The sequence below is a fragment of the Micromonospora sp. NPDC048947 genome (genome assembly GCF_040649495.1).
Lineage (GTDB): Bacteria > Actinomycetota > Actinomycetes > Mycobacteriales > Micromonosporaceae > Micromonospora > Micromonospora alfalfae.
On the sequence record NZ_JBEZFO010000003.1, the window covers coordinates 66,566 to 122,216 of the forward strand.

Annotated in this window: 53 protein-coding genes and 1 riboswitch (1 of these 54 only partly in view); of the genes, 25 read left to right on the forward strand and 28 right to left on the reverse strand. The window is 72.0% G+C overall.

All coding sequences use genetic code 11. From position 1 onward, the window contains the following. The 3 genes from AB0B98_RS05795 to AB0B98_RS05805 form a co-directional block, all read left to right on the forward strand. Positions 1-541, forward strand: a 541-nt coding sequence (locus AB0B98_RS05795) for a DUF4162 domain-containing protein (protein ID WP_357361183.1), incomplete at its 5' end; no start/stop codon positions are given. Beyond that, a complete protein-coding gene (locus AB0B98_RS05800) occupies positions 538-1,368 on the forward strand; it encodes an ABC transporter permease (protein ID WP_357361184.1) in 831 nt (276 codons plus the stop codon). The genes AB0B98_RS05795 and AB0B98_RS05800, both read left to right, overlap by 4 nt. A 71-nt stretch (positions 1,369-1,439) precedes the next feature. Then, positions 1,440-2,528, forward strand: coding sequence for a crosslink repair DNA glycosylase YcaQ family protein (locus AB0B98_RS05805; RefSeq protein WP_357361185.1), 1,089 nt, complete (start codon positions 1,440-1,442; stop codon positions 2,526-2,528). Between the two features lie 48 nt (positions 2,529-2,576). Here the strand turns inward: AB0B98_RS05805 and AB0B98_RS05810 are convergent, their stop codons facing one another. The 3 genes from AB0B98_RS05810 to AB0B98_RS05820 all read right to left on the reverse strand — a co-directional run bounded on the left by AB0B98_RS05810 (position 2,577) and on the right by AB0B98_RS05820 (position 4,946). After that, on the reverse strand, positions 2,577-3,566 hold the full coding sequence (locus AB0B98_RS05810) for a transporter (protein ID WP_357361186.1): 990 nt from the start codon (positions 3,564-3,566) through the stop codon (positions 2,577-2,579). Continuing rightward, positions 3,563-4,453 carry an ABC transporter ATP-binding protein gene (locus AB0B98_RS05815; RefSeq protein ID WP_357361187.1) on the reverse strand — a complete coding sequence of 297 codons (891 nt, stop codon included), beginning with the start codon at positions 4,451-4,453 and terminating at the stop codon, positions 3,563-3,565. The genes AB0B98_RS05810 and AB0B98_RS05815 overlap by 4 nt, the downstream gene beginning before the upstream one ends. Before the next feature lie 85 nt (positions 4,454-4,538). After that, on the reverse strand, positions 4,539-4,946 hold the full coding sequence (locus tag AB0B98_RS05820; RefSeq protein WP_112678633.1) for a GntR family transcriptional regulator: 408 nt from the start codon (positions 4,944-4,946) through the stop codon (positions 4,539-4,541). Positions 4,947-5,206: 260 nt separating this feature from the next. Here AB0B98_RS05820 and AB0B98_RS05825 point away from each other — a divergent pair, with 260 nt between their 5' ends. Beyond that, the gene (locus tag AB0B98_RS05825) at positions 5,207-6,475 is read left to right on the forward strand and encodes an Nramp family divalent metal transporter (RefSeq protein ID WP_357361188.1); all 1,269 of its coding nucleotides are present in this window, start codon (positions 5,207-5,209) and stop codon (positions 6,473-6,475) included. Between the two features lie 222 nt (positions 6,476-6,697). On the opposite strand, the gene AB0B98_RS05830 is transcribed toward AB0B98_RS05825, so the two are convergent. The 3 genes from AB0B98_RS05830 to AB0B98_RS05840 form a co-directional block, all read right to left on the reverse strand. Next, entirely contained in the window at positions 6,698-6,970 is a 273-nt protein-coding gene (locus AB0B98_RS05830; protein WP_357361189.1) for a hypothetical protein, read from the reverse strand. A 90-nt stretch (positions 6,971-7,060) separates the two neighbouring features. Further along, the gene (locus tag AB0B98_RS05835) at positions 7,061-9,379 is read right to left on the reverse strand and encodes a M64 family metallopeptidase (RefSeq protein WP_357361190.1); all 2,319 of its coding nucleotides are present in this window, start codon (positions 9,377-9,379) and stop codon (positions 7,061-7,063) included. Between the two features lie 131 nt (positions 9,380-9,510). Further along, positions 9,511-10,476 (reverse strand): hypothetical protein, encoded by a 966-nt coding sequence (locus AB0B98_RS05840; RefSeq protein WP_357361191.1) that lies wholly within the window; start codon positions 10,474-10,476, stop codon positions 9,511-9,513. Between the two features lie 145 nt (positions 10,477-10,621). Here AB0B98_RS05840 and AB0B98_RS05845 point away from each other — a divergent pair, with 145 nt between their 5' ends. The 4 genes from AB0B98_RS05845 (at position 10,622) to AB0B98_RS05860 (ending at position 14,621) form a co-directional block, all read left to right on the forward strand. Further along, positions 10,622-11,734 carry a hypothetical protein gene (locus tag AB0B98_RS05845; RefSeq protein WP_357361192.1) on the forward strand — a complete coding sequence of 371 codons (1,113 nt, stop codon included), beginning with the start codon at positions 10,622-10,624 and terminating at the stop codon, positions 11,732-11,734. A 29-nt stretch (positions 11,735-11,763) separates the two neighbouring features. Further along, positions 11,764-12,813, forward strand: coding sequence for a nitronate monooxygenase (locus AB0B98_RS05850; RefSeq protein ID WP_357361193.1), 1,050 nt, complete (start codon positions 11,764-11,766; stop codon positions 12,811-12,813). 67 nt (positions 12,814-12,880) lie between these two features. Beyond that, positions 12,881-13,972 (forward strand): SRPBCC domain-containing protein, encoded by a 1,092-nt coding sequence (locus AB0B98_RS05855; RefSeq protein ID WP_357361194.1) that lies wholly within the window; start codon positions 12,881-12,883, stop codon positions 13,970-13,972. Positions 13,973-13,985: 13 nt separating this feature from the next. Continuing rightward, the gene (locus AB0B98_RS05860) at positions 13,986-14,621 is read left to right on the forward strand and encodes a hypothetical protein (protein WP_357361195.1); all 636 of its coding nucleotides are present in this window, start codon (positions 13,986-13,988) and stop codon (positions 14,619-14,621) included. 45 nt (positions 14,622-14,666) lie between these two features. On the opposite strand, the gene AB0B98_RS05865 is transcribed toward AB0B98_RS05860, so the two are convergent. Further along, complete coding sequence (locus AB0B98_RS05865; protein ID WP_357361196.1) at positions 14,667-16,703, reverse strand: glycosyl hydrolase family 28-related protein; 2,037 nt, start codon at positions 16,701-16,703, stop codon at positions 14,667-14,669. Between the two features lie 219 nt (positions 16,704-16,922). Here AB0B98_RS05865 and AB0B98_RS05870 point away from each other — a divergent pair, with 219 nt between their 5' ends. From AB0B98_RS05870 to AB0B98_RS05880, 3 genes are all read left to right on the forward strand, one after another. Beyond that, positions 16,923-18,005: a PIN domain-containing protein gene (locus AB0B98_RS05870; RefSeq protein WP_238669288.1), complete on the forward strand. Its 1,083-nt coding sequence runs from the start codon at positions 16,923-16,925 to the stop codon at positions 18,003-18,005. A gap of 219 nt (positions 18,006-18,224) precedes the next feature. After that, positions 18,225-18,446, forward strand: coding sequence for a hypothetical protein (locus AB0B98_RS05875; RefSeq protein ID WP_030335934.1), 222 nt, complete (start codon positions 18,225-18,227; stop codon positions 18,444-18,446). Positions 18,447-18,761: 315 nt separating this feature from the next. Continuing rightward, positions 18,762-18,920 (forward strand): hypothetical protein, encoded by a 159-nt coding sequence (locus AB0B98_RS05880; protein ID WP_357361197.1) that lies wholly within the window; start codon positions 18,762-18,764, stop codon positions 18,918-18,920. A 173-nt stretch (positions 18,921-19,093) separates the two neighbouring features. Here the strand turns inward: AB0B98_RS05880 and AB0B98_RS05885 are convergent, their stop codons facing one another. From AB0B98_RS05885 to AB0B98_RS05900, 4 genes are all read right to left on the reverse strand, one after another. Further along, positions 19,094-19,642 carry a DUF1062 domain-containing protein gene (locus AB0B98_RS05885; RefSeq protein WP_357361198.1) on the reverse strand — a complete coding sequence of 183 codons (549 nt, stop codon included), beginning with the start codon at positions 19,640-19,642 and terminating at the stop codon, positions 19,094-19,096. 222 nt (positions 19,643-19,864) lie between these two features. After that, positions 19,865-20,926, reverse strand: a complete 1,062-nt coding sequence (locus AB0B98_RS05890; protein ID WP_357361199.1) for a Gfo/Idh/MocA family oxidoreductase — start codon at positions 20,924-20,926, stop codon at positions 19,865-19,867. 101 nt (positions 20,927-21,027) lie between these two features. Beyond that, on the reverse strand, positions 21,028-21,693 hold the full coding sequence (locus tag AB0B98_RS05895) for a response regulator transcription factor (RefSeq protein ID WP_357361200.1): 666 nt from the start codon (positions 21,691-21,693) through the stop codon (positions 21,028-21,030). Then, positions 21,681-22,973 carry a sensor domain-containing protein gene (locus AB0B98_RS05900; RefSeq protein WP_357361201.1) on the reverse strand — a complete coding sequence of 431 codons (1,293 nt, stop codon included), beginning with the start codon at positions 22,971-22,973 and terminating at the stop codon, positions 21,681-21,683. Before AB0B98_RS05900 ends, AB0B98_RS05895 begins: the two co-directional genes overlap by 13 nt. A gap of 162 nt (positions 22,974-23,135) precedes the next feature. On the opposite strand from AB0B98_RS05900, the gene AB0B98_RS05905 reads away from it, so the two are divergent. The 3 genes from AB0B98_RS05905 to AB0B98_RS05915 all read left to right on the forward strand — a co-directional run bounded on the left by AB0B98_RS05905 (position 23,136) and on the right by AB0B98_RS05915 (position 26,306). Continuing rightward, complete coding sequence (locus AB0B98_RS05905) at positions 23,136-23,831, forward strand: SDR family NAD(P)-dependent oxidoreductase (RefSeq protein WP_357361202.1); 696 nt, start codon at positions 23,136-23,138, stop codon at positions 23,829-23,831. Beyond that, positions 23,825-25,459: an MFS transporter gene (locus tag AB0B98_RS05910; RefSeq protein WP_357361203.1), complete on the forward strand. Its 1,635-nt coding sequence runs from the start codon at positions 23,825-23,827 to the stop codon at positions 25,457-25,459. The genes AB0B98_RS05905 and AB0B98_RS05910 overlap by 7 nt, the downstream gene beginning before the upstream one ends. A gap of 79 nt (positions 25,460-25,538) precedes the next feature. Next, complete coding sequence (locus AB0B98_RS05915) at positions 25,539-26,306, forward strand: TetR/AcrR family transcriptional regulator (RefSeq protein WP_357361204.1); 768 nt, start codon at positions 25,539-25,541, stop codon at positions 26,304-26,306. A 9-nt stretch (positions 26,307-26,315) separates the two neighbouring features. Here AB0B98_RS05915 and AB0B98_RS05920 read toward each other — a convergent pair whose 3' ends face one another. Then, complete coding sequence (locus AB0B98_RS05920) at positions 26,316-27,134, reverse strand: helix-turn-helix transcriptional regulator (RefSeq protein WP_357361205.1); 819 nt, start codon at positions 27,132-27,134, stop codon at positions 26,316-26,318. Positions 27,135-27,265: 131 nt separating this feature from the next. Here AB0B98_RS05920 and AB0B98_RS05925 point away from each other — a divergent pair, with 131 nt between their 5' ends. From AB0B98_RS05925 to AB0B98_RS05935, 3 genes are all read left to right on the forward strand, one after another. After that, a complete protein-coding gene (locus tag AB0B98_RS05925) occupies positions 27,266-28,207 on the forward strand; it encodes an SDR family NAD(P)-dependent oxidoreductase (RefSeq protein WP_357361206.1) in 942 nt (313 codons plus the stop codon). 96 nt (positions 28,208-28,303) lie between these two features. Next, entirely contained in the window at positions 28,304-29,506 is a 1,203-nt protein-coding gene (locus AB0B98_RS05930) for a low temperature requirement protein A (protein ID WP_357361207.1), read from the forward strand. Positions 29,507-29,514: 8 nt separating this feature from the next. Beyond that, complete coding sequence (locus AB0B98_RS05935; protein WP_357361208.1) at positions 29,515-31,683, forward strand: hypothetical protein; 2,169 nt, start codon at positions 29,515-29,517, stop codon at positions 31,681-31,683. 41 nt (positions 31,684-31,724) lie between these two features. Here the strand turns inward: AB0B98_RS05935 and AB0B98_RS05940 are convergent, their stop codons facing one another. The 3 genes from AB0B98_RS05940 to AB0B98_RS05950 all read right to left on the reverse strand — a co-directional run bounded on the left by AB0B98_RS05940 (position 31,725) and on the right by AB0B98_RS05950 (position 33,813). Beyond that, complete coding sequence (locus tag AB0B98_RS05940) at positions 31,725-32,123, reverse strand: hypothetical protein (protein WP_357283365.1); 399 nt, start codon at positions 32,121-32,123, stop codon at positions 31,725-31,727. Then, on the reverse strand, positions 32,120-32,569 hold the full coding sequence (locus tag AB0B98_RS05945) for a hypothetical protein (protein WP_357283369.1): 450 nt from the start codon (positions 32,567-32,569) through the stop codon (positions 32,120-32,122). The genes AB0B98_RS05940 and AB0B98_RS05945 overlap by 4 nt, the downstream gene beginning before the upstream one ends. Before the next feature lie 365 nt (positions 32,570-32,934). After that, positions 32,935-33,813 carry an alpha/beta hydrolase gene (locus tag AB0B98_RS05950; protein ID WP_357361209.1) on the reverse strand — a complete coding sequence of 293 codons (879 nt, stop codon included), beginning with the start codon at positions 33,811-33,813 and terminating at the stop codon, positions 32,935-32,937. A gap of 138 nt (positions 33,814-33,951) precedes the next feature. Between AB0B98_RS05950 and AB0B98_RS05955 the strand changes: the two genes are divergently transcribed. Together AB0B98_RS05955 and AB0B98_RS05960 are read left to right on the forward strand one after the other, a co-directional pair. Further along, on the forward strand, positions 33,952-37,272 hold the full coding sequence (locus tag AB0B98_RS05955; RefSeq protein WP_357361210.1) for a BTAD domain-containing putative transcriptional regulator: 3,321 nt from the start codon (positions 33,952-33,954) through the stop codon (positions 37,270-37,272). Positions 37,273-37,384: 112 nt separating this feature from the next. After that, on the forward strand, positions 37,385-38,959 hold the full coding sequence (locus tag AB0B98_RS05960; RefSeq protein WP_357361211.1) for a Na+/H+ antiporter: 1,575 nt from the start codon (positions 37,385-37,387) through the stop codon (positions 38,957-38,959). Between the two features lie 7 nt (positions 38,960-38,966). On the opposite strand, the gene AB0B98_RS05965 is transcribed toward AB0B98_RS05960, so the two are convergent. The 5 genes from AB0B98_RS05965 to AB0B98_RS05985 all read right to left on the reverse strand — a co-directional run bounded on the left by AB0B98_RS05965 (position 38,967) and on the right by AB0B98_RS05985 (position 43,866). Continuing rightward, positions 38,967-39,710, reverse strand: coding sequence for an amino acid ABC transporter ATP-binding protein (locus tag AB0B98_RS05965; protein WP_357361212.1), 744 nt, complete (start codon positions 39,708-39,710; stop codon positions 38,967-38,969). Next, positions 39,707-40,483 (reverse strand): amino acid ABC transporter permease, encoded by a 777-nt coding sequence (locus tag AB0B98_RS05970; RefSeq protein ID WP_238669308.1) that lies wholly within the window; start codon positions 40,481-40,483, stop codon positions 39,707-39,709. Before AB0B98_RS05970 ends, AB0B98_RS05965 begins: the two co-directional genes overlap by 4 nt. Positions 40,484-40,519: 36 nt before the next feature. After that, a complete protein-coding gene (locus tag AB0B98_RS05975; protein ID WP_357361213.1) occupies positions 40,520-41,455 on the reverse strand; it encodes an ABC transporter substrate-binding protein in 936 nt (311 codons plus the stop codon). 99 nt (positions 41,456-41,554) lie between these two features. Next, positions 41,555-41,695: a hypothetical protein gene (locus AB0B98_RS05980; RefSeq protein WP_357361214.1), complete on the reverse strand. Its 141-nt coding sequence runs from the start codon at positions 41,693-41,695 to the stop codon at positions 41,555-41,557. 32 nt (positions 41,696-41,727) lie between these two features. Then, a riboswitch (SAM riboswitch) is annotated at positions 41,728-41,839 on the reverse strand. Between the two features lie 86 nt (positions 41,840-41,925). Then, on the reverse strand, positions 41,926-43,866 hold the full coding sequence (locus tag AB0B98_RS05985; protein ID WP_357361215.1) for an amino acid transporter: 1,941 nt from the start codon (positions 43,864-43,866) through the stop codon (positions 41,926-41,928). A gap of 174 nt (positions 43,867-44,040) precedes the next feature. Between AB0B98_RS05985 and corA the strand changes: the two genes are divergently transcribed. Continuing rightward, positions 44,041-45,171 (forward strand): magnesium/cobalt transporter CorA, encoded by a 1,131-nt coding sequence (corA, locus tag AB0B98_RS05990; RefSeq protein ID WP_357283408.1) that lies wholly within the window; start codon positions 44,041-44,043, stop codon positions 45,169-45,171. A 15-nt stretch (positions 45,172-45,186) separates the two neighbouring features. On the opposite strand, the gene AB0B98_RS05995 is transcribed toward corA, so the two are convergent. Both AB0B98_RS05995 and AB0B98_RS06000 read right to left on the reverse strand, forming a co-directional pair. Then, positions 45,187-45,372, reverse strand: a complete 186-nt coding sequence (locus tag AB0B98_RS05995; RefSeq protein ID WP_091401337.1) for a hypothetical protein — start codon at positions 45,370-45,372, stop codon at positions 45,187-45,189. Positions 45,373-45,581: 209 nt separating this feature from the next. Continuing rightward, positions 45,582-46,097 (reverse strand): 2'-5' RNA ligase family protein, encoded by a 516-nt coding sequence (locus AB0B98_RS06000; RefSeq protein WP_238669312.1) that lies wholly within the window; start codon positions 46,095-46,097, stop codon positions 45,582-45,584. 78 nt (positions 46,098-46,175) lie between these two features. On the opposite strand from AB0B98_RS06000, the gene AB0B98_RS06005 reads away from it, so the two are divergent. After that, on the forward strand, positions 46,176-46,685 hold the full coding sequence (locus AB0B98_RS06005) for a DUF664 domain-containing protein (protein WP_357361216.1): 510 nt from the start codon (positions 46,176-46,178) through the stop codon (positions 46,683-46,685). 9 nt (positions 46,686-46,694) lie between these two features. On the opposite strand, the gene AB0B98_RS06010 is transcribed toward AB0B98_RS06005, so the two are convergent. Then, positions 46,695-47,741: an NAD(P)-dependent alcohol dehydrogenase gene (locus tag AB0B98_RS06010; protein ID WP_357361217.1), complete on the reverse strand. Its 1,047-nt coding sequence runs from the start codon at positions 47,739-47,741 to the stop codon at positions 46,695-46,697. Positions 47,742-47,901: 160 nt separating this feature from the next. On the opposite strand from AB0B98_RS06010, the gene AB0B98_RS06015 reads away from it, so the two are divergent. Both AB0B98_RS06015 and AB0B98_RS06020 read left to right on the forward strand, forming a co-directional pair. Further along, positions 47,902-48,324, forward strand: a complete 423-nt coding sequence (locus AB0B98_RS06015; RefSeq protein WP_357361218.1) for an SCP2 sterol-binding domain-containing protein — start codon at positions 47,902-47,904, stop codon at positions 48,322-48,324. Continuing rightward, complete coding sequence (locus tag AB0B98_RS06020; protein ID WP_357361219.1) at positions 48,321-50,387, forward strand: glycogen debranching N-terminal domain-containing protein; 2,067 nt, start codon at positions 48,321-48,323, stop codon at positions 50,385-50,387. Before AB0B98_RS06015 ends, AB0B98_RS06020 begins: the two co-directional genes overlap by 4 nt. A gap of 43 nt (positions 50,388-50,430) precedes the next feature. Here the strand turns inward: AB0B98_RS06020 and AB0B98_RS06025 are convergent, their stop codons facing one another. Then, positions 50,431-50,934 (reverse strand): DinB family protein, encoded by a 504-nt coding sequence (locus AB0B98_RS06025; protein WP_357283427.1) that lies wholly within the window; start codon positions 50,932-50,934, stop codon positions 50,431-50,433. A 126-nt stretch (positions 50,935-51,060) separates the two neighbouring features. Here AB0B98_RS06025 and AB0B98_RS06030 point away from each other — a divergent pair, with 126 nt between their 5' ends. Beyond that, positions 51,061-51,966, forward strand: a complete 906-nt coding sequence (locus tag AB0B98_RS06030) for a DUF72 domain-containing protein (protein WP_238669318.1) — start codon at positions 51,061-51,063, stop codon at positions 51,964-51,966. A gap of 36 nt (positions 51,967-52,002) precedes the next feature. On the opposite strand, the gene AB0B98_RS06035 is transcribed toward AB0B98_RS06030, so the two are convergent. Further along, positions 52,003-52,374 carry a hypothetical protein gene (locus AB0B98_RS06035; RefSeq protein ID WP_357182197.1) on the reverse strand — a complete coding sequence of 124 codons (372 nt, stop codon included), beginning with the start codon at positions 52,372-52,374 and terminating at the stop codon, positions 52,003-52,005. A 197-nt stretch (positions 52,375-52,571) separates the two neighbouring features. Further along, positions 52,572-53,201: a hypothetical protein gene (locus AB0B98_RS06040; protein WP_357361220.1), complete on the reverse strand. Its 630-nt coding sequence runs from the start codon at positions 53,199-53,201 to the stop codon at positions 52,572-52,574. Positions 53,202-53,398: 197 nt separating this feature from the next. Between AB0B98_RS06040 and AB0B98_RS06045 the strand changes: the two genes are divergently transcribed. Beyond that, positions 53,399-53,569, forward strand: a complete 171-nt coding sequence (locus tag AB0B98_RS06045; RefSeq protein ID WP_196922054.1) for a hypothetical protein — start codon at positions 53,399-53,401, stop codon at positions 53,567-53,569. 19 nt (positions 53,570-53,588) lie between these two features. Here the strand turns inward: AB0B98_RS06045 and AB0B98_RS06050 are convergent, their stop codons facing one another. Both AB0B98_RS06050 and AB0B98_RS06055 read right to left on the reverse strand, forming a co-directional pair. Then, complete coding sequence (locus AB0B98_RS06050) at positions 53,589-54,452, reverse strand: alpha/beta fold hydrolase (protein ID WP_357361221.1); 864 nt, start codon at positions 54,450-54,452, stop codon at positions 53,589-53,591. Between the two features lie 140 nt (positions 54,453-54,592). Further along, positions 54,593-55,651, reverse strand: the 3' portion of a protein-coding gene (locus tag AB0B98_RS06055) for a hypothetical protein (RefSeq protein ID WP_357361222.1). It continues 198 nt past the right edge of the window; only the last 1,059 of its 1,257 coding nucleotides appear in the window; its start codon lies off the right edge, out of view; the stop codon is at positions 54,593-54,595.

Here is a 55,651-nt window from a genome sequence, read left to right on the forward strand (position 1 = left end):
CGTCCGACGGCTCGACCTGGCGGCCGGCATGATCCTGGCTCCCGCGGTCCTCTTCCTCGACGAGCCCACCACCGGGCTGGACCCGCGTGGCCGCAACGAGGTGTGGGAGTCCGTCCGGGAGTTGGTACGCACCGGCACCACTGTGCTGCTCACCACCCAGCAACTGGACGAGGCCGACCAACTCGCCGACCGGATCTCGGTGGTCGAGGCCGGCCGGGTGATCGCCGAGGGAACTCCGGACGACCTCAAGACCCGCCTCGGCGGCGATCGCATCGAGGTCGTCGTCGCGGCACCGACCGACCTCGCCGCCGCCGTCGCCCAGATCCGCCGGGCGACCGACGACGAACCGACTGTCGACGTGGACCGGCGGATGGTGAGCGTACGGGTCGGTCACCGGGCCGGTGCGCTCATCGACGTGTTGCGGGCACTCGACGCCGTGAACGTCCCGGTGGCGGACGTCGCGCTGCGCCGCCCAACCCTGGACGACGTGTTCCTGCACCTCACCGGGCACCGGGCGGCGACCGCCGAGGTGGCGGTATGAGCGCGGTGAGCATGCCGGCTCCGCCGGTGGACCTGACGCCCGGCCGGCCCACCCTCCTGGCCGACAGCGGCACGCTGAGCTGGCGCGGCCTGGCCCGGTGGCGACGCGATCCCGGCCCGCTGATCGCCTCGCTCGGCTTCAACATCCTGATAGTGCTGATGTTCGCCTACCTGTTCGGTGGCGCGTTGCAGGTGCCCGGCGGTGGGAGCTACCGAGAGTTCCTGATGCCCGGCATGTTCGTGATGACCATGGTCTTCGGCATCAGCCTCACCACTGTCGCCGTTGCCGAGGACCTGGAGCGCGGGGTGACCGACCGGCTCCGATCGATGCCCGTCTCGCCGCTCGCGCCGCTGGCGGCCCGGGCGGTGGCCGACATGCTGTTCGCGCTGGTCACCCTCGGGGTCCTGTTGCTGACCGGTCTCGCCATCGGGTGGCGGGCACACGGCGGGGTCGGCGCCACGCTGGCGGCGGTGGGGTTGATCCTGCTGCTGCGCTTCGCCCTGATCTGGGTCGGCATCTTCCTCGGGTTGGTCACCCGCGGGCAGACGGCAGTGGTGGCCGTGCAGACCCTGGAGTTTCCGCTCGGCTTCCTCTCCAACGCGTTCGTCGCACCGTCCACCATGCCCGCCTGGCTCGGTGCGGTGGCCGCGTGGAACCCGCTGTCGGCAACCGTCGGCGCCACCCGTGAGCTGTTCGGCAACCCCGGTTGGGGCGGCGACTCCTGGGCGGCGCAGCACTACCAGTTGCTGGCGGTGCTCTGGCCGCTCGTCCTGGTCGCGGTCTTCCTGCCACTCTCGGTCACCTGGTACCGACGGCTGGCCGGCTGAGCCCGCGCGGACGCGGGGTTCGACTTCTCTGGGCCCGATCGGTGTCGGTGGTCGTCATTAGGATCAGCGGCGTGGATGCGCACCGACTCGATCGGGCCCAGGCGCGGCGGATCGCCATCCGGGCTCAACTGCTGGCCGCTGCGCGTCCGACCGACCTGCTGGCAGTGGTCCGCCAGTTGACCCTTGTGCAGATCGACCCCACCGCCGCCGTCGCGCCCAGCGCCGACCTCGTCTGCTGGAGCCGGCTCGGCTCGTCGTACCAGCCAGCGCAGATGCGCGAGGCCCTCGAACGGGACCGGACGCTCTTCGAGCACCAGGCGATGGTGCGAGCGATGGACGACCTGGGGCTCTTCCTCGCGGCGATGGCGGCGTCACCGGGTCATGAGCGCCACCGCGAGTGGCTGCGCGCCAACGACTCGTTCCGGCGAGATGTCCTCGACCTGCTCGGCCGTTCCGGTCCGTTGCTCTCCCGCGACATCCCGGACACCAGCGCCGTGCCCTGGCCGTCGTCGGGCTGGACGAACAATCGCAACGTCACCCAGATGCTGGAGTTCCTGGTCCTGCGCGGCGAGGTCGCGATCGCGGGCCGCCAGGGCCGACAGCGGCTCTGGGACGTGGCCGAGCGGGTCTACCCGGCCGACGTGCCCGTCATCGAGCTGGAGCAGGCGCGCCGGCTTCGCGACGAGCGACGGCTGCGGGCGCTGGGCATCGCGCGGGCGAGGGCGGTGATCGTGCCCGGCGAGCCGGCCGAGGTCGGTGACGCCGGCGAGCCAGCGGTCATCGAGGGCGTCGCGGGGGAGTGGCGGGTGGACCCGGCCGCACTCGGGCAGCCCTTCACCGGGCGTACGGCGCTGTTGTCACCGTTCGACAGGCTGGTGCACGACCGGGTCCGCCTCGCTGACCTCTTCGAGTACGAGTACGTGCTGGAGATGTACAAGCCCAAGGCGGCCCGACGGTGGGGCTACTTCGCGCTGCCGATCCTGCACGGCGATCGGCTGGTCGGAAAGGTGGACGCCACGGCCGAGCGTCGGCGCGGCACGCTCACTGTGCACGCCGTCCACGAGGACGTGCCCTTCACCCCGGAAGTGAAACGGACTGTGCACGAGGAGTTGCACGACCTGGCGTCCTGGCTGTCGCTGACCGTCGAGGGCCTGCGCTGACGGGTGATCGCCGAGGCCCCCGCTCCCCGACGAGCACCCGTCGCCCAACTAGGCGATCCGCCGGACCCGGCGTACCGCCAGGTAGAGCAGCAGCACCGCGAGGGCGACGAAGATGCCCGTCTCGATGCCCTGGAACAGCCAGAACCGGTCCGCCGGCTGGTACAGCTGCCAGTTGTACGCGCCCGGTTCGAGGCCCAACTCGGACCCGCAGACCCGACCGTCCGGCCCCTTCCCGCCCGGCGGGCACTGGATCCGGGTGTCCTCTGCGATCATCGTTCCGTCCGGGTTGCGCACACCCTGGGTGAGGATCCAGTCCCCCCGGCTGACCTCCGGTGGCCCTTCCCCCTCGATCGGGAAGGTCTGGGTGCGGGCCGGCTGGTAGTGCGGCCGGACCAGGATCTCCACCGCCGCCCGTACGCCGATGAACCCGGCGAGGGTGATGCCCATGGCGGGCAGCATCCGCTTCCACATCGTGCCGGCGAAGACGCCGAGCGCGACGGCGAAGAGGGTGTAGCCGATCGGCGCGACGCCTTGCAGGTCGAAGACGATCATACCGAGCCGGCCCTCGTACGCGGCCTTGGTCAGCGGGTCGACCCACCACGACATGCCCAGCCCGTAGATCGCCGCGAGGACCACGACGGCCGCGCCCACCAGCCCGAACTTCACCAGGGCCCAGCGGGTCCGGCCGACGCCCTGGGTCCAGACGAACCGGTGCGTGCCGTGCTCCACCTCGCGGGCGACCAGTGGTGCACCCCAGAACAGGCCGACCAGCACCGGCAGGGTGATCAGCAGTACGGCCACCAGGTTCAGGCCGCTGTACTGGTTGCCGAAGCGGCGGAAACCCGCGTCGCAGGCATCCCTGGTCGCCGCCGCCACATTGGTGTCGGCGAGCTGGCGTGCGCAGTCCACCAGCCCGAGGTCGGAGAAGGTGTGCCGCATCGCCAGGCCGATGGGCACCAGCAGGGCGGCCAGCGCCGCGAGCGCCAGCAGGGTGTAGAACGCCTGCTTGCGGTGTTGCCGCCAGGTCAGCCAGATCATGCTGCCACCCCCCACTCGCTGTGACTGGTCTGCGTGGTGCCGTCGGCCAGGTAGGCCAGCACGATGTCCTCCAGGCTGACCTCGCGGACCGTCCAGGCCGGATCGGTGATCGGACCGTCGGTGCGGACGAGCAGTGTGGACTGCCTGTCGGTGTGGCTGGCCCGGAGCACTGCGGCGACGCCCCCGACAGCGCCGCCGTCGTGCCGCGGCCCGACGAGCTGCCGGTGCTCGGTGACCAGGTCGTCGACCGCGCCGGTGAGCTGCACCTGAGAGGCGTTCAGCACGATCAGGTAGTCGCAGACGCGTTCCAGGTCGGCCAGCAGGTGCGAGGAGAGCAGGACGGTGGTGCCCGACTCCGCGACGCTGCCCATCAGCGACTGGAGGAACTCCCGTCGAGCCAGCGGGTCGAGGCTGGCGACCGGTTCGTCGAGCAGCAGCAGCCGGGGCTGCTTGGCCAGCGCCAGGGCCAGCGCGACCTGGGCCCGTTGCCCGCCGGAGAGCTTGCCGACCGGCTTGTCCGGTGGAATGCCGAGCTGCGCCAACCGTTGGCGGGCCAACGCCGCGTCCCACCGCTTGTTCAGCTTGCCACCCGCGATGACCAGCTCGGCCGCGGTGAAGTCCCGATACAGGGGGGTGTCCTGGGCGACGAAACCGATGTCGGCCAGGCCCTCCGTGTCGCCGTACGGGGACCGGCCGAACACCCGGACCGTGCCGGCGTCGGGCTTGAGCAGCCCGACGGCCAGGTGCAGCAGCGTGCTCTTGCCCGCGCCGTTCGGCCCGACCAGCGCGGCGATCCGGCCGGCCGGCAGATGCAGTGAGCAGTCCCGCAACGCCCAGGTGCTGCCGTACCGCTTGCCGAGCCGGTCTGCTTCCAAGACCATGTCCATCCCTTGTCCTCTCGTTCCGTTCACGCCACCGCTTCGCGGTCGCGCGAGCGCTTGCGGTGCCTCATGGTTCGTTCGATCTGCTCGCTCACGCGGGCTCCTTCTGCGGGGCGTCGTCGGCGAGGGTGGCGCGCAGCGTCGTCTCGACCAGGGCGATGACGTCCTCTGCGGTGAGACCGGCCGCCTGCGCCCGGTGCAGCCAGGCGACCAGGTCGTCGCGCAGCTCGGCCTGGTTGGGCAGGGACGCGCTGGCCAGGGTGCGCTGGACGAACGTGCCCACCCCGGGTCGGCCGCCGACCAGACCCTCGATCTCCAACTCCCGGTACGCCTTCAGCACCGTGTTCGGGTTGATCGCCAGGGATTGCGCGACGTCCCGGACCTTCGGCAACTGGTCGCCCGGTGTCAGCAGGCCAACCCGTAGCGCCTGTTTCACCTGCTGCACGAGCTGCATGTAGGTGTTCACCTTCGACCGGCTGTCCAGTACGAACTCGATCACTCCCGATGATCCTTCCTGTTGTCCTACGACAGTAGGACTAATAGACAGCTTCATCGGTGACCCACCGGCTGTCAAGCCCGGCGCGGCAGGTTCTGTTCGGGCACGGCGCGTCTCGTCCGGCGCGCCGCGTGCTGGCCGGCGGCGCATCGGATCCCGCCCGGCGCGTGCCGACCCGGTGGCACCGGCAGGCCACCGGTTGGCCCCCAAGGGTCAACCGGCGGGGAAGGGACCGGCAGCGATCCGCGGACGGGAGGTGTTCGATGGTCACCAACGAACTGACGACGTCGAGGGCGACTCCACTACAGGCCGCTCGCGCCCGGGGCCGCGTACGCGGACGGTTGATCCTGCTCGGCCCGGCGTTCGTCGCCGCCGTCGCGTACGTCGACCCCGGCAACTTCGCCACCAACTCCGCCGCCGGCGCCCGCTACGGCTACCTGCTGGTCTGGGTTGTGGTGGTGGCCAACCTGATGGCGATGCTGGTGCAGACGCTCACCGCGAAGCTTGGTCTGGCCACCGGGCGCAGCCTGCCCGAGCTGTGTCGGGAACGCCTACCCCGGCGGGTGAACCGGGTGATGTGGGTACAGGCCGAGCTTGTCGCCATGGCCACCGACATGGCCGAGGTGATCGGTGGCGCAGTCGCCCTGTACCTGCTCTTCGGAATCCCCCTGCTACCCGGCGGGATCATCATCGGCACTGCCGCGTTCGCCGTGCTCGCCCTGCGCTCGCGCGGGTACCGCGCCTTCGAGGTCGCCATCGCCGTCCTGCTCGGGGTGATCGTGCTGGCCTTCGCCGCCAACCTGCTCGCCTCCGGCTCCGATCCCGGCTCGGCCATGGCCGGCATGGTGCCGCGCCTACAGGGCACGGACAGCGTGCTGTTGGCCGCCGGCATCCTCGGCGCGACAGTCATGCCGCACGTCATCTACGTGCACTCTGCGCTCACCCGCGACCGCATCCCCGCCGCCGACGACGCCGAGCGTCGGATCCTGTTCCGCGGCCAACGCACCGACGTGCTGCTCGCCCTGAGCGCCGCCGGCGCTGTCAACCTCGCCATGCTGCTGATCGCCGCAGCCAGCTTCCGGGGCGGCGGCCCGGGCGGCGCGGACAGCCTGGAGGGGGTGCACGCCGGGCTCGGCCAGACCATCGGGACCGCCGCCGCGTTCGGGTTCGCCGTCGCGCTGCTGGTCTCGGGGCTCGCCTCCACCAGCGTCGGCACCTACGCCGGAGAGGTGATCATGCAGGGCTTCCTGCGTCGGCGGATGCCGCTGCTGCTGCGTCGGCTGGTCACTCTGCTGCCCGCGTTGGCCGTGCTCGCCATCGGCCTCGACCCGACCCGGGCGCTCGTGCTGTCCCAGGTCATCCTCAGCTTCGGCATTCCGTTCGCGCTGATCCCGGTGGTCGCCTTCACCCGCCGACGCGACCTGATGGGAAACCTGGTCAACCACCCGCTCACCACCGCCGCCGCGTCCCTGGTGGCCGTGCTGGTGGTCGCGCTCAACGCGTTCCTCCTCTGGCAGGTCGTCGCCGGCTGAGCCGGCTGGTCGGTGTCGCCGGCTGAGCCGGTCTGGCTGCCTGGGCACGGACACCCCTACGAGCGTGATGCCTGTGAGTCATCGTTATGACTCACAGGCATCACCCGTGAAAGACCATGTCGGGCCCGGACCCCGGTGGGTGGCCGGGCCCGTACTGAGGCCCGCACCGCCTTGGCGGCCTTAGCCGGCGGGGTGGCCCGGGCCGGCCTGGAGCGGGTGTGATCAGGTGCGACGTCCTTCGTCGCGGGCCGGGATCTCCTGACGCTGTTCGAGGGCGTCCGCCGGGTTGGCGTCGGCCGGAAGCGATGTCACCTCCTCGAGCGTGCCCGCCGGGAAGGCGCCCTGCTCGGCCAGGTCGGCCTCGGCCGCCTCCGAGTCCACATCACCCGACACCCGGTCCGGCGGTCCGACGTCGAACGCGTCCTGCCGTTGTTCCAGGGCATCCGCCTCCGGCGGAGGGAACGTTCCGCCCTGTTCGTCCCGGTACGTGCTCATCGGAGCCTCCCACCCGGCGGGTGTCGACATGCCGCCGGGCCGCTGCCTACCCGCCAGCGACGCACTCACGCCGCCCCGCTGCTCTGATCGTCATGTCGCCGGCGGCAGGGCGCGACGGCAGTGGCCCGCTGTCGGATTCCGCACCGTGGTGGGTGCCCCCAGGTCGACTGGGGTCGGGCCGACCGAGCAGGTCAACGTGCCCACCTCGCCGCCAGCGAGGATGGGTGCCGATGCGGTGCCGGTCAGCGCCAGCGGCCCGGCCACCCGGGCCCCCACCATCGTGACGTGGTCGCTGGTGGCGGTCAGCGCCACCGCGCCGCGTACCTCGGTGTTCAGCACCTCGACGGCGGTGGCGCGGGACGCCGTCAGGTTTCCGGCGATCGAGGAGCCCTGGGCGACGAGTGCGGCGCCGGGCGCGACGGTGACCGGGCCGGTCACGGTGGCCGCGCGCAGGCAGGTGACACCGGCGGCGACGGTCAGCGGGCCGTCGTGCCGGCCGGTGACCACTGTGGTGCAGGCCGGTGGCGGTGGGATCAGCGTGGCCACGAACGCGCGGGCCGGCCCGACGTTGCCGACGGCGTCGATGCCCCGGTACTCGACGCGGTGCCGGCCGTACCCGGGAGACCGCTCGGCGAACGGGGACACTGACAGGCCGCCCGAGCCGAGGTTGCCGTAGACCAGACCGTCCACGTCGGTGCCCGTTGCGGTGAACAGGAACGGTGACCGGGCGTCGGTGGGCCAGCCGTAGTAGTTGTGCCACCCGTCGCCGTCGAGCCGGAACTCCGAGGTGACCTGGCCGGTGCCGTCGTCGGTGCCGGTCAACCCCATGGTGAACGGGCCGTTGTACACGTACTCGGTGGGTCGGCCGGGCCGGGTCGTGGTGAGCAGTGGCTCGGAGAGGGCGTACGCCACGTCGGGCCGCGTCGCGTCGACCGTCCAGGTACGGGTCACCGCCCTCCCGGTGCCCGGCTCGCTGACGCGGGCGGTCAGCCGGTGGGTGCCCCGCGACAGGCGCAGGGCGCTCAGGTCCACGTCCCGGTCGGTGCCGGTGTCAGCCACCGGTCGGCCATCGAGCGTCCAGCGCACGCGTGGCGCCCGATCGGTGGGCTGGCTGGTCCGCACGTACACCACGTCGTGCGCGCCGACCGGCCGGTCGGTCGCTGTGGACGCGGTGATCGCCAGCGGCGACACCACCGCGGGGGTACGCACCGCGGTGTCCACGGTCCAGGAGCGGGTCTGGGTCAGCGCCGGTGAACTGCGGACCGCCGGGTCGCGGACGAACTCCGTCGGGTCGCTCACCGTGGCGGTCACCGTGTGCCGACCGGGGGAGAGCCGTAGTTTCCGCAGGTCAAGATGGCGGGCGTTGCCGGTACGCGGCACCGCCCTGCCGTCCACCGACCACGTCACGGTCAGCGCGTGGCTCACCGGGTGCAGGGTGTCCACCCAGAGCAGCCGGTCCGCGCCGACCACCTGATCGGTGGCCGTGCCGCCCTGCACGATGCCGACCCGGGCGGCGATCCGTTCGGTCATCCGCTCCCGGCCGACCTGGTCGAAGTAGAAGCCCAGTGACTTCATCATCGAGTGCCGGCTCGGCCGCCACACCCCACGCTGGAGGTACAGGCCGCCCTCGTAGCGGCCTATCGTTCCGCCCGCCTCGCTCGGCTCACCCAGCCAGCGCCACCACTTGGCCCGGGTGTCGCGCATCTGCCGCTCGGTCAGGACCGTGTGGTGCACCGAGTCCGGTTCCGGCCCGCTGTAGGTGTCGCCCGGCACCCCACGGCCGTAGTAGTCGTACTCGTCCTGCAAGCCACCGAGTGAGTGCCCCAACTCGTGCGGGCTGATCAGCGCGGAGAGCGCGTTGCCACCGGAGGCGGTGGCGTTGCTGCCGCCGGCCCCACCGTAGGTGCCGCTGTTGGCCAGCGCGATCAGCTGGCGGTTACCGGGGTTGGTGCCGACGGCCAGGTCGGCGTACGCGTTGGCGGCGGTGCCGTCGACAGTGAGCAGGCGTTGCACGCTCGCCGGGTTGCAACCACCCCAGAAGCCCATGCCCAACGCGGTGTCGCGCCGCGGCGCGGACAGGCCGGGGTCACAGTCCACCCCGGACTCCGCCGAGACGATCTCGACGGCGTAGACGTTGACGTAGCTGCGGTAGGACTTGAACGGCTCGATCGTCCACAGGGTGTTGAGGTGCCGGTCCACGTGTGCTCGGAAGGTGGGCAGGTCGGCGGCTGTGTAGCCGTCGCCCAGCAGCACCAGGTTGAACCGCGTCGCCGGGTCGCCGGTGACCTGGATCGGCACCACGGTGGCGCCGGCCACCGGGACGGCGGCCGGTGTGGCGGCGGCCGGTGTGCCGACCGCCAGCCCCGCCGCGACGAGCGCCGCGACACACAATCCCGCTCTGATCCGCACCCTGTGCCCCTTCCATGGCCGGTCGGCCCGGCGGTGCCGGGCCCGGCAGGGGCGACCGTCGTCCGGGCCTGCCGCGACAGTGAACATCTCGGACCGTACCGGTCTGCGCACCGACTGGTAACCCTCGGCGGTCAGTCGGCGGTCGCCTCGGGCGCGCTGTTCCGGCGGGTACCGGCGGCCAACCCCAGCGCCAGCAGCACGCACACCGCGCCGACCAGGAAGAGCAGCGAGGCGGCCGGCTGGCCCAGCCACTCCCAGTACGGGTGCCAGGCCGGGTGCGGCTCGCCGAGGTGGTGGTGCAGCCACTGCGGTGCGGCCAGCAACACCGGCAGCCACCACAGCACAGTGGCCACACCGATCAGGCCGTTCACAGTGCCGCGGCTACGGCGTCCCTCGGTGCGTCGGCTGGCCCAGCCGAAGACCAGCCACCCGGCCACCGCGCCCAGCACCGTGCCGAGCACTCCGGCGGGGATCACCAGTGGCGGTGGCGCGCGGTGCAGCTCGACCGAGAGGTAGCTGGCGTCGACGGCTGTCTGCGAGGAGATCGAGGCGTTCAGGATGGTGTCGCCACGTCGGGCGGTCAGCGCGGTGTCGGTGACCGCCCGCGGGGTGGCGCACACCTTGTCCGTGCAGCTGACCCGGTCGGACACCTGCGGCTCGTACACCCGCCAGCCGGCACCCGTCAGGCGCTCCCGGGCCACTGAGACGATCTGCTCGGCGGGCACCGGCGGCGCGCCGAGAGCGCCGGCGCCGGTGGCGCTCTCCTGATACTCGCCGCCGTCACCGAACACCAGGGTCTTGACGGTCCCCAGGCGCAGCGCGTGCCCGTAGACGACGAAGAGCGCCGGCGGGGTGTCGATCTCGCCCAGGTCGTGGCCGGGAAAGACCTCGGTGAGGATGGCGGCGGCCTCGGCCCGGTCGGGTTGCGGTCGGGACGTCTCCCAGGCGGCCCGGCTGGCCAATGCGCCGGTGAAGAGGCCGCAGACGACAGCGGCGAGCGGCACCCACGCGACGGCGACGCCAGCGGCCGGGCGGCCGAGGCGGCGCAGCAGCCGACGTCCGAACCGGGTGGCCGGCGCGGTGTCGCTCACGGACATGTCCACCCTCCGGCTTGAAGATCAGGCGGAGCGACAGTACATCGACCAGGGGTTCCGGCGCGTCCCCCCGTTGACCGTCGGCCGTGGCCGGGATCGGCCAGGATAGGCGGGTGGCCGGTCACGGCCGCGACGAGGAGGGTGGGCGATGCGGGTACGCGGACGGTTGACCTGGGGGCGGCGTGCCCGTGCGGGGTCGGTGGTGACCGCGTTGCTCGCGGGCCTGGTGCCGCCGGCAGTGGTGCTGGTTCCGGGCGCCGCCACGGCGGGCGCGGCGGCGGGGACGCCGGTCTGCCAGGTGCGCGACGACCGGCTGCGCGAGATCTCCGGGATGGTCGCCACCGACGACGGGTACGTGGTGATCAACGACGGGGCCGACGACGAGGCCCGCCGCCGGATCTTCTTCCTCGACCAGCGCTGCGATGTGGTGCGCACCGTCTCCTTCCCGTCCCGGCCCCGCGACACCGAGGACCTCGCCATCGGCCGGGACGGCACCGTCTGGGTCGCCGACATCGGTGACAACGACCGCTCCCGACCGACTGTCGGGGTGTGGCGGCTCACGCCGGGGGCGAAGCAGCCGGTGCTGCACCGGATGGCCTACCCGGACCGTCCGCACGACGCCGAGGCGCTGCTGCTCGACGCGTCCGGTCGGCCGCTGATCGTCACCAAGGGCGGCAGTGGCACTGTCTTCCTGTACGCGCCGGCGACAGCGCTACGGCCGGACGCGACGACGCCGCTGACCGCGCTCGGCCAGGTGACAGTGCCCTCGACCACTACCAGCAACCCGTTCTCGTTCCTGGGGCGCGGCGTGATCACCGGCGCGGCGAGCGCACCGGACGGACGGCGGGTGGTGCTGCGCAGCTACGCCGACGCCTTCGAGTACGACGTGCCCGACGGCGACGTGGTCCGCGCGTTGACCACCGGCACGCCGCGGATCACCCCCTTGCCGGACGAGCCGCAGGGCGAGTCGATCACCTACAGTCGCGACGGTCGTTCGTTGCTCACCGTCTCCGAGTCCGCCGGTCAATCAGCCGGCACCCGTTCGACGATCCTGCGCTACCCGGCCACTGCCAGCACTGTCACTGCCGCGCCCGCCACGGAGTCCGTCGACCCGGTGTCGCCCACTGCGGTCCGTCCGGCCGCCGGAGAGGTCGGCGGAGGGAGCGGTCGGACCTGGCCGTTGGCCCTCGGCGCGGGAACACTGCTGGTCCTGCTCGGGTTGGCAGGCGCGCTGCGGTGGCGGCACACCGCGCGCCGGTGAGCGGGCCGGGCCTGCGGCAGGATGGGGGGATGTCCGTCCTGTCCACGTTGCGCCACCCGATCATCGCCGCCCCGATGGCTGGCGGCCCGTCCACGCCCGCGCTGGTGGCCGCCGTGTCCGCAGCGGGTGGGCTGGGCTTCCTCGCCGCCGGGATGATCGACACCGGCCGGCTGCTCGCCGACGTCGCCGACGTCCGTGCGCGTACCGATCGGCCGTTCGGTGTGAACCTCTTCCTGCCCGACCCCGGCGGCGTCGACGAGGCCGCCATCAGGGCGTACGCCGAACGGCTCGCCCCGCAGGCCGCGCAGCGCGGCGAGCGCCTGGGCGAGCCGGTGGGCGGCGACGACGCGTACCCGGAGAAGCTGGCCGCGCTGCTCGCGGACCCGGTCCCGGTCGTGTCCTTCGTGTTCGGGCTGCCCGACCGGGCGGCGGTGACCGCCCTGCGCGAGCGGGGCACCGAGGTGTGGGCCACCGTCACCCGCCCGGACGCCGCGACCGCCGCCGCCGACCTGGGTGTGGACGCGGTGGTGGTACAGGGCACCGAGGCCGGTGGGCATCGCGGCGGCCTGCCCGACGACGACGACTACGGGTTGCTGCCGCTGCTTCGGCTGGCCGCCGCCCGCTGTGACCGGCCGTTGGTGGCCGCGGGCGGCCTCGTCGACGGCCCCTCGGTGGCCGCCGTGCTGGCTGCCGGCGCCGCCGCCGCGCAACTCGGCACGGCCTTCCTGCGCTGCCCGGAGGCGGGCAGTTCGCCGATGCACCGGGCGGCGGTGGCCAGTACCGCGCCGACCGCGTTGACCCGGGCGTTCACCGGTAAGCGGGCCCGTGGCGTGGCGAACGACTTCCTGCGCCAGCACGACGCTGTGGCACCGAGTGGTTACCCCCAGGTGCTGCACCTGACCCGTCCCCTGCTCGCCGCCGCCCGGCGCGACGCGGACGCATCGGTGGCCAACCTGTGGGCCGGGCAGGCGCACCCGCTGGCCCGGGACGTGTCGGCGGCGCAGGTGGTAGCCGAGGTGAGCGCCGACGCCCGGGCCGCGCTGGCCACAGTGGTCGAGCGGTCCAGCCGCTGGGGCTGACCAGGACGCCGGCAACCGGCTCGGGCGGGCGGGACAGGCCGCTCGGGCAACCCGTTAGAGTCTCGCCGTGATCGAGATCGGTGCCCAGGTCGACCTGTCCCACCCGGCTGAGCGGGTCTGGCGCGCTCTGACCGATCGGGAGTTGCTCGGCCGGTGGTTCGCCGAGGCCGAGATGGTCGAGGGCGTACCGGACCGGATGCTGCTGCACACCGCCGCTCTGCCCGGCTTCGAGGCCAACGTCGAGGTCGAGGTGACCGAGCGGCAGGAGCCGGACCTGCTCGTGCTGGCCTGTGACGAGGCCGGTCGGCTCAGCGAGCTGACCTGCACGGTGACGACGACGAAGCAGGGCTGCCGGCTGGAACTACGGGAGGTCAGCACGCACGGCGCGTGGTCCGCCGAGCAGCACGAGCCGCGCGAGCAACAGCTCCGGCAGGCGCTGACGGTTCGGCTGCCGGCCATCCTCGACTGGCTCGCCTTCCAGCAGGTCGACCTGCGCCGGGCCGACGGTGGGATGACAGCGGAACTGCCGCTGATCGGCGTACGCGGCAAGGCCGGCCGCAACCCTCGTCGGCGTCGGACGCTGGTCGCCGTGGTCGCCGGGGCGGTACTGGTGGCGGGGACCGCGGCATGGGTGACGTTGCCGCCCGACTCGAAGCCGACCGCCGCGCCCGCGCCGACAGCGACCCCGTCGCCGACCGTGGCGGCGGCCAGGACCACAGTCGCGCCCACGGCGACCCCCTCGGCGCGTGGCTCCCGGGCCACCGCATCGGCGACCACCCGGCCGAGCCGGACCCCGTCGGCGAAGCCCTCGCGGACGCCCGCGTCGGCTGCGCCACCTCCGCCACCGGCGCCCGTCACGGCCCGCTACAAGACCGAGTCAGACCGACTGTTCGGCTACACCGGCGAGATAGTGGTCGGCAACCCCGGCGGCGCACCGGTGGCGGACTGGGCTGTGGTGGTCACCCTCGCCGAAGGCACCACCGTCGACGACGTCGACGGCGCGAACTGGCGACAGGACAGGCGGGTGATCACCTTCACCGGGGGCGCCCTGGCGGCCGGGGGATCCCAGACGATCAGCTTCGACGTCCGCGACAGCCGGCCGAAGGCCCGGGAACCGGAGAGCTGCACCATCGGCGGGCAACAGTGCGCGGGCCTCTGACTAGGCTGCCGTCATGGCACTGCTGCACAGGGCGACCCTGCACCCCACGAAACTGGACCTGCTGACGGCCTGGCTGCCCGACCGACAGTGGTTCGCCGGACCGACCGGCGTCGAGGTGGTGAGTCGGGGCGCCTACCGCTTCGACGACCCGGCCGGCGAGGTCGGCATCGAGACGATCCTGGTCGCCGCCGGCGACGGGCCGGTCCACCATGTCCCGCTCACCTACCGTGCCGCGCCCCTCGACGGTGCCGACGGCTGGCTGGTCGGCACCACCGAGCACTCGGTGCTCGGCCGGCGCTGGGTGTACGACGGCTGCGTCGACCCGGTGTACGCCGCCGCGCTCGCCCACGCGATCCTCACCGGCGGCGGCCAGGCGGAGCAGTACTTCGAGGTCGACGGCCGGCGCGAGGTGCGTGAGCCGACAGTGACCGTCGTCGTCGACGGCGCTGCCGACGCCCAGGTGTCGGCCGTCGGCGCGGTGCGACGGGTGGTCGACGAGGACCGCACGCTCATCGAGACCGACACCGTCGAACTGGTCGTCGTGCGCCGGCCGGGACCCGGGGCGGACGGGCCGGCCGGCGGCACGCTGAGTGGCAGATGGGACGGTCAGTCCACGGCCGTGCCGCTGGCGTACGCCAGGACGCGCTGATCTGTGCGCGGTGGGCGGCCCGAGCGATCGGGCCGCCCACCGCTGTCACCACTGCGCCGGAGGCGGGGGCGGCGACACGGGCGGCCGGTCGTCGCAGGTGATGGTGTTTGGCAACAACCACGGCGCGAGCCACCCGCCGTCGTTACCGCCCAGGTCGGTCACCGTGAACTCGGAACCGGCCGGGGTGAAGTGGAACGATCCGCAGTTGTTGACGCCGACCGCGCCAACGTTGCGGGCGTCAACGTTGGCGAACGAGGCGGACCCGGCCGCGCGGGCGCTGACCACCGAGGTGCCGGTGCCGTCGACCCGGACGTCCCGGAACCGCGCATCGGAGATCGAGTAGAGATCCTTCACCGGCCAGTCGCTGACCAGCATGATCGCGTTGTACGTGTTGTCCAGGTACGCGTCGCCGGTCACCTCGATGGGCGCCTCGATGCTGCGATCCAGGGCGAAGACCCAGATCGCGCCCAGCCCGATGTTCCAGTTCAGCTCGTACGTGCCGGCGCGGGCGGTGGTGTTGTTGGTGAACCGCAGGTGCCCGGTGAACGGCTCCGCGCCGAAGCGGGCCCCGGCGTGCAGGGCACTGCCCTCGCGTACCGGGTCGGCGACCAGGTTGTGCGAGACGGTGGTGTCGGTGCCGCCGTAGATGGCGATGCCGTTGGCCAGGGTCGGTGACTGCACGGTGTTGTGGTCGAACGTGTTCCGCGCGTTGGCCGTCTTCTCCGACCACATCGCCAGGCCGTCGTCGCCGGTGTTGCGGACGAAGTTGTGCGCCACGAGGGAGTCGGTCACGCCGGTGTGAAAGTTGAGCGCGTCGGCGATCTGGTCGACGATGATGGTGTTGGTGACCCGGACGTTGCGCATCGGGCCGTCGAACCACAGGCCCGCCTTGGTGTGGCGCAGGTGGAGCCCGTCGATGGTGGAGTCGCTCATCGCCCCGCCGATCGCGTTGACCTGGTCGGTGTCGATGCGCTCCCGCACGTCGCCCTCGATGGCGAAGCCGGAGAGGTGCACGTTGCGGCTGCCGCCGTCGGCGGCGTCCCGACCGTAGAACCCGACTCCGGTGTGTACCGAGCCGTCCGGCGCGGGAGTCGGCAGGGCGACCTCGCGGCCCTTGATGGTGGTGTACCAGTTGCCGGCGCCCTCGATGGTCACGTCGTCGACGATGATGTGCCGGTTCACCTGGTAGGTGCCCGGCGGGATGTAGACCTTCAGGTGGGCGCGCCGGGCGAACGCGATGGCCCGGTCCAGTGCGGCGGCGGAGTCCCGCCGGCCGGTGGGGTCGGCGCCGAACGCGAGCACGTTCGCGGCGAGCAGCCGGACGTGCGGCGGCGCTACCAACTCGGAGTCGAGCAGGTCGATGACGGTCCAGGCGGCGGCGCTACCGGGCGGCGCGGTGAGCCGGACCTTGTCGCCGGCGGAGTAGGTACGTCCGAGCAGCAGCCGCTGCTCGTCGTAGAAGTGGGTGGGCCGGAACGGCTTGTCGATGCTCGGGTACGGGGTGGTGGCCGAGGGCACGCACTGGCACTCGGTGATCCACCAGTCCGGGTGCAGCAGCCCGGCCTGGGGGTCGTTGGTGAACGGGTACTGGTTGTAGAGCCACGAGTACTGCGACGTGAGCGTCATGGTGCGCAGGTGTTTGCCGTTGACGGCGACCCGCAGCGGCGCGGTGATTCCACCGCCCTGCGGCGCGTCCGGGATGCTGTAGCGGACGGTGATCCCGTTCGCCGCGCTGGGCAGGGCGAACTCCACGTACTCCCCGGGGGTGAGCCGGACCGCCCGGCGGCCGGAAGCCTCCGCGGGCAACGTGTAGGCGGTCCGGTCGGGCCCGATGATCTCGCCGTTGGTGCGGGCGTTCTCCGCTTCCTGCTCGAGGAAGTCGACGTCCGCGCCGCGTCCGGCGACCAGCGCCGGATCGAGGGCAGCCCGGGTGATCACGGGCTGCGCGTCGGCGGACGCCTGTGGACTGGCGACGGCCACTGTGGGCCCGGCGACCAGTACGGCGAGACCGGCAGCGAGCGCGACGGCGGTGCCGCCGGGCCGGCCGGGGCGTCCCCGCGCCGGCGTGAGGCTGCGAAACATCGGTGACCCTCCTGGGTGGGTGGTGGTGGAGGTCCGCCCGGCGTTCCCCCGACGCCCGACATTGATCGTCATGATGCAGCACTAAACAGGACACTGCAAGACGCCTATCGAACAACGAAAATAAACGACTGTCAGGCCGCAAGAAATGGACGGTCGTCGAGTTGAGGTCTCGCGCGTCGCCCGCCCCGACCAGCTCGCGCCCGGCGTAGGCTGATCCGCGTGGATCAAGAAGACCGGATTGCCCTCTTCCTCGACTACGAGAACCTCGCGTTGGGCGCGCGCGACCATCGCGGCGGCGCGGCCTTCGACTTCCGGCCCATCGCCGACGCGCTGGCCGAACGAGGTCGGGTGGTGGTCCGCCGGGCGTACGCCGACTGGTCCTACTTCGACGAGGACCGCCGGATGCTCACCCGGTCCCACGTCGAGCTGATCGAGATCCCGCAGCGGATGGGCGCGTCCCGTAAGAACGCCGCGGACATCAAGATGGCGGTCGACGCGATCGAGTTGGCGTTCGAACGCGACTACATCTCCACCTTCGTGATCTGTAGTGGTGACAGCGACTTCACCCCGCTGGTGCACAAGCTGCGCGAGCTGAACAAGCGGGTCATCGGCGTCGGAGTCGAGGGGTCCACCTCGGGGCTGCTTCCCCCGGCGTGCGACGAGTTCCTCTACTACGACCGGCTGGAAGGCGTGGACATCCCGCCGGCCCGTGGCCGGCGCGCCCGTCCCACCACCCGGCAGGCCGGCGCGGAGCAACGCCCACCCGAGCCGGAGCAGGAGGTGGACCGTCGACAGCAGGAGGCGGAGCCCGACCGGGACGTGGACGCGCTCGCCGTGCTCGTCGCGCAGTCCGTCGCCGGGTTGCAGGGCAGCGCCAACGGTGAGGTCACCGCCTCCCGGCTCAAGCGGACCCTGCTGCGCAAGGACCCGACCTTCAGCGAGTCCGACTACGGGTTCCGCACCTTCGGCGAGCTGCTGCGCCACCTCGCCGAGCGCAACGTGATCGAGTTGGCCGAGGGTCCGGCGAAGGGTGACCCCGAGGTCTCACTGCCCGAGCACGGCGACCGGGAGGTGGCCTTCGGCCTGCTCCGGGGCGTCGTGGCGGACCTCGGTAGCGGCGGCAACCCGGTGGCGTTGTCCGGGTTGAAGAACCAGGTACGCCGGGCCCGCCCCGACTTCAGCGAGAAGAAACTCGGTTACCGCAGCTTCCTTCAGTTCTGCAAGGCCGCCGCCACCGCCGGCGTACTGGAGCTGCGCTGGAGCCCCGAAGCCGACGACTACCTCCTGACAACCCAAACCTGACCTCCCGCCCCGTCTCGACATCGGCTGGGGATGGGAGTTGCGCGGAGGGTGCAGAGTGGGGCGGGGCTCCTGATTCGCAAGTCAGGAGCGGGAGAACCGCCCGTTATGGTTTCGAACCGTCAACGGTTGGCCCGAAATGCGCCGGGATTGTCGCCCTTGCCCCGGTCCGGGCATACCTGCGCCGTACCCTCGGCGCGGGAATTGCTATACGGTCGGCGAATGAAGGTGGAGGAGCACTGGTGGAACGGAGACACGACCCCGCGCGGGCGCCGGGACGTGTACATCCGTACTGACGGGCAGGGTTGGGAGGTCCGCGCCCAGATCGGTGGGGCGTCGGGTCGTGAGCGGGTGCAGCAGTGCCCAAGCCGGGCCTCGGCGGCCATCCTCGCCGACGCCTGGCGCGGCACCCACCCATCCTGGCGCGAGCTAAAGCAGCGCTGATCCGGCACCGGGCCGGGTCGGCAACGCTCCCGGGCTCCAGCCCGGCGCGCCGCCGACCGGCCCGGCGCTCGGTAGCCACTTAGCAACTCGGCTGAAGTCAGCTCGCAGGTCACCTCTTCCGCTCACCTGATGAGGATTAGTTCCCGGTGGGCCGGCTCAACTACTCATCAAGTGATCAAGTGATGAAAAGTAGGTCCCGGGCAGCGGATTGAGCTTTTTTTCATCACTTGATCACGGGATTGCGGCGGGTCTCCGTGTCTCCGCCCTCAGGCGGGGTACCCGGAGGTCCGCCGGTCGCGCCCGATGGAGGTCCCCATGTCGCAGGGTCCCGACGAGGAGAACCCGAAGCTCGACGAGGAGATCCGGGAGGCCGAGCGGCGGCTCGCCGACCTCGCCGCCTCCTCGGACGACGCGTTGACCGACGACGACGCCCGGGCGCCGGACGAGGCCCGCTCCGAGCGGAATGCGGACTAAGAAGGCCCGAACCGGACAGCAAGCGTGATCCACTCGACTTCGGTGAAATCGCGGTGTTGGAGGCGGTCTGACACCGCGTCTTCACGGAAACCGAGTCGATCAACGTGCTGGTCACTAAAGGAACTGCCAAGGGCCTGCCCGGCGTCGTGCCGGACAGGCCCCCACAGGGCGGGTCAGCGCTTGAGCGTGAAGGCGAAGTCGCCGGAGAGCTTCCCGCTCAACCGGAGCGCCGAAACCACCTTCCCCTCCGTGATCAATCGACCGACTTCGCCCCGTGACAGACCGAAACCGTCAGCGATCAGTCGGGTCGGCCGGACCGGGATCCGCGCCGCGTTGCGGACCGCGACGTCGATCACGTCGAGGTCCAGGTGATCCGATCCGCCGGTGTCGAGACGCCAGGCGTCGTCCCAGTCCAGGGCGAATCGGTTGCGGTGCTGGACGTCCGGATCCTCAAGCAGTTCGGCGATCAGGCCGCGATCGTTGGCGTGGAGCCGGTCCAGCAGCTCGGGTGGGATGGTGCGCACCGTCATCCGTTCCAGAACGGTGAGCTTCGCCGTCTCCCCGCACACGGTGCAGAGCACGAGAAGCCAGACGTCGATGAGCTTGTGGTTGGCGTTGACCCGGAACTTGCCGCTCGCCCGAAGGCATCCGGAAGCGCACGCGTGGCAACGGCGGCGAACGATGGGCAGGCAGGTGGGCACGACGGCCCAATGAATGAGCACAGAGGTACACCGGTTTCAGTGAGAAAGTCCGCAGCAAAAAGGAGCGCGGCGCAAAGGCGCGACGCGCGACAGATCAGCTCTCGGGATGTCTCACAGGGTGTACAACGGCACGTCCTTGCCTAGACGACCTGGTTGCGCAGCACGGTAACGGCGCACGGCGGCGCCGCTCCACCGGTTTTCGCGTACGCGTCAGGAGCCCGGGTGGCGGGAGGTGCGAACCGCTCAGGCGGTCGGGACCGGCAGCACCACGCCCTCGGCCGCCGACTGGTGGGCCAGCTCGATCAACTCGACAGTGTGGACGGAGTCCCGTGGGTCCACCGGCATCGGCGCGCCGTCGCGCAGCGCAGCCGCCACCTGGGCGTAGAAGCTCTGGTACGCGCCGGGTTCGGTCGGCACCGGCCGCAGGTCACCGTCGACGCCGAGCAGGCCGTAGCGGTCCGGCGGTACCTCGCCCCAGCCCGGCTGGTCCGGTCGGCCACCGTCGTGCAGCGCCGCCTCCTGCACGTCCAGCCCGTAGCTGGTGTAGCCGGCCCGATCGCCCAGCACCCGCAGACGCGGCCCGAGCTGAGCTGTCACAGCGCCCATCCACAGATGTGAGCGGACCCCGTTGGCGTGGGTCAACGCCACGAAGGCGTCGTCGTCGACGGCCGCCCCCGCGCGGCGACGGTCCACCTCCGCGTAGACCCGCTCGACAGGGCCGAACAGCTGCACCGCCTGGTCGACGAGGTGGGCGCCGAGGTCGAAGAGGGCACCGCCGGCCTCCTCCGGACCGGCGAGCTCCCGCCAGCCCGGCTTGATCGTCGGACGGAACCGCTCGAACCTCGACTCGAAGCGCAGCACCTGCCCCAACTCGCCCTGCTCGACCAGGCGGCGGACGGTCAGGAAGTCGCCGTCCCAGCGCCGGTTCTGGAAGACCGTCAGCGGCACCCCACGCTCGGTCGCCTCGTCGATCAGCACGCGGCCCTCCGCGGCGGTCGGGGAGAGAGGCTTGTCGACGACGACAGGCAGGCCGGCGGCGAGCGCCGCGCGCGCCATCGGCACGTGCTGCCGGTTCGGCGTCGCCACCACGACCAGGTCCAGGGCATCCGGGGTACGCCACAACTCGTCGGCGTCGTCGACCAGGCGGGCGTCCGGGAAGTGCTGCCGCGCCTGCTCGCGTCGCTGCGGATCACGGGTCACGATGGCGTCGAGCCGCAGCCCGGGAGTCGCGGCGATCAGCGGCGCGTGGAACACCCGGCCCGCCAGCCCGTACCCCAGCAGACCAACCCGCAACGCCTTCGCCATGCCGTGCCCCCGTCTGGATGGTCGGCGCCCTGACCTGGCGCCGTACCGCTGAGAAGAATCTACGCCGAGGGCGGTCGGGCCCGATCTCGGCCCAGCGCCGGTCAGGTCACCGAGTCGGCGCGCAGGTAGGTGAGGACCGCGAGCACCCGCCGGTTGGTGTCGTCGCTGGGGGGCAGGTCGAGCTTCAGCAGGATGTTGCCGACGTGCTTGCCGACCGCTGCCTCGCTGACGTGCAACCGACCGGCGATCGACGCGTTGGACCGCCCCTCGGCGAGCAGCGCCAACACCTCGCGTTCCCGGGCGGACAGCGCGGCGAGCGGGTCGCGGGGGCGGTGCAGAAGCTGCCGGACCACGTCCGGGTCGATGGCGGTGCCGCCGCCGGCGACCCGGCGCAGCGTGTCGACGAACTCGGTGACCTCGGCGACCCGGTCCTTGAGCAGATAGCCGACACGCTGGCCGTCGCCGCTGTCCAGCAGCGCCGCCGCGTACCCGGTCTGCACGTACTGGCTGAGCACCACGACCGGGAGGTCCGGTCGCTCGGTGCGCAGCGTGACCGCCGCGCGCAGCCCGTCGTCGCGGCGGCCCGGCGGCATCCGAATGTCGGTCAGCACCAGGTCCGGTTGGTGGTCGCGGGCCGCCGCCAGCAGATCCGGTGCGGAGCCGACGGCCGCGCACACGGTGAAGTCGAAGCGGGTCAGCAGCGCGACCAGACCCTCCCGCAGCAGCACCTCGTCCTCGGCGAGCACCACCCGTGTCACCGACGACATGGCAGCTCCACCCGGACCACTGTAGGCCCGCCGGGCGGGCTGGACAGCAGCAGCCGGCCGTCCACGGCGGCGACCCGGTCGGCGAGCCCGGTCAGGCCGCTGCCCCGGGCCGGGTCGGCGCCGCCGTGACCGTCGTCGGTCACCTCGACGACGAGGTCACCGCCGGCCAGGGTGAGGCGTACGTCGGCGCGGGTCGCCCGGGCGTGCCGGGCCACGTTGCCCAGCGCCTCGGAGACCACGAAGTAGGCGGTGGTCTCCACTATCTCCGGCAACTCGTCGTGGAGGTCGGCCTGCACGGTGACCGGGATGGTGGCGGCGTCGGCCAGCTCGCGGACGGCGCCGGCCAGGCCGAGGTCGGTGAGGCTCTGCGGGCGGATGCCGTGCACCAACTGCCGCAGCATCACCATCAGACCCCGGGCCTGGTCGTGCGCCACGGCGAGTGGTCGGGAGGCGGGGGAGTCCTCGGGTACGTCCAGCCGGGCCAGCCCCAGCTGGAGGGTGAGGCTGGTGAGCCGCGGCTGTGCGCCGTCGTGCAGGTCGCGCTCGATGCGGCGGCGTTCGGCCTCGTACGCGCCGACCAGTCGGGTGCGGGAGCGGGTGACCTCGCGCAGCGCCGCAGCGTCCACCGGGTGGGCCAGCAACCACCGGGCCACGGCTGCCTGGAGCGCGGCGAGCAGACCGATGGCGTACCAGAGAACCGGGATCAGCAGCACCCCCACTATCGCGTACGGAATGGCTTCGCCGGTGCTGTCGATCGGCTGCCAGATCACCACCGGCTGGTTGGCGTCGCCGGCCAGCCAGGGGCTGGAGATCATCCCGAGGTCGAGCAGCACCAGCACCAGGAACACCCAGTACGCGACCGGCGTGAACCCGCCCAGCCAGAACAGGTACGCCACCTCCCGCCAGGTGGCGGCGCTGCGGTAGCGGGCGGTCAGGCCCGGCCACGGCGACGAGGGCAGTGGACGGTTGTCGACGAGCCGGACCCGCCACCGCTCGACGGCGGCCACCGCGAAGCTCAGAAGCGGGGCCAACCCCAGCAGGACGATGCTGCCGGTGATCAGGAACAGCATCAGCGCGATGCTCGGCGGACGGCCGTGCTGCCGGAGCGTACTGACGACGGGCAGCATGGGTCCGCCGATGACGAGCAGCCCGACGCCGAGCACGCCGGCGATCGGCACTGTGGTCACCAGGTAGGCCAGCGCGCGCCAGGGCCACGCGGAGACCAGCCAGCGGCGGCGGCGTAGCGCCTCGGCCAGGTGCGAAGGGTGTTCCGTGGTCATGCAGCAGACGCTAATCGGGAGCGACCGGGTGCCCCAGCCGTCCAGATCCACTCTTCGGGGTATGCCCAGCACTACCGGAAAAGGGGTGTGCGGGGTCCGGAAACGGGAAGAACGCGCCGTCACGCGCCCCGCGTGGCCTGTGCTGGCGGCGGCTGGAGAGACATGGGTGCCAGAACCTTCGTGGTGGTCGGCGGGACCAGCGGTCTCGGCCTCGCGGTGGCCCGACTGCTCGTCGACGAGCATCAGGTGGTGGTGTTCGGCAACGTGCCGGCCGAGGTCGCCGCCGTGACCGACGAGCTGGGTTGCGACGGCGCCGTCTGCGACATCTCCTCCTACGAGCAGGTCCGCGACTCCTTCGCCAAGGTGGTCCAGCGCTACGGCGCGATCGACGGGGTGGCGGCCTGCGCCTCCATGTGGGCGGGCGGCGACCTGGGGGACCTGTCGGTGGAACACATCCGCCGGGCCGTGGAGATCAACGTTCTGGGCATCACGTACCTGCTGCGGGAGGCGGTGCAGCACCTGCACCGGCAGGGTCACGGCAACGTCGTCTACATCGGCGCGCTGGCGCTGGCGGCCCCCCGGCCCGGCATCCCCGTCTACCGGGCCACCAAGAGCTACGGCAACAGCCTTGTCGATTCGCTGGCCGAGGCCCAGCACAGCAACCGGGTGAAGGTGATGCAGCTGCATCCCGGGCCGATGCCGACGCGGCTACAGGAACGGGTGGGCGCCGAGTTCCTGGACGAGGTGTACGCCATGCCCGAACAGGTCGCCACCGAGGTCGTCCGACTGCTGCTGCTCGAACCCGACGACCTCTACGTCTCCGGTGAGCGCGTGCTGCGCGCGGATGGGCGGTGGTGACTGCCGCAGCCGGACCCGCCGACCGTCCGGCCTCGGCCTGGGCGCCGCTGCGGACGGCGGTCTACCGCAACCTGTGGCTGGCCCTGCTCGCCGCCAACATCGGCACCTGGATGCAGACCGTCGGCGCGCAGTGGCTGCTGATCAACCATTCCAACGCCTCCACACTTGTCGCGTTGGTGCAGACCGCCAGTCTGCTGCCGGTGCTGCTGCTGGCGTTGCCCGCCGGGGTGCTGGCCGACAGCTTCGACCGCCGGCACCTGCTGATCGCCGTGCAGCTGTTCCTGGTGGCGGTGGCGGTGGCGTTGACGCTGCTCACGCTGACCGGCCGGATGCCGCCGGCACTGCTGCTGACCCTCACCTTCGCGTTCGGGGTCGGGCAGGCGCTGACCCTGCCGGCCTGGGCGGCGGTGATCCCGGAGCTGGTGCCGCAGGAGCAACTGCGGTCGGCGTCCGCGTTGGGTTCAATCAGCGTGAACGTGGCGAGGGCGGTCGGGCCCGCGGTGGCCGGCGTGCTGATCGCCCGGACCGGCGTCGCGCCGGTCTTCGGTATCAACGCGGTCGCCTTCGGGATCTTCGCGTACGCGCTGTGGCGCTGGCGGCCCGGCAACGCCCGCGCGGTCGAGGTGCCCGAGCGGTTCACCGCCGCATTGCGCGCCGGCAGCCGCTACGTACGCCACTCGCCGACCGTTCGCCGCCTGTTGCGCCGTGCGCTGGTCTTCGTGGTCCCGGCCAGCGCACTGTGGGCGTTGTTGCCGTTGGTGGCGAGTCGGCGGCTGGGGCTGGGCTCCGGCGGGTACGGGGTGCTGCTGGCCGCTCTCGGTGTGGGCGCCATCGCGGGTGGCGTGCTGCTGGCGGTGATCCGCACCCGGCTGTCGGCCAACCAGCTCCTGCTGATCGCCGGGGCGCTGTTCACAGTGGCGCTGACAGTGGTCGGCACCGTGCGGGCCGTGCCGCTGGTGCTGCTCGCCCTGCTGCCCGCCGGGATGGCCTGGGTGACGGTGCTGGCCAATGTCAACGCCGAGATGCAGCTCTTCCTGCCCAGTTGGGTACGGGCCCGGGGCCTTGCCGTCTACCAGGTGTGCTTCGCCGGTGGCCAGGCGGTCGGCGCGCTGCTCTGGGGGTTGGTGGCCGAGATGGCCGGGCTGGTCCTCGCGTACCTGGTGGCGGCGGTGCTGATGCTGATCGGCACCCTGACGAGTCGGATCTGGCCGCTGCCGGACCTGCGGTCGGTGAACCGGGAACCGGCGGCGTACTGGCCGCAACTGCACCTGGCGCGCGAGCCGGACCCTGGGGTGGGGCCGGTGCTGGTGACTGTGCAGTACACAGTCCGGCCGGAGCGGGCCCAACGGTTCCTGGCGGCGATGGACCTGGTGCGTGGCGCGCGGCAGCGGACCGGCGCGATGCGCTGGGGGCTGTTCCGCCCGGCCGAGACGGTGGACCGGTTCGTCGAGGTGTACCTGGTGCCGTCCTGGGACGAGCACCTGCGCCAGCACGGTGGCCGGTTGACCGGTGAGGACCGCGCGGCCGAGCAACGGGCCCGGGAGCTGACCGACGGGGAGCCGGAGGTCCGACACCTGGTGCCCGCCGCCGCCGGTCCGACGCTGTCCGACGACAGCGAGGCGCTCTGACAGCGCGCGGGGACCGGGGAGCAGCCCGCCGACCGTGCGGGCGTACTGCGTACGGCTGCGTTGTTAGGATGGCCGCACCATGGCTAGTGAGCGCAAGGCGACCGCGGACCCGGCCCGCAGCCTGGCCCTTCTCTGGCGCACCCGGGAGCCGACCAGCCGCAGCGCCGGTCCGGCGCTCAGCGTCGACCGGATCGTCCGGGTCGCTGTCGACATCGCCGACGCGGAAGGGCTCGACGCGCTGACCATGCGCCGGGTCGGTGAGGCGCTGGGGGTCGGCACGATGTCGGTCTACACCTACGTGCCGGGCAAGGCCGAACTCGTCGCCGTCATGATCGACACCGCGTACGGCGAGATGCCGCGCCCCGCCGTCGAGGGCGACTGGCGGACCAGGCTGGAACGGATCGCCCGCGACAATCTGGCGCTCTACCAGCGGCATCCCTGGATGCTGCGGGCCGAGACGACCCGACCGGTGCTCGGCCCGCACCTGATGGCCAAGTACGACTACGAGCTCGCCGCGATCGTCGACATCGGGCTCACCGACGTCGAGGTCGACGCGGTGCTCACCCTCGTGCTGGGTCATGTGAAGAGCGCCGCCCGGGCCGCCTCCGAGGTGGTCGACCTGGAGCGCGAGACCGGCATGACCGAGGGTCAGTGGTGGCAGTCGCACGCGCCCTGGCTGGAGACCTTCCTGAAGCCCGGCGCCTACCCGACCGCGTCCCGGGTCGGCACCGCGGCCGGCCAGCAGCACGGCGCCGCGTACGGCCCGGAGTACGCGTTCGAGTTCGGTCTGCAACGTGTCCTCGACGGGATCTCGGTGGTGGTCGCCGAGCGGGCGGCCAACCGGTAGCCGGCGACGCTAGCGTGCTGCCCGTCGGGCCAGCCGGGCCAGCGAGCGCGCCGACGGGGTGCCCGGCTCGGCGTGGTAGACCACCAGCGACTGGGTGGTGCCGCTGATCGTGAGCTTCTCGTAGCGCAGCGCCAACTCGCCCAGCTCCGGGTGCTGGAACACCCGCACTCCGCCGCCCGCACGGGCCGTGACGTCGTGCCGGGCCCACAACCGTCGAAATCGTTCGCTGCCGGCCGTCAGCTCCTCCACCAGCTCGACCAGGCGGGGGTCGTCCACCTCGGGGCCGACCTGTGCGCGCAGGCCGGCCACCGCGTTTGCCGCGACGGCCGTCAGAGCCGGGTAGAGCGCCGGCACGCTCGGGTCCAGGAAGACCGCACGCAGCAGGTTCACCCCAGCGCTGAAGATCGGCGCCAGTGCGGTAGCGGCGGTGTTGGCGAAGAGCACGTCCAGGTGCCGACCGTGCACGAAGGCGGGCGTCTCGGCCCAGGAGCCGACCAACTGCCTGATGCCCACCGGCACCCGCTCCGATGGTCGCGCCGCCCGGCGGGAAGGCACCGGCCGGGCCAGACCGTGCAGGTGTGCCGCAGCGTCCGCGTCCAGCCTCAACGCGCGGGCCAGCGCCTCGACCACCTGTGTTGACGGGTGCCGGTCACGTCCCTGCTCCAACCGCAGGTAGTAGTCGGCGCTGATGCCGGCGAGCAGGGCGGCCTCCTCGCGCCGCAGGCCGGGCACCCGCCGACGGCCGTGCGCGGGCAGGCCGACGTCACCCGGCCCGATCAGCTCGCGCCGGGCACGCAGGTATTCGCCCAGCGGGCCGGCCGTGCTCACCCGCCCATCGTAGGAGCCACCACCGACCGCCCTGCCTGGTCCTGCCACTACCAGGAAAAGCAGGGAACCGGCTAGCAGCTGCCACGGGGGTGACAGTGTCGGGGTAAGCGTGATCGAGAGACGGGACAGCAATGACAGAGCGCATCACCACCCCCTTCGGTTTCGCCTCGACCGCCGACGAGGTCATCGCCGGGGTCGACCTGACCGGCAAGCGGGCCGTCATCACCGGCGGTGCCGCCGGTATCGGCATCGAGACGGCCCGTTCGCTCGCCGCCGTCGGCGCCGAGGTCGTGCTCGGGGTCCGTCGGGTCGCGGCGGGCGAGCAGGCCGCCGCCGACATCGCGGCCAGCATCGGCGCGGAGCGGGTCACCGTCCGCGCCCTGGACCTGGCCGACCAGGATTCGGTACGCCAGTTCGTCGCCGGCTGGGACCAGCCGCTGCACATCCTCGTCAACAACGCGGGGATCATGGCGTTGCCCGAGTTGGAGCGCACCGCCGAGGGCTGGGAGATGCAGTTCGCCACCAACTTCATGGGGCACTTCGCGTTGACCGTCGGCCTGCACGACGCCCTCGCCGCGGCCGGCGGCGCACGGGTGGTGTCGGTCAGCTCCAGCGGCAACCTCTTCTCCCCGGTGATCTTCGACGACCTGCACTTCGCGTTCCGGCCGTACGACCCGCTGCTGGCCTACGGGCAGTCCAAGAGCGCCGAGGCCCTGCTCGCCGTGGAGGCCACCCGCCGCTGGGCCGGCGAGGGAATCTACGCCAACGCGCTCAACCCGGGCGCGATCGCCACCGGGTTGCAGAAGCACACCGGTGGGCTCAAGTCGCCCAAGGAGATGCACAAGACCCCGCAACAGGGCGCGGCCACCTCGGTGCTGCTCGCGGCATCCCCACTGCTCGACGGCGTCGGCGGTCGCTACTTCGAGGACTGCACGGAGGCACCGGTCGTCACCGAGCGACCCGCTGACTACAGCGGCGTGGCCGCGTACGCGGTCGACACCGGCAACGCCGAGCGGCTCTGGAGCGTGGCGTCCGACCTGATCTCCGAGCGGACAGTCACCACGGGCCGCTGACCCGGAGGGTCGGGCTCGCCGGAACCCGCCCGTACCCGGTCGTGCAGGTGGTACGACTGGGTCGGCGGTGGCCGCTGCGGGCCCGGAAGGATGGCGATGGCGAACGGGCTTGCGGAACGGTTGCTGCAACGGCGGGAGAGTCCGCACAAGGCGTCGTTCCTGGAGCTCTTCTTCGACCTGGCGTTCATCTTCGCGCTGACCCGGCTGTCGCGGGCCCTGCTCGACGATCCCAGCCTCAACGGCGGTTTCCAGGTGTCGCTGATGCTGGCGGCGCTCTGGTGGGTGTGGTTCGTGACCGCCTGGTCGGCGGACTGGTTCGACCCACGGGCCCCGCTGATCGTCGCACTGCTGCTCTGGGTGATGTTCGGCGGCCTGCTGATGGCCGCGGCCGTGCCCACCGTGTTCGACGGACACGCCATGGTGTTCGCCGTCGCCTATGTGGCCATTCACCTGGGTCGGGCGGCGATGCTGATCCCCGCGCTGCGCGGGCATCCGCTGCAACTGCGCAGCCTGCGGGTGGCGGTCTGGTTCGCGATCTCCGGCGTGCTCTGGGTGGTGGGGGCGGCGGTGGCCCCGGCCCAGGAGGTGCTCTGGGCCCTGGCCCTCGTCATGGAGTACACACTGGCGCGGGTGCGCTGGCCGTTTCCCTGGCTCGGGCGGAGCACCTGGCCGGAACTCCGGGTGAACGGCTCGCACCTGTCCGAGCGGTACCAACAGATCTTCATCATCGCCCTGGGCGAGCTGATCCTGATCTCCGGCGTCACCTACAGCCAGTCCGGTCTGGACCGGGACAGCACCGTGGCCTTCGCCCTGGCGTTCGCGACAGCGGTGGCCCTGGCCCGGCTCTACCTGGTGCCGGCCGGCGGGCGGCTGGGCGCCAGGATCGAGGCGGAGGGCCCGCCCGGCAGCAAGTTGACGCTGATGGCGGGCTACCTGCACCTCGTCATGATCGCCGGGGTGCTGGCCACCTCGGTGGCCATGGAGATGACGATCGACGATCCGGGCGAACGCGACTCGGGGCAGTTGGCGGTTGGCGTCATCGGCCCCGCGCTGTTCCTGACCGCCCGGATCCGGCTCGCGGCGCTTGTCGACGGCAGCCGGCCCTGGGCGCGCCTGGTCGGCGTGCCGGCCATCATCGTGGGCGGGCTGGCCAGCGTGCAGTTCTCGCAGCTCGTCAGCAGCGCCGTCGTCGCCGGAGTGCTGCTGCTGATCGTCCTCCTCGACGCGATGCCGGGACTGTGGCGGTTCATCAGCGAGTCCGCGGAGAGCGACCAGCCCGACCAACGGCGATCCGGATAGCTGCCCCGATGCCGGAGCAGAGACCGCCACACGCCGACCAACAGCGACGACATGACGTTGTGGAGTTGCGGGTGCACGGCGTCTCCGGGGCGGACCCCACTGTCATCCTCGACCAGCCGCAGGTTCGGCAGGTCGCCGGCGACGGCAGCGGGGGCTTCCACCGGGCCGCCCGCTCGGGCGGCGTCGGCCCGGACGGGGTGACGGTTGAGGCGTACCGCTGGGGTGATCTGCCCACCGGCACCGTCGGCCGGACGCTCGCCATGGTCTTCCTGCTGCCGTTCATGCTCAGCAACGTGGCGGTGTGGATGCGCCCCACCGGCCGCCGCCGCGCCGCCGCGGTCAGCGTGCTGTGTCGGCTCCTCGCGCTCAACCTCACAGTGCTGTACGTGGTGTCCATCGCCGGGGTCGCCCTCGACCTGCTCGCCTGGCGGTGCCTCGGCGCGTCCCGCTGCCGCCCGCCCTTCGACACCATGGGCGGGCTCGACGGCCGGCACGTCGGGCAGCGGCTGGCCGTGTTGGCGCTCCTGCCGATCGCCGCCATAGCGGTCCTGCGCCTCCTCGGCACCCGGCGGCCAGGTCCGGCCGACAACCCACTGTGGGCGGTGGAGCCGCTGGTGCATCGACTGCGCGCGATCCATGTGGCCGCGGCGCTCGCCGTACTCAATGTCGTGCTGCTCACGGCCCGTCGCGCCAGCGGCGCGACGTTCTCCACGACGCTGCTGCTGGCGCTCAGCGCGGCGGTGCTGCTGGCCTGCGTTGGTCTGCTCGCCACTCCGGGGATGATCGACCGGGCGGCTACCGCGCGAACTGCCACCTGGACCGCCCGCACCGCGGGTGTGGTGGCGGCCGTCCTGAGCGTGACGACCCTCATCACAGTGGCCAGCGACCGGCGGGACTGGTCGTCGGCGGGCGGACTTCCCGGCTACGGCGGGATCGCCGGCGGGGCGCTGCTCGGCCAGATGGTCTTGTTGGCGCTGCTCAGCGGGGCGGTGCTGGGGCACCACGGTCGGGTGGGCGGCCGGGCCGCGCTGCCGGGTGGCCTGGGCGCGGCGGTCCTCGCCGCCCTCGCGGTCGGCCTGACCGGCGCGCTCTCCGCCGGCCTCGTCTACCAGACGGGGGAGTTGCTCGGTGGCTACCGCGCTGACGGTGGGCCACCGCTGCCGTACCGCTGGACGCTGCTGGCCTTCTTCCTGCACGTGGTCGCGGCGGTGCTGCTCTGCGGCGCGATGTCAGTGGTGTCGCGGCGGCGTCGGCGGCGTGCGGCGGCGGCGATCACCGCTCGTGACTTCCCGGTGGTGCCGCCGGAGGCGGTCGGCCGGCTACGGCTGACGACGAAGACCATCGCCCGGGCGCGGTTCACCGAGTGGTTGGGTCTGCTGGCGGCCACGTACGCGGCGCTCGCGGTGGTCGGAGTGACCACGAGTCTGGTGGGGGGCACCGGACGCGAACCGGAGGAGTTGACCCGGCACCTGCTCGGGCTGCCGGCCGGCGCCGTCCAGATGGGGCTCAGCGGGGGCAGTTACCTTCTGGCGGCGTTGTTGCTCACGCTGGTGACAGGTGGCGTGTTCGCCTATCGGACCGCGTGGTTTCGCCGGCATGTCGGCATCCTGTGGGACCTGGGCACCTTCTGGCCCCGGGCCGCGCACCCGTTCGCCCCGCCGAGCTACGCCGACCGGGCGGTGCCGGAGTTGGCCGACCGGATCAGCCAACTGGCCGAACGACACGACGGGGTGTTGCTCTGTGGGCACAGCCACGGGTCGGCGCTGCTCGCCCTCGCGGTGCTGCGGCTGCCCCCGCGGGTACGTCAACGGGTCGCACTGCTCACCTACGGGTCACCGCTGGACCGGCTGTACGCCCGGCTCTTTCCGGCCTACCTCAACGAGCAGGTGCTGCGCGAGGTGGGGGAGCGGGTCGAGTGGCGGTGGATCAACCTCTGGCGGGATACCGACCCGGTCGGCGGCTGGGTCTTCGCCGCACACCGCCCCGGCGATCCGGCCCCCGATCCGGCCGATCCGGCCAGCCAGGTCGACCGCCGGTTGCGGGACCCGGCGCACCTGCTGGCGGCACCGGGGGAACGGTGCGCGCCGCCGCTGCGGGGGCACCATCCGGGCGAGACCGACCCCGAGTTCCGGGCGGCGCTGCGCGAACTCACCGAACGCCTTCGTGGTGCCGGCTGAGCCGGCGGCCGTGAGTCGGGCCGTGCGGGACACCACTTCCGTCAATGGTCCATCTCGGGAATCCGGTCGGACTCCGCCACCGTCATCCGGACCTTGCGCAGCGTGGCGTCGGGGGCGCGGATCGCGGTGCGCCAGCGATCCAACGTCCGGGTGAGCACCCTGACCACGAACTGCAACTGGTTGACCTGTTCGCGGAGCGTGCCCAGCTCGGACCGGGCGCTGAACGCCTCGCCCTCCAACTGGGTGATCCGGGTCTGCAACGGCTGCACGAGCGTGAGGGCGGCCTCGGTGAGCGTGTCGGCGGCATCGGCCTTGAACTTGCCCCTCTGCGCCACGACGGTGGCGATCGCCGCCAGGCCGGTGCCGCCGCCGAGGATGCCGAGCACGCTGAGCGCCACCTGCACCCAGTGCGGTGCGGTTGGCGCGGGTGCGGTAATCACGTGACACCTGCCTGCAACTGTTCGTAGGTCACAAATTCGCACGCACGGGCCAGGCGACGAAGGTCGATAGCGATCTGCGTGGCCCGCCAGAGTGACCCGACGGTCACCGCCATCACGAACGACGTGGCGACGATGGAATTCCTGCCCGACATGACCAACACGGCTACCGCGTACATGCCCGTGATCGTGCCGAGCACCAGCACCGACGCGAGTTCGAGGCCGAGCCCGGTGGAGAGCCGGCCGGGCCACAGGATGCCCAGTAGTCCACCCACGCCCACAGCGATCAGACCCAGCTCCCAGGCGACCTGGATGGGCTCCGGCATCGACACCTGAACTGACGTCGGCCGGACATCGAGGGCCATCATCAGGATGCCGCAGAGCGGTGCCGCGGCCAGGACAGCGATCTCGTACGGCTGGTGACGGGATCGGATTCGTAGGGTTCCCACGGCAACTCCTTGGTCGAGGACCGGCGTCCGGCAGCGCTCGGTGGACCAGTGCCGTTCGGTGGGTCGCGACGTCGAGGCGCGGTTCGTGCGGCCAAGCCCGGTGGTGCGTTGCCTGTGGACGGTCGTTGGGCGAGAAGATGGAGCGACACGACGTCGTTGGCTGCCGGTATCTGCCTGTGTAGCACCGATGACCGGTTGCCGTCCACCTGGTGCAGCGTCGCGTTCCTGCAGGTCAGAGCCCGTTACTGGTTGGTTTTGCACATCGGGCGGTGAAGCGCGGCGACCCGGCCCGCACGCCCGGCCTATGACGCCGAGTGTCGGATATCTTGCTCAAGGTGAGCGTGCTGGGCCGGGCCGCCGATCAATCAACGGGCGAGCAGGGCGCGTAACGCCCGGAGCACCTCGGCCGGGGCCTCCTCCGCCATGAAGTGTCCGCAGGTGACCGTCTGGTGGTCCAGGTCCGGCGCCCAGGCCCGCCACACCGCCGCCGCGTCATAGCCCAGCGCCGCGCCCCAGTCCTGTTGGAGCACCGTCACCGGCATCCGCAGCTGATTGCCGGCCGTCCGGTCAGCGGCGTCGTGGGTGACGTCGATCCCGGCGGACGCCCGATAGTCGGCGACGATCGAGGGAACGGCGTCGCGGGACGCGCGCAGGTACACGGCCCGCACCTCCGCCGGCAGGGCCTGCGGATCACGGGTCCAGACGTCCAGGAAGTGACCGAAGAAGGCGTCCGGGCTGCCGGCGATCAGCTCTTCGGGCAGGCCGGGCGGCTGCGCCATCAGGTAGAGGTGAAACGCCACAGCGGCGCTGGCGCCGTGCAGCACGTCCCACATGTCCAGCGTGGGTAGCACGTCGAGCAGGGCCAGGTGACTGATCGCCGCCGGATGGTCGAGGCCGGCGCGGAACGCGACCAGGGCGCCCCGGTCGTGCCCTGCCAACGCGAACCGATCGTGACCGAGCGCGCCGGCCAGCGCCACGATGTCGGCGGCCATGGTGCGCTTGGCGTACCCGGTGCCGTCGGTGTCGAGGGGCTTGGCGCTGTCGCCGTAGCCGCGCAGGTCGGGACAGATGACAGTGTGGTCGGCGGCCAGATCGGCGGCCACGTGCCGCCACATGAGGTGGGTCTGCGGAAAGCCGTGCAACAGCACGATGGCCGGCCCGGAACCGCCCACTGCGGCGTTGAGCGTCACGCCGTCGGCGACTGTGACGCGTCGGTAGTCGAATCCGTTGATCTTGGGGTCCACGGGGAACCTTCCTGGTGAGCAGTGCCGGCGGGGCGGGTGGGCCGTCGCCGTCGTACCGCACCGAGCCTGCCCGGCGGTGATCAGCAGCCGGTCAGCGTCGGATCAGTGCCGGCCGGGCCACCGGCCTAGATTGGTGCCATGACCAGGCAGCTGACGGCGCCCGTCGCGGTGACCTTCGGCGTGCTCGGGCCGGTGATCGCCGCGACCGAGCGCGGCCCGGTCCCCCTGCGGGGACACCGGCAGCGCCTGGTGCTGGGCCGGCTGTTGATCGCCCACGGTCGGGTGGTGCCGGTGGATCGTCTCGTCGACGACCTGTGGGAGGTCGCGCCGGACGGCGCGCTGGGCGCGATCCGGACCTTCGTGGCCGACCTGCGCCGGGCCCTGGAACCCGACAGACCACCCCGGCAGCCGCCCCGCATCCTGGTCACCGAGCCACCCGGGTACGCGCTGAAGGCCGCCCCGGACGCGGTGGACGCCGGACGGTTCGAGGTGGCCGTCGGCGAGGCGGCCCGGCTGCTGGCGGCCGGACGTCCCGCGCCGGCCCTGGCCGCGCTGGACGCGGCGCTCGGGCTCTGGCGTGGGCCCGCGTACGCCGACTGCGCCAACGAGTCCTGGGCGGTAGCGGAGATCAACCGGCTGGACGAGCTGCGGATGCTCGCCGTCGAGCGGCGGGCGGAGGCGCTTCTGGCGGTGGGTCGACCGGACGAGGCCACCGCGGACCTGCCGGAGCACCTGGCCAGCCATCCGCTGCGCGAGGACGCCTGGAGGCTGCTCGCGACGGCCCGGTACCGCGCCGGCCGGCAGGGCGACGCGTTGGCCGCGCTGCGGGAGGCCCGCCACGTGCTGGTGACCGAGCTGGGCGTGGACCCGGGGCCCGAACTGCGACGGCTGGAAGCCGACATCCTGGCCCAGGCGCCGCACCTCGCCCCGGACCTCGACCGGGCCACCACCCCCGGCCTCGGGGAACCCGTTGCACCCGTCCAGGCGGAGCAGCGCCCGTTCGTCGGCCGCGACGCCGAGCTGGAGCGGCTGCGGCGCGCCGCCGAGGCCGCGTCCCGCCGCCGCCAGCCCACGCTCGCCCTGCTCAGCGGCGACCCGGGTGCCGGCAAGACGGCGCTGGCCGAGGCCCTGACCCGGCGACTCGCCGCTGAGGGCTGGGTCACCGCGTGGGGGCGAAGCCCGGAATACGAGGGGGCCCCACCGGCGTGGCCGTGGACCCAGATCACCGACGCGCTCGCCGGGCCCGCCGCCCCCGCCGCCGCCCCCGCCGTCGTCGCCGACCCGGAAGACGGTTCGGCCGACAGTTCGGCTGACCCCGCCACCGTGCGGTTCCGTCGACACCGCGCGGTGGCCGCACTGATCTCGACGGTCGCCGACCGCGAGCCGGTCCTGCTGGTCCTCGACGACCTGCACCGCGCCGACGGCGACACCCTGGACCTGCTGACCGCGCTGCTCACCGGCCCGCAACCGGCCAGCGGGCCGGTGCTGATCCTCGGCACCTACCGGGCCACCGAGATCAGCCCGGAGCTGACCGCCACCCTGGCCCGCGCCGCCGGGCTGGAACCGGTCCGGGAGTATCTTGCCGGCCTGCCCGCGTCGGCGACCGGCGAGCTGGTCGGCGCCATCGTCGGGGCGCAACCGGACCCGGCCACCGCCCGGGCGATACACCGGCGCAGCGGCGGCAACCCGTTCTTCGTCCGCGAGCTGGCCCAGCTGTTCGCGAGCACGGGGCAGGCGGGGTTGGCCGCCGTGCCGCCCGGGGTACGTGACGTGATCCGGCACCGGTTGGCGCAGCTGTCCGCCTCGACCCGTACCGTGCTGCGGCAGGCGGCAGTGCTCGGTCGGGACCTCGACCCGGACGTGCTGGGTGCGCTGGCCGGTGACCCGACGGCAACGCTGGACGCCGTGGACCGCGCCCTGGCGGCCGGGTTCCTCACCGAACGAGAGTCCGATGGGCGGCTGCGCTTCACCCACATCCTGGTCCGCGACACGCTCTACGCCGACCTGTCCGCGCCGCGCCGCGCCGCCTGGCACGCGGCCGTCGCCGAGGTGCTGCGACAACGGGAACCCGTCGAGCCGGCGGCCCTCGCGTACCACCTGCTGCGCGCCGGCGGGCCGGCCCACGCCGCCGAGGCGTCGACATACGCCCAGGTGGCTGCCGAGCGGGCCGAACGGGGCGGCAACCCGCACGAGGCGGCCCGCCTGTGGGGCCAGGTGATCGAGGCGTACGACAGCGCCGGCGGGGTCGAGCCGCGTGGGCGGGTGACAGCGCTGCTCGGCCTGGGGCGGGCGGTGGCCGTGACGGGCCGGCTGGCCGAGGCGCGGCTACGGCGTGCCGAGGCGATCACCGTCGCCGAGTCCACCGGCGACCCCGTGCTGATCCAGGAGGCCCTAGCCGGCTTCGACGTGCCCGCCAGTTGGACGCGCAACGACGACGACCTGCTCTCCGGGCACATCGTCCGAGCCGCCGAACACGCCCTGACCGCGCTCGGCCCGACCGGCTCGGCGCAGCGCAGCCGGCTGCTGAGCACCCTCGCGCTGGAGCTGCGCGGCACCACACATGATCGGGGCCGCCGCGCCGCGGCCGAGGCCGAGACGATCGCCCGCGACATCGGTGACCCCGGGCTGTTGGCCTTCGCGCTCAACGCCCGCTTCATGCACGCCTTCCACAGCGTCGGTCTGGCCGACGCGCGGGCCCGGATCGGCGTGGAACTTGTCGAACTGGCCGCCCGGAACCACCTGGTGACCTTCGAGGTGCTCGGCCACCTGGTCCTGGTCCAGGCCAACTGCGCGCTGGCCGACCGGCCCACCGCCGACGCGCACGCCCGCGCCGCCGACCGGCTCGCCGACCGGTACGACCTGCCGTTGGTCGGTGTCTTCACCCGGTGGTACGCCGCGCTGCGCCTGGCGCTCGACGGCGAGTCGGACGCGGCGGCGCGGGCGTACCGCTCGGCTGCCGACAGTGTGAGCGCCGACGGCATGCCGGGGCTGACCCAGGGGTTGCTCCCGCTGGCCCTGCTCGGTCTGCGGCTGGCCGACACCATCGGCGGGGACCGGCCGACCGCCGGGCTCGGCGCGGACGACTGGGCGGACCTGGACTGGGGTCCGCACGAGCCGTGGGTCCGACCGTTGCTGCTGGTCGCCGCCGACGAGCGGGACGCCGCCACGGCCGCCCTGCTGGCGCTTCCCGAGGGGCCGCACGATCTGCTGCGGGAGGTACGGCTCTGCCTCGTCGGTCGGGCGGCGTGCGCCCTCGACGACCGGGCCACGATGAGCCGGGTCCACGCCGAGCTGCTGCCGGCCGCCGACGAACTGGCCGCCGGCAGCGGGGTGCTCACCGTGGGCCCGGTGGCCGGGCACCTCGCCGACCTGGCCGCCGCACTGGGTCGGCACGAGGAGGCAGCCGAGCACCGTCGTACGGCTCGTGCGGTGACCGCGCGCGCCCGCGCCACCGCCTGACCCGACCCGAGGCCACGGCGACTTGCCGGTTTCCGCCGGAACCCACCGGCGGGTGCGGTCAGATGGAACCACCGGCGCGTGCACCGTCGGCAGTGGTCCGAGGGGGGTACGCGTGGAGGCGCTCATCCTGATCGTGACGCTGGGCGTCACAGTCCTCGTCGGCACCACTCTCGGCGGCCGGTACCGGGTGGCCCCGCCGGTTCTGCTCATCGCGTTGGGCGTACTGCTCGGACTCACGCCGCCGCTGTCCGAGGTCAGCCTGGAACCCGACCTGGTCCTGTTGATCTTCCTGCCGGCGATCCTGTACCGGGAGAGCCTCACCATCAGCCTGCGGGAGATCCGGGCCAACCTGCCCGTGATCGGGCTGCTCGCCGTGGTGCTGGTGGTGCTCACCATGGTCACTGTGTCGTTCGCCGCGCAGGCGTTCGGGGTGAACCCCGCCGCCGCCTGGGTGCTCGGCGCGGTCCTCGCGCCGACCGACGCCGCCGCGGTCACCGGCCTGGCCAAGCGGCTGCCCCGGAAGCTGCTCACCACCCTGCACGCGGAGAGCCTGATCAACGACGGCACGGCGCTGGTGGTCTTCGCGGTGGCGGTGGGTCTGCTCAGCCACAGCGCCGACCCGGGCGTGCTGGGCGTCGGCGAGGAGTTCGTCGGCGCCAGCGTCGGCGGTGTGACAGCCGGTCTGCTGGTGGGGGCCGCCGTGGTGCTGATCCGCAAGCGGCTCGACGATCCGCTGCGCGAGGGCGCGTTGAGCGTGCTGACACCGTTCGGTGCCTTCCTGCTCGCCGACTCGGTGCACGCCAGTGGGGTGCTGGCGGTGGTGGTCGCCGGCCTGGTGCTGGCCTACGCCGGCCCACGGGTGATCCGGGCCCGGTCCCGGGTGCTGGCGTACGCGTTCTGGGACCTGTCCACCTTCCTGATCAACGGCGGTCTGTTCGTCCTGCTCGGCACGCAGATTCCCCGCGCGGTGCGGGGCATCACCAGCACCTCGCCCGGGCGGGCGCTGGTGATCGTGCTGGTGGTCACACTGGTCGTGATCGGCACCCGCCTGCTCTTCGTCTACCTGACCGCACAGTCGGCGCGGCTGCGGCGCCGCCGGATCATGGACCCGAGCCAGGGGCCGTCCGCCTGGCGGGTGGGGACCGTCGCGGGCTGGTCCGGTTTCCGGGGCGCGGTCTCGCTGGCCGCCGCCCTGGCCGTTCCGACGGTGATGGTCGACGGTCGACCGGTGGTCGAACGCGATCTGATCATCTTCGTCACCGCGCTGGTGATCGTGCTGATCATGCTGCTTCAGGGCACCACACTGCCGTTGGTGGTCCGCTGGGCCGGGCTCAGCGGCGACCCGGAACGCGTCGACGAGGCCCGCAACGCCCGGCGGCGCGCCACCGAGGTGGGCCTGGCCGCCCTACCACGGGTCGCGGCGGAGATCGGTGCCCAGGATGACTCGGTGCGTCGGCTGGAGGCTGAGTACCGGCGGCATCTGGAGGACCTCAACGAGAGCGGCGGGAGCACCGCCGAGGAGCGCCGGTTGGAACGCCGACTGCGCCTCGGTGTCCTCGCCCACAAGAGGCGGGAGGTCACCCGACTGCGCGACAACCGGGAGATCGACGACCTGGTGCTCCAGGAACTCCAGGCCGCGCTGGACAACGAGGAGATCCGGCTGCTGGGGCGAGGACCCAACGAGTGACCGAGGCTCAGAGCACCTGGTCGAGGAACCGGCGAAGCCGCTGATGCTCGGCCCGCTCGAAGATCGCCTCGGGTGGGCCGGCCTCCAGCACCACGCCCCGGTCCATGAAGGCGACGGTGTCGGCTACCTGCCGGGCGAAGCCCATCTCGTGGGTCACCACCACCATCGTCATGCCGGCGGCGGACAGGTCGGCCATCACCCCGAGGACGCCCTTGACCAACTCCGGGTCGAGCGCCGAGGTGGCCTCGTCGAAGAGCATCACCTCGGGCCGCAGCGCCAGCGCGCGGGCGATCGCCACCCGCTGCTGTTGACCACCGGAGAGCTGCGCAGGGCGGGAGTTCGCCTTGCCGGCCAGCCCCACCAGCTCCAACTGGGCCCGGGCGACGGTCTCCGCCTCGTCCGCACCGAGCTTTCGCAGCCGGCGCAGCGCCAGCGTGACGTTGCGCAGCACGCTCATGTGCGGAAAGAGGTTGAACTGCTGGAACACCATGCCCACCCGCTGCCGCAGCGCGTCCGGGTCGTCGCCCAGCACGCTGCGCCCGTCCAGCAGCACGTCGCCCCGGTCCGGTTCGATCAGTCGGTTGATGGTGCGCAGCAGTGTGGACTTGCCCGACCCGGACGGCCCGATGACGCAGGCCGTCGCGCCCCGCGGCACCGAGAGGTCGACGCCGCGCAGCACCCGGTTCGGTCCGAAGGCGAGGTGCACGTCGCGTACGTCGAGGCTGACCGAGGTCTTCGTGGCGGTGGTCATCGCCGATCTCCTTCCGTCGCGGCGTACGACGGGATGTCGTCGTCGTCCTCTTCGGTCGACACGGTGGCCGGCCGACCGTTGCGCAGCCGTCTGTCGATCCAGTTGACGACGTGCGTCAGCGGGACTGTCAACGCCAGGTAGCAGAGCCCTGCCAGCAGCAGTGCCGACTCGTTGCCGGTGGTGGCCGCGTAGTCCTGCCCGATCCGGAACAGCTCCCGCTGGCTGGCCACCAGGCCGAGGAAGTAGACCAGGCTGGAGTCCTTGATCAGTGCGATGAGCTGGTTCACCCAGGCCGGCAACACCCGCCGGATGCCCTGCGGAATGATCACCAGCCGCATCGAGTCGGCCCAGGAGAAGCCGAGCGCCCGGGAGCCCTCCAACTGGGCGGCCTCCACCGACTGGATGCCCGAGCGGAAGATCTCCCCGATGTACGCGGCGGCGATGAGCGACAGCGCCAGGATGCCCAACGGGTAGGGATCCGGCCCCCAGACCTGCATGCCCAGCGGGGCCAGCCCGACGCCGATCAGCAGGATCGTCGCCGCGGCCGGCAGCCCCCGGAACACGTCGGTGTAGACCCGCGCCGGCCAGCGCAACCAGCGGCTGCGGGAGATGCCCGCGACGGCCAGCAGCAGGCCCAGCACCGAGCCGAGCAGGGCGGCGGAGACCGCCAGGATCAGCGTGTTGGGCAACCCGACAGTCAGCATCTCGGGCAGCGCCTCGCGCATCGCGTCGGCGTCGAAGAAGGTCTCCCACAGGGTGCTCAACGGATCCATCGGTCGCTCCTACCGCCCCGCTCGCTCGTCACCGGTTCAGGAAGCGGTCGACGCGGACGCCGACGGCCCCGTCGGCACAGCCGACACCGACGGCCCCGTCGGCACAGCCGACACCGACGGCGTGGCCGACGCGGACGGGGCCTTCACAGTGCCGCTGCCCGGTGTGAAGTCCGCCGGGATCGGCCGACCCGGGTAGTACTGCGCCTGCAACCGGCTCCAGGTGCCGTCGGCGATGACCTCGTCGAGGCTCTTGTTCAGCGCCTCGCGCAGCTTGTCGTTCCCCTTGGCCACCGCGTACGCGGTCGGTGCCGGACTGAGCTGCTTGGCCGCCACGGTGATCTTGCCGTTGCTGTCGGCGGCCGACTTCTCGCCGATCTCCGCCGGGGCGATCCAGGCGTCGGCGGTGCCCGCCTTGAGCTGGTTGATCGCGCCGTTGTAGTCCGGCACCCGCACCGGGTTGAGCTGCTTGCCGGTGGCGTAGTCGTCCTGGACGGTGCCCTGCACCACCACGACCCGCTTGCCGGTGAGCTGGTCGAAGCCGGTGATCGGCGAGCCGGCCGGGACGTCCAGGCCGAAGTAGCCGAAGTCGTAGCCGTTGCCGAAGTCGACTGTCTTCTTGCGGGCCTCGGTGATGGTGATCGAGGAGCTGCCCACGTCGAACTTGCGGTTGTTCACCTGGCTGAGCAGCGCGGAGAAGTCGGTGCCGACGAACTCGACGGTGAGGCCGAGCTTGCCGGCCACGGCGGTCAGCAGGTCGTTGTCGAAGCCGGTGAACCTGCCGTCCTTGAGGTACACGTTCGGCGGGGCGTCGGTAAGCGTTCCGGCGCGCAGCACACCCGCCTGGGCCAGGCGGTACGGGTTGGCGGTGGCGTCGGACGAGCTGTCGTCGCCGCAGGCGGTGAGGGCGGTGGCGGCCAGGATCGTGGCCGCGCCCAGGGCGGCGGCACGGGTCAGGGCAGGAAGGAATCGCACTGGTGTCTCCGAATGTGGTGTCTGGGCGCGTATCGACGTGCGCCACCGACGGCACGCCCGATGGGCGTACCGGTGGGAAACGAGCTGGGGAAGGGGGTGCTAGAGCGCGGTGCCGCGACGACAGGCGGCGCTGCACATTCGCATCATGTCCACGTGCCGCCGCCGGATCAGTGCGGGCGAGGGCCGACCGGTGCGGGCGTCCGCGACGTCGGTCGGTGGGGTGGTGCTGAGGATGCGCATGGTTCTCCCGGGTCTGTGCTGACCTGGGTGCCAGGCCACGCTTGCACCGACGTCCTGCCGGTGCCTGGTCTTCACCCGGGGCACCCCACCGCGGAGGAGGGTTGCCGGCCAGCGAGCCGGGGCTTCGCGCTGGCGCTCATGACCTGCGCCGAGGCTAGCAGCACGAACCGGTGGATCGTCCAGTCGGTATGACCACGCTCACTGTGCGCGACGGGCTGTCGACTCGCAGGTCAGCCGGCGTGCACGTGCGGTCGACGGTGCGGGTCGGGCTCCTGGCGGCGCAGGATCTCCCGGGTCACCGAGGCGATGGCGCCCTGTCCGAACGCCAGGTAGCGCAGGAAGTTGCGGGTTGGGCCGCCCTCGGACCACTCGAAGTAGATGTGGGGGCGGCGACGGCTGCGGTCACGGATCTCCAGCAGCAGGGCGGCGAGCGCGGTGGGCACCGACGAGCTGGCCAGGCTGAGCACCGGGAACCGGCCGTCGACCACGCTGCCGCGGACCAGCAGCTCGGTCTCGAAGTCGGACGGGTCGGTGACAGTGACCTCGACGAAGATGACGTCGCTGTCGTCGGGAAATTCGTTGTTCGCCATGGTCTGCGCCAGCTTCGCGTGGTACTCCGCCTCGTCGCGCCGGTCGGGTTCGTGCGCGATGAGGCGGATCCGCCGTCCGGCGCGCTCGTCGATCATCCGGGCCGCGGCGTGGTCCAGCTCGACGTGGTCGACGCGCAGCTCGTAGGCCCGCCTCAGCCGGGACAGCGCCGACACCAGGACGATCCCGCCGATGAAACAGCCCGCGATCTTGACGCCGCTCGGGCGCTCCACCACGTTCGCCAGCGTGGTGTAGACGAAAATCACCGCGATGACTCCGAACGCGATGGTGCGGCCGCGCTGACGCTGCCGGAGCGCTGCGAGCGTCACCGCCGTCGCGGCCGAGGTGATCAACACCAGGACCCCGGTGGCGTACGCGCCGCCCTGCGCGTCCACGCTGGCCTCGAAGATGATCGTGATCAGGAACGCCACGGCGGTGAAGACCAGCACCAGCGGCCGGACGGCTCGCGCCCAGGTCGGCGCCATGCCGTAACGGGGCAGGTAGCGCGGCACGAGGTTGAGCAGACCAGCCATCGCGGATGCCCCGGCGAACCAGAGAATTCCGATGGTGGACAGGTCGTAGATGGTGCCGAACACCTCGCCGAGGTGGGCGTGCGCCAGGTAGGCCAGCGCGCGCCCGTTCGCCGGCCCGCCCGGCTGGAAGGCCTCCGGCGGAATGAGCACTGTGGTCGTCACACTGCTGGTGATCAGGAAGACGCTCATGATCACCGCCGCGGTGGTGAGCAGCCGGCGGGCGCCACGGATCCGGCCCAGCGGTTGGGCCTCCGAGTCCTGCGGGTCACCCCGTACGCTCGGCATGACCGCCACCCCTGTCTCGAAGCCGGACAGACCCAACGCCAGCTTCGGAAAGACCAGCAGCGACAACCCGACCACCAGCCACGGATCGCCGTGCCCGGTGGTCAGCGCGGTGGTCCAGTCACCTACCGCGCTCGGGTGTGTCACCACCCGCCACAGCGCGTCGGCCACCACCACGGCGTTCAGCGTCAGGTAGACCGCGACCAGCACGACGGCGATCCCGATGGCCTCGGCGAATCCCTTGAGGAACACCGCGCCCAGCAGCGACAGCAGCAGCAGCGTGACCAGCACCTCGTGACCCTTGAGCCCGCTCGGCCAGAACGGGTTCTCGTCGATGTGCGCCGTCGCGTCGGCGGCCGAGAGGGTGATGGTGATGATGAAGTCGGTGGCCGCGAAACCGAGCAGCACCAGCACCAGCAACTTGCCCGGCCAGTAGCTCAGCAGGCGTACCAGCATCGCGATGGAGCCCTCACCGTGCGGGCTCTCCACCGCCACCCGCCGGTAGACCGGCAGCGCCCCCAGCAGGGTCACCAGCACCAGCACCACCGTCGCCACCGGTGAGAGCGCCCCGGCGGCCAGCGCCGCGATGCCCGGCTGGTAACCCAGCGTGGAGAAGTAGTCGACGCCGGTCAGGCACATCACCTTCCACCACGGGTGGTGCCGGTGCTCCGGCGGGCGCCCGTGCGGCCCCGGGTGCTGCACGGCCTGGTCCGAGCCGGCGTCGAGCAGCCACCCCCGCAACCGGCCGGCGCGTCTGTCGACAGTCACCGGCGCGTCCCCCGTCATCCCAACCCCGGTCACCGTGAGTATCCGCCCGCCGGGCCGGCCCCGTCCGCCGGTGTGCGGAACCCAGCCGACGCCACTGCGGGTTTCAGGGCCCAGGACACTGGGGAAGCAGCGCCCCGGGCTGGATGGGACGGCACCCGGGGGAGGGGACAGGGCATGGTCGGCGGCCGTCGCTTCCGCCCGGGTGATGGCTTCGGACGCCAACTCGACGAGTACGAGACGACTGTCGGCGTGGCGCCGTCCGCGGAGTCACCCGGCGCGTCCCACGGCGGCCTGGTGGACAGCGCGGTCTACCTCCGGGGGCACCGGTTCGCCTCGCCGTCCGGCCTCGCCGAAACGTACCGCTGTCTGCAGGAGCAGGACGGCGCGATGGCCTGGATCGGGTTGTACCGGCCGGACATCGAGCAGATCACCTCGCTGGCGCGGGAGTTTCGGCTGCACGACCTGGCGGTCGAGGACGCGATCAACGCCCACCAGCGGCCCAAGCTGGAGCGGTACGGGCACACCCTGTTCGTGGTGCTGCGCGCCGCCCGCTACGACGACCTCCGGGAGGAGGTCGAGTTCTCCGAGCTGCACCTGTTCATCGGCCCGGGTTTCGTGGTCACCGTGCGACACGGAGAGGCGCCCGACCTGGCCGCGGTGCGGCGGCGGCTGGAGACCGAGGCGCAGATGCTCGCCCGCGGGCCGGAGGCGGTCCTCTACGCGATCCTCGACCAGGTCGTCGACGGGTACGCGCCGGTGGTGGCCGGACTGGAGAACGACATCGACGAGATCGAGACCCAGGTGTTCGGTGGCGACCCGAACGCCAGCCGGCGCATCTACGGGCTCAGCCGCGAGGTCATCCAGTTCCAGCGGGCCGCCCGTCCACTGCTCAGCGTGCTCGACGCGCTGGCCGACGGCGCCGGCAGCGCCAGCGCCGACGAGGAACTACGCCGCTACCTGCGTGACGTCACCGACCACCTGACCCAGGTGGTGGAGCGGGTGGACGGTTTCCGGCACCTGTTGCAGAACATCCTCACCGTCAACGCCACCCTCGTCTCGCAGCAGCAGAACGAGGAGATGCGCAGCCTCACCGCGGCCAGCTACAGCCAGAACGAGGAGCTGAAGAAGGTCTCCTCCTGGGCGGCGATCCTCTTCGCTCCCACGCTCATCGGCACCGTGTACGGCATGAACTTCGTCCACATGCCGGAGCTGAACTGGCGCTTCGGCTACCTCTTCGCGCTGCTGCTGATGCTGCTGGTCTGCGGCACCCTCTATGTGATCTTCAAGCGGCGCGGCTGGCTCTGAGCCGCGCGGCCGGGATCACTCGATGCCGCGCAGGATGTGCCGCTCGTCCTCGACGTCGTCGTCGCCGGCACCGATCCGGCCGAGCAGTACGGCGGCCGCCCAGATGGTCAGTGGCGTGGCCGCCCCGGTCATTCCGCCGCCGGTCCGGTCGTCCCGGGTCTGGCTCCGCTCCGTGCGCGGTGGCCTGCGCTGAGCCTGCATGGGCCCTGCCTCTCCTCGTCGAAGCCGCCGTGGGCGGCGCGGGGTGACCCCGCGCCACACCGGCCGGGCGGACCGCCTACGAGCAGCCCACCACCGGTACGACAGCCACTCGAACCTTCCCACGCCCGGCCACATCCGCACCGCTTGTTTTCGGGTTTCCGACTGTCGCCCGCCAAACCGGACATTACGCCTCGATGGTCGAGGCGCGGTCAAGGCAGCGGGTAGGCGATGCCGCGCGCGTGGTCGGTGAGCGCCGCGCCGACCACTGTCGCGGCCAGCGGCAACACCTCCAGACAGCGGCGTACCGCGGCGGCCATCAGCGTGTTCGGCACCCGCATGGAGAGCGTGCAGTGCGGCACCCACCGCCCCGGCTGGTAGTGCTCGGCGAGGGCGATGCCGGCGGCGGCGAGCCGGTCGTGCACCAGCCGGTGGTGCGCCAGCAACTCCGGCGTGGGTGCCGGGCCGAGCCAGAGCACCCGACCGACGAACTGGCCCGCGTACTGGAAGTCGAGCCGCAGCGGGGCGGCCACCACCGTCCCTTTCAGCGCCTCGGCGACCTGCTCCCTGTCGAACCGGGGTGCCACCATGAGCGAGACGTGCGGACGGTGGCGCTGCTCCAGCAGCGAGCGCATGCTCTGCACGCCCTCGGCCTCCAGGGCGTCCCAGAGCACCCGGATCCGGCGGGTGGCGTCCGGGTCCAGGTACAACTCCACCGCGGCGACCATTCGATCACCGTAGCGGCCGAGGTTTGCCCGTCCGGGGCCGGCGGTACCTGTGAGGGAACCGACCAGGAAGGCGTACCCGTGGACGTGAATGACCTGCTGACCGAGGCGTACGACCGGCTGCCCGACCTCGTCCGCGCGGCCGTCGACGGCCTCAGCCCCGAGCAACTGCGTTACCAGCCCCTCCCGGGCGCCAACTCGGTCGGCTGGCTGGTCTGGCACCTCACCCGGGTGCAGGACCACCACGTCGCCGACCTGCTCGACGCCGAGCAGATCTGGGTGAGCGGCGACTGGGCGGGTCGGTTCGGGCTCGCCGCCGACCCCGACAACACCGGCTACGGGCACTCGCCCGCCCAGGTCGCCGCGGTGCGGCCGGAGAGCGCGCAGGCGCTGATCGACTACTACCAGGCGGTCGCGGCGCGTACCGGAAGCTTCCTGGCCGGCCTGGGTACGGCGGACCTGGACCGTGTGGTCGACGAGGCGTGGGACCCGCCGGTCACTCTCGGCGTCAGGTTGGTCAGCATCGTCGACGACGACCTGCAACACGTGGGCCAGGCCGCCTACGTGCGCGGCCTCATCGAGGCCGACTGAACGCCGGGGTCACGGCACGATCACCGCCCGGCCCTCCAGGGTGCCGTCGCGCATCTGGCGGTACGCGTCCAGAGCGTCGTCCAGCGCGAAGGTGGTGGTCTTCGGACGGACCAGGCCCCGGGCACCCAGGTCGAGCACCTCCACCAGTTCGGGGCGGCTGCCCCAGTAGGTGGTCGCGATGCTCACCTCGTAGGGCACGGAGAAGAACGACACCCCCACGCTGCCTCCGCCGATCCCCACGATGGTCAGGTCGCCAACGGTGCGGGCCGCCGCCACGCCGAGCGCCAGGGTGGTGTCCGTGCCGACGAAGTCCAGCACCACGTCGGCGCCCCGCCCCCCGGTGGCGTCCCGGATCTCCTCGGCGGCGGTCGGTCCGGCGGTCACGGTGCGCTCGGCGCCGCATTCCTCGGCCAGCCGCAGCGCCTCAGCTCGGGTGTCCACGGCGACCACGCGCGCGGCTGTGGTGGCCTTGAGGATCTGCACACCCACATGCCCCAGCCCGCCGACCCCGATCACCACGGCCGTGCTGCCCGGTGGCAGCTTCGGCCAGGAACGCCGGATGGCGTGGTACGGGGTGAGTCCCGCGTCGGTCAACGGTGCGGCATCCACCGGATCCAGACCCTCCGGAAGAGGCACGACGTGCCGCGCGTCCGGGACCAGTTCGAACTCGGCCATGCCGCCGTCCAGTCCGAGCCCGCCGCCCCCGCTCGGTACCGGCGCAGCGGACGGGTTCTCGCAGTACGGGTCGACCCCGACCCGGCATCGGGCGCAGGTGCCGCAGCCCCACGCGCCGAAGACGGCGACCGGTTGGCCGACGGACAACCCGGTCACCCCATCGCCGAGGGCGTGCACCCAGCCGGCGTTCTCGTGCCCGAGGGTGAACGGTGGGTTCCAGGGCATCGTGCCGGGCTCGAACTCGTCCATGAGGTGCAGGTCGGAATGGCAGGCGCCGGCACCGCCGACCCGGACCACCACCTGACCCGGCCCCGGCGTCGGATCGGGAACCTCGACCAACTCCGGTTCCGACTTCCACTCCCGCAACCGCAGAGCGCGCATACCGCTGCTCCCGTCCGTCTCGACTGAACCATGGGCTGCCCACCTCGTTCCAGAACAAACAAGCCGAGGCCAGGACAGATCTGGCACCTCACCCGTTCCGGGTGAACCGGGCTCACCCCGACGCGGGTGATCCTGCGGGAAACCGTGGGGAGGGGACCCGATGGGCGCGACGGCGGAGCAGTACCTGCGACAGCTGGACACCGGCCGGCGGCCCGACCTGCCGGAGACCACAGCGGGGACGCTGCGGTTGGATGTCCGCGACGACGGCAGCACCAATCACTGGTACCTGACCATCGCCGACCAGCAGGTCCGGGTGACCCGCTCGGCCGACGACGCCGAGCTGGTGGTGCGGGCCGACCGGGCGGTCTTCGACCGGATGGCCCGCGGCGGGCTGCACCCGGGTGCGGGCCTGTTGCGCAACGAGCTGACCGTGCAGGGCAACATGCAACTGCTGATGCTGCTGCGGCGGATCTTCCCCGGGCCGGACGGCGCCCGTCATCCGCGCGAGCTGGGCCGGGCCGCGCTGGCCGGCCGGGCCGGGCATGCTGGGCCCGAGACGACCGCTCGGGATGAGCGGTCGTGAAGCAGGAGCTGGTGCACCTCATCGCGGGCAACGTGTTCGCCATCAGCGACGCCCAGGGCGACATCGAGGCCGAACCGCAGGCTCCGTCCGGACTCTTCGCGTACGACACCAGATTCCTGTCCCACTGGGTGCTCAGGATCGACGGTGAACGGATCAACGCGCTCTCCCGCGACGACCTCACCTACTTCGAAACCCGGTTCTTCCTGGTCCCCGGTGCGGCGAGCCACTACGTCGACGCCGACGTGTCGATCATCAGGCACCGCTCGGTGCACGACTGCTTCCACGAGAACATCACGGTGCTCAACCACTCGTCGCAGCCCGCCGAGTTCACCGTCCGGGTGGAGATGGCCAGCGACTTCACCGACATCGTCGAGGTCGGGCAGCTCGGGCAGCTCCGGCAGCGGGCCGTCGAGGTCACCGCCGACTCGGCGCGTCACCGCCTCGTGCTGCGCTACCAGCGGGACCGGTTCGTTCGCGAGACCACAGTGCGCAGCACCGTCCCCGCCGAGGTGGACGAGCGGGGGATGACGTTCCGGATCCGGATCGAACCCGAGGGGAAGTGGGAGACCGATCTGCACGTCAGCGTGACAATGGGTGGCGCGGAGGGCCGGGATCTCCGCACCGACCTGCAGTCGCACCAGCAGACCGTACGGACGGGGATGCGCGAGGACCTGGCGCAGTGGCTTGACCGGGCGCCGCAGCTGGTGGCCGAACGCAAGGGTTTGGAGGAGCTCTACCAGGGCAGCCTCGCGGACCTGGCGGCGCTGCGCTACCAGCCGCTGTCATACCGCGAGCGGGTGCCCATCGGTGGTCTGCCGTGGGCGATGGGGTTGTGTGGCCGGGACGCCCTCATCACCTGCCTCCAGACGGTTGCCTTCACCCCCGAACTGGCTCCGGCGACGCTACGGATGCTGGCGCTCATGCAGGGCGGCCAACTCGACGACGCGTTGGACGAGGAGCCCGGCAAGATCCTGGCCCAGCTCCGGTACGGCGAGACGGGGGTGTTCAGCGACCGGGTGAGCGCGCTCTACTACGGTGCGGCGGACACCACACCGCTCTTCGTCGTGTTGCTCGACGAGTACGAGCGCTGGTCCGGTGACGCGGACCTGGTCCGCGAGCTGCGCCACCCGGCCCGGATGGCGCTGGACTGGATCGACGAGTACGGCGACCTGACCGGGGACGGCTACCTGCGCTACCAGCGCCGCAACGAGCGCGACGGCACGATCAACCAGTGCTGGAAGGACTCCCCGGACGCCATCGTCGACGCCCACGGTCGGCAACCCGCGTTCCCCCGGGCCACCTGCGAGTTGCAGGGCTACGCGTACGACGCGAAGCGGCGTGGCGCCCGGATGGCCCGGGAGTTCTGGGGCGACCCCGCGTACGCCGACCGGTTGGAACGGGAGGCGGAAGCGCTGAAGGAGCGCTTCAACACTGACTTCTGGCTACCACACCGGGAGTACTACGCGTTGGCGCTCGACCCGTACGGCGAACCCGTCGACGCGCTGGCCTCCAACATCGGGCATCTGCTGTGGAGCGGGATCGTCGCGGACGACCGGGCGGAGGCGGTCGCCGGGCACCTGGTCGGGCCGCGACTGTTCAACGGGTGGGGAGTACGCACGTTCGCCACGGGGCAGCGCACGTACAACCCGGTGGGCACGCACCTGGGCGCGGTGTGGCCGTCGGACAACGCGCTGATCGCAGCCGGGTTGCGCCGCTACCGCCTCGACGTGCAGGCGGCCCGGATCGCGGACGGCATCTTCGACATGGCGCAGACGCTCGGTGGCGCGGCGCCGGAAATGATCGCCGGCTACGAGCGCAACCTGACGACCTACCCCGTGCAGTTGGCGACGAGTTGCCGCCCGCAGGCGTGGTCGTCGGGAGCGTTGCTGATGCTGCTCGGCACCATGCTGGGCCTGCGACCCACCGGCGACAACCTGTTGGTGAACCCGGCGGTGCCGGAGGGGTTCGGTCGGCTGGAACTGCTGGACATCCCGGGCCGTTGGGGTCACTCCGACGCCTACGCGAGAGACCGGACCACCGAACGCCGGCACCGCCTGCGGTGAGGCGGTGCGGCGGCGCTCGGCCCGGCGACGGTCGGTGTCGGGGTCAGCCCATGGTCTTGGCGCCGTCGATCGACTCCCGCAGGATGTCGGCGTGCCCGGCGTGCTGGGCCGTCTCGGCGATCAGGTGCAGCAGCACCCGGCGGATCGTCCAACTCGCACCCGCCTCGAACCAGGGCGCCTGCGGCAGCGGGTGCGCCGCGTCCAGGTCGAGGGTGGCGGCCAACTCGTCGGTCCGGGCGGCCACCTCCTGGAAGCGCTCGACCAGCCCGGCGAGGGTCTCGCCCGGCAACATCTGGAACTGACCGACCCAGTCGATCTCCTCGCGGCCCATCGCCTCCGCGCCGCCGACGGCGAAGAGCATCCACCGGTGCTCGACGCCGGACACGTGCTTGATGAGGCCGCCGAGGCAGAGCCCGCTGACGGTGGGGCGGCTGGCCGCCTGCTCGTCGGTGAGCCCGTCGACCGTCTGCAGGAGGAAACCGCGGTGCCTGCGGAGTGTCTGCAGGAGGTCGGTGCGCTCACCGGTGAGCTGCTCAGTGCTGGTCATGCCGCCACCCTTCGTTGATGTCCACCCGGTGCCACCGTAGGGCGCGGCACCGACACTTTGCGGGCACGACACCGGTCGACCCGCCAGCGGTTGCCGATCAGCGCCGGTGGCGGTCCACTGGATGACATGGGTGTGATTAAGGTGGGCACGTCGTCCTGGGCGGACCAGTCCCTGCTGCGTTCCGGGTGGTACCCACGCTCGGCCAGCACGCCGGCCCGTCGACTGGGCTTCTACGCCAGCCAGTTTCCGATGGTCGAGGTGGACACGTCCTACTACGCCATACCGGTGCCGGAGACGACCCAGGGGTGGGTGGACGCCACACCTGACGACTTCACCTTCGACGTCAAGGCGTTCAGCCTCTTCACCGGTCACCCGACACCGGTCGCCGTGCTGCCCCGGGATCTGCGACCGGCCAGCGGTCCGAGCCGGATCCGCCGCCGAGACCTGCCGGAGCCGGCGTACGACGAGCTGTGGGCCCGGTTCCACGCGGCCCTCGACCCGATCGCGGCGGCCGGCAAGCTCGGTGTGGTGATGTTGCAGTTCCCGCCGTGGCTGGTGCGCAGCCCTGCGGCCGAACGCCGGATCGTCGAGCTGGCGCAGCGCTGCCGGCCGTGGCGGGTCGCTGTCGAGCTGCGGCACGGCTCCTGGTTGGACGACGACGGCGCGGCGGACACTCTGGACCTGCTCCGCGCCCACGACCTGTCGGTGGTCTGCGTCGACATGCCGCAGGGGCACCCGTCGTCGGTGCCACCGATCCTGACCATGACGGCGGAACCGGCGATCGTGCGGTTCCACGGTCACAGCGACGCCTGGGGCGAGGGCGACAAGCAGGAGAAGTTCCGGTACGCGTACGCCGAGGACGAGCTGCGGCACTGGGCCGGGCTGCTGGCCGAGTTCGCCGATGCCCCCGACGAGCTGCACGTGCTGTTCAACAACTGCTGCGCCGGGCAGGCCCAGCGCGACGCCACCAGGCTGGCGCAGGTGCTCGCCGAGACGATGCTCGTCGAGCAGGCCGTCCCGGCGACCGGCTGATCGCGGCACGGGCCGCCCGGCCGGGCACCGGTCCGCTCAGGACCGTCGTCCCCGGCTGCGCAAGGCGTCCTGGGTCGACTCGCCGATGTCCGCGTCGTCGGGAAAGCTCCGACCGCTGGGGGCGGGATCGGGTGGGGCACCCGGCCCGGCCATCGTCGTACGGGTCGGCTCCACTGACCCGAAGCCGTGTCGTCCCGCCGGGTCGGACCGGCCCGCCGGAGCACCCGCGCGTCGCTCTCCGCGCCGCCCCTCGGGCACCGCGGTCTCCTCGCTGCCCTCGTCCATCGGTGAGTCGTCGTCAGTGCCCCAGGGCGCGTCGGCGTCGAAGCCGTCGCTGGTGCCCCACGGCTTGGTCGCCTCCGGCTCCAGCCGGTCGTTGTCACCGCTGCGTCCCTTGTGCGCCGTCATGGCCACCCCGCTCGTCGGTCCGCCGCCGCCGGCGGACGATGTGCCCTGCCCGGACCGGGGCAGCCGGCCCGAGTGCGGCGTACGACAGGTCGCCGGCACGCCGCCGCGCGCGGGATCCGTCGTCGCTCCGGTGCGCGCGTAGGGCCGGCCAGCGCCTCGCCGTCGAGGTGGCGGCGGGACGCCGGCCGGCCCGACGTTCAGCGTCCGGCCATCGCCATCGGCCGCTTGCCGTTGCTCGTTCCCGCCATCTTGATCATGGTCTTCGAGGCGCCCTTCATCCCACCGGCGCGACCGAGCATCCCGCGGAACACCTGGCCGGGCTTCTGCTGCTCACCCATGTACGCGGTGACCACCACAAGGGTCCCGGTCAGCGCCGGAATGGCCCACTGGAGCAGCTTCATCTGCCGCTGTGACGAGGCCACGCTGGCCGGGGTCTGGTGATTCGGCTCGGTGGCGCCGCTCACCGACGGACCGCCCGCCTTCTCCAGCCGCATGCCGACCAACCGGCTGTAGCCGGTGACCGCCAGCGCGCCGATGGTCAACGCGGTCTTGATGGCGCTGGCCCGGCCCACGCCGGACTGGGCCGCCACCCGTGGGCTCTCGGTCACCAGCTCACCGACGGCGCCGGCGAGGTGGGCGCCGATCGCGGCCGCGTTGACCGGTGTCCACTTGGACCATCCGGCCGAGGCGACCGGGAGCCGCTGGGTCGAGTCGCTGATTTTCGCCGCTGCGCCGTTGACGCCGAAGGCACCCATGAGGGAGCCGCCAAACCAGGCCGCCAGGCCCAGATCGTGCATCGAGCGCAGTGCGGTGTGCCGTTCGGACATGTGATCCCCTTCCGCCGTGTCGGGCGGTGCGGCTTACCCGCCGGTCGGGCAGCTAACCCCGCCCCGCCTGGGCCGATGCGGCTCGTGGCGGGTAGTTACCGGACATCGGTGGCGTCGGTGGGTCGGCATGGCCCGGGCAGGAGTCGTTCGCCCGGTGGCGGGTAGATCCCGAGCGACGCCGACGAGAGGGGAACGCGATGTCGCAGCCGGACGAGAGCCGGGAGAAGACCCCCAAAACAGACGCGGTGCTCATGCACCCCGACAACGACCCACACCGGAACACCGCAGAGGTCGCGCCCCGCAAGGAGCACGGCGAGATCCAGGTGGAACGCGACGGTGAACTGGTGCCGCTGGACCAGGACGAGTGAGCCGACCGGTCGGTACGGCTCAGCGGGGCGGCAGGTCGCCGGCGAAACCGGCGATCCGCCGTGCCAGCGGGACGCTCGCGCGAACCCAGGTGAAGTGGTCCAACGTCGCACCGGCCTGCGCCACCGAGTACCGCTCCCGGGTCACCGGCGCGCCGGCGAGCTTCGCGCAGAGGTGATCCATGGTCTCGTGCGGGGTGAACTGGTCGTCGTCCACACTGACTGCCAGCACCGGGGTCCGCACCGCGCGGACCGCCGCCTCGGTGTCCGTACCGTCGAGCCGGGGAAATCGGCCGGTCCGCGCGGTGTGGGCCCAATCGCGCATCACGCCGCGTGCCTGCCGACCGCCGAAGCCCCAGCCCGGCCAGACCCCGAACAGCGCGGCGGTGGCGGCGATCCCCTGGGTGAAGGGCAGCACGCCGAGGCCCCGTCGGCCCGGGTAGGTCCGCCAGTACGGGATGCCGACAGCGATCAGCGCCAGCCCGTCCACCTCGTCGCCGCCGTGCAGGGCGAGGTGCAGCAGCGCGGCCTGCCCGCCGAGCGAGTGCCCGAGAAGCAGTCGGGTGCGTCCGTCCAGTCGTGGTTTGAGGGCGGCCAGGACGGCGCCGACGTCGTCGGCCAGTTCGGCGTAACCGTGCCGGTCCGCCCGGCTCGGCGCGGGCGTGCTCGCCCCGGTGCCGCGCAGGTCGGCCACGACCACGCCCAGCCCGGCGGCGCGTAGCGCGGCGGCGAAGGGCCGGTAGTACCGGGCCCGGACACCCATCGCGGGCCAGATCACGACCATCGGCGCACCCGGCGCTCCGGCCGGCTCCGGGTAGACCTGCACACCCAGCCGGCCGCCATCGACCTCGACGAACTCCTGCGCGTACTCCGCATCCCCGTTCATCGGCCCAGCCTACGGCCTGACGTTACCGCCGGGTAGCAGCAGACCACCGGCTCGGCGGCCGTTGTGCGGCTGCGCCGCGCGGTGCGCGGACACGACGGAGGGCCCCGCCGACCGGCGGAGCCCTCCGATGGACGCTGCGGTCAGGAGACCGAGATCGCCCCGTTGCTGGCCCGGACACAGGCCACCGAACGGGCGCTGGTGGAGGCCGCGCCGCTCAGGCACTGACCGAGGACCTGGTGCCCGGTGGCGTTCGGGTGCCACGACTCCTGGCAGGTCTGGAAGTAGCTGACGCAGGTGTTGGCGATTCGCTGAATGGCGATCTTGTCCTTACCGGCGAGGCTGGTGACGAAGGTGCCGGTCGCGCCGTCCTGAAGCCGGATCGGAGTGGCCAGCGCACCGCTCGGGCTGCTGGTCTGCTCGCAGAGCCGGGCGCCGTTGAAGGCCTGCTGCACGCTCAGGTACACCAGGTCGTCGGCGGGGAACTCGGCGGCGAGAGTGTCCCGGGTGGACTTCACGATGCTGCCCAGGCCCTGCGAGAAGCGGTGCCCCGGCGCCAGGCTGGCCCGGTGGATCGGGCATCCGGCCGCGTACCGCTCGGCCCCCAGGTCACGGAACTTGTCCCGGGTGTCGTCCCGGCTGTCCTCCTCGTGGAACTGCTGGTTCAGGTCCAGCGGCAGCGGGTTCGTGTAGTCCTGGAACACCACCCGGTGCTGCCCGTCCGCGTCCACCTCATCGAGGGTGGTCAGGATCTGGCGTACGGCCGCTGTGGTCTCCGCGGTCGCGGCGCTGAGCTGCGCGGCGGTGGCCAGGTCGGCGTCGCTGCACGGCTTCTGCTCGACCGGCCCGTTCAGGTACGCCCAGAACTCCCACCAGCCGGTCCAGGCGTCGGCGATGAACCGGTTGGCGCACTTCTCCGCGACGCTGCCGAAGGTGAAGGAGCTGTTGTTGGAGCCGAGGCCGACAAGCACCAGGTCGATGTCCTGGGTCTGCGCGACGGCGCGTAGCTGACTCAGCTGCGAGGCGACGGTACGACCGTTGGTCCGCGCCTGGGAGGCGTTGGCGATGTCGTGCGGCTGTCCACCGGAGCAGGCCAGGTTGAACCGGTTCTGGATGCCCGGCAGGTTGGCCTGGTTGAGCGAGGCGTTCGCCGAACGGTGGCAGAAGTACGCGTTGTTGTTCGCCGCCGTCCAACCGGGGAA

What these genes read in the sequence shown, in the direction of transcription:
- AB0B98_RS05955 (WP_357361210.1), top strand. Translation starts at nt 33,952, where the DNA reads ATGACCAGGCAGCTGACGGCGCCCGTCGCGGTGACCTTCGGCGTGCTC.
- AB0B98_RS06010 (WP_357361217.1), bottom strand. Translation starts at nt 47,741, where the DNA reads ATGCGCGCTCTGCGGTTGCGGGAGTGGAAGTCGGAACCGGAGTTGGTC.
- AB0B98_RS05880 (WP_357361197.1), top strand. Translation starts at nt 18,762, where the DNA reads ATGTCGCAGGGTCCCGACGAGGAGAACCCGAAGCTCGACGAGGAGATC.
- AB0B98_RS05845 (WP_357361192.1), top strand. Translation starts at nt 10,622, where the DNA reads ATGCGGGTACGCGGACGGTTGACCTGGGGGCGGCGTGCCCGTGCGGGG.
- AB0B98_RS05935 (WP_357361208.1), top strand. Translation starts at nt 29,515, where the DNA reads ATGCCGGAGCAGAGACCGCCACACGCCGACCAACAGCGACGACATGAC.
- AB0B98_RS05995 (WP_091401337.1), bottom strand. Translation starts at nt 45,372, where the DNA reads ATGCAGGCTCAGCGCAGGCCACCGCGCACGGAGCGGAGCCAGACCCGG.
- AB0B98_RS05865 (WP_357361196.1), bottom strand. Translation starts at nt 16,703, where the DNA reads ATGTTTCGCAGCCTCACGCCGGCGCGGGGACGCCCCGGCCGGCCCGGC.
- AB0B98_RS06015 (WP_357361218.1), top strand. Translation starts at nt 47,902, where the DNA reads ATGGGCGCGACGGCGGAGCAGTACCTGCGACAGCTGGACACCGGCCGG.
- AB0B98_RS05980 (WP_357361214.1), bottom strand. Translation starts at nt 41,695, where the DNA reads ATGCGCATCCTCAGCACCACCCCACCGACCGACGTCGCGGACGCCCGC.
- AB0B98_RS06000 (WP_238669312.1), bottom strand. Translation starts at nt 46,097, where the DNA reads ATGGTCGCCGCGGTGGAGTTGTACCTGGACCCGGACGCCACCCGCCGG.
- AB0B98_RS05915 (WP_357361204.1), top strand. Translation starts at nt 25,539, where the DNA reads ATGGCTAGTGAGCGCAAGGCGACCGCGGACCCGGCCCGCAGCCTGGCC.
- AB0B98_RS05925 (WP_357361206.1), top strand. Translation starts at nt 27,266, where the DNA reads ATGACAGAGCGCATCACCACCCCCTTCGGTTTCGCCTCGACCGCCGAC.
- AB0B98_RS06035 (WP_357182197.1), bottom strand. Translation starts at nt 52,374, where the DNA reads ATGACGGCGCACAAGGGACGCAGCGGTGACAACGACCGGCTGGAGCCG.
- corA (WP_357283408.1), top strand. Translation starts at nt 44,041, where the DNA reads ATGGTCGGCGGCCGTCGCTTCCGCCCGGGTGATGGCTTCGGACGCCAA.
- AB0B98_RS05890 (WP_357361199.1), bottom strand. Translation starts at nt 20,926, where the DNA reads ATGGCGAAGGCGTTGCGGGTTGGTCTGCTGGGGTACGGGCTGGCGGGC.
- AB0B98_RS05970 (WP_238669308.1), bottom strand. Translation starts at nt 40,483, where the DNA reads ATGGATCCGTTGAGCACCCTGTGGGAGACCTTCTTCGACGCCGACGCG.
- AB0B98_RS05860 (WP_357361195.1), top strand. Translation starts at nt 13,986, where the DNA reads ATGGCACTGCTGCACAGGGCGACCCTGCACCCCACGAAACTGGACCTG.
- AB0B98_RS05850 (WP_357361193.1), top strand. Translation starts at nt 11,764, where the DNA reads ATGTCCGTCCTGTCCACGTTGCGCCACCCGATCATCGCCGCCCCGATG.
- AB0B98_RS05905 (WP_357361202.1), top strand. Translation starts at nt 23,136, where the DNA reads ATGGGTGCCAGAACCTTCGTGGTGGTCGGCGGGACCAGCGGTCTCGGC.
- AB0B98_RS05815 (WP_357361187.1), bottom strand. Translation starts at nt 4,453, where the DNA reads ATGGACATGGTCTTGGAAGCAGACCGGCTCGGCAAGCGGTACGGCAGC.
- AB0B98_RS05875 (WP_030335934.1), top strand. Translation starts at nt 18,225, where the DNA reads ATGAAGGTGGAGGAGCACTGGTGGAACGGAGACACGACCCCGCGCGGG.
- AB0B98_RS05830 (WP_357361189.1), bottom strand. Translation starts at nt 6,970, where the DNA reads ATGAGCACGTACCGGGACGAACAGGGCGGAACGTTCCCTCCGCCGGAG.
- AB0B98_RS05800 (WP_357361184.1), top strand. Translation starts at nt 538, where the DNA reads ATGAGCGCGGTGAGCATGCCGGCTCCGCCGGTGGACCTGACGCCCGGC.
- AB0B98_RS06045 (WP_196922054.1), top strand. Translation starts at nt 53,399, where the DNA reads ATGTCGCAGCCGGACGAGAGCCGGGAGAAGACCCCCAAAACAGACGCG.
- AB0B98_RS06050 (WP_357361221.1), bottom strand. Translation starts at nt 54,452, where the DNA reads ATGAACGGGGATGCGGAGTACGCGCAGGAGTTCGTCGAGGTCGATGGC.
- AB0B98_RS06030 (WP_238669318.1), top strand. Translation starts at nt 51,061, where the DNA reads ATGGGTGTGATTAAGGTGGGCACGTCGTCCTGGGCGGACCAGTCCCTG.
- AB0B98_RS05840 (WP_357361191.1), bottom strand. Translation starts at nt 10,476, where the DNA reads ATGTCCGTGAGCGACACCGCGCCGGCCACCCGGTTCGGACGTCGGCTG.
- AB0B98_RS05900 (WP_357361201.1), bottom strand. Translation starts at nt 22,973, where the DNA reads ATGACCACGGAACACCCTTCGCACCTGGCCGAGGCGCTACGCCGCCGC.
- AB0B98_RS06025 (WP_357283427.1), bottom strand. Translation starts at nt 50,934, where the DNA reads ATGACCAGCACTGAGCAGCTCACCGGTGAGCGCACCGACCTCCTGCAG.
- AB0B98_RS05965 (WP_357361212.1), bottom strand. Translation starts at nt 39,710, where the DNA reads ATGACCACCGCCACGAAGACCTCGGTCAGCCTCGACGTACGCGACGTG.
- AB0B98_RS05825 (WP_357361188.1), top strand. Translation starts at nt 5,207, where the DNA reads ATGGTCACCAACGAACTGACGACGTCGAGGGCGACTCCACTACAGGCC.
- AB0B98_RS05895 (WP_357361200.1), bottom strand. Translation starts at nt 21,693, where the DNA reads ATGTCGTCGGTGACACGGGTGGTGCTCGCCGAGGACGAGGTGCTGCTG.
- AB0B98_RS05930 (WP_357361207.1), top strand. Translation starts at nt 28,304, where the DNA reads ATGGCGAACGGGCTTGCGGAACGGTTGCTGCAACGGCGGGAGAGTCCG.
- AB0B98_RS05810 (WP_357361186.1), bottom strand. Translation starts at nt 3,566, where the DNA reads ATGATCTGGCTGACCTGGCGGCAACACCGCAAGCAGGCGTTCTACACC.
- AB0B98_RS06040 (WP_357361220.1), bottom strand. Translation starts at nt 53,201, where the DNA reads ATGTCCGAACGGCACACCGCACTGCGCTCGATGCACGATCTGGGCCTG.